Source organism: Bacillus sp. UNC41MFS5 (genome assembly GCF_000686805.1).
Genome location: NZ_JMLP01000018.1, coordinates 1 through 57,671, shown reverse-complemented (window position 1 = coordinate 57,671; position 57,671 = coordinate 1). Strand labels below are relative to the sequence as shown.

Annotated in this window: 48 protein-coding genes, 1 tRNA gene, 1 rRNA gene and 1 riboswitch (1 of these 51 running past the window's edge); of the genes, 18 read left to right on the top strand and 32 right to left on the bottom strand. The window is 41.1% G+C overall.

The annotated features are described in order from the left end of the window. From BR30_RS0110845 to BR30_RS0110815, 7 genes are all read right to left on the bottom strand, one after another. Window positions 1-1,488 carry the 5' portion of an alpha-mannosidase gene (locus tag BR30_RS0110845; RefSeq protein ID WP_026565041.1) on the bottom strand. 1,623 nt of this gene lie to the left of the window's left edge, so only the first 1,488 of its 3,111 coding nucleotides appear in the window; the start codon lies at window positions 1,486-1,488; its stop codon lies beyond the left edge, outside the window. Window positions 1,489-1,513: 25 nt separating this feature from the next. After that, a complete protein-coding gene (locus tag BR30_RS0110840; protein ID WP_026565040.1) occupies window positions 1,514-3,394 on the bottom strand; it encodes a beta-N-acetylhexosaminidase in 1,881 nt (626 codons plus the stop codon). 246 nt (window positions 3,395-3,640) lie between these two features. After that, a complete protein-coding gene (locus tag BR30_RS0110835; RefSeq protein ID WP_026565039.1) occupies window positions 3,641-4,252 on the bottom strand; it encodes a YesL family protein in 612 nt (203 codons plus the stop codon). 25 nt (window positions 4,253-4,277) lie between these two features. After that, window positions 4,278-5,609, bottom strand: coding sequence for a glycoside hydrolase family 125 protein (locus tag BR30_RS33140; RefSeq protein WP_051633561.1), 1,332 nt, complete (start codon window positions 5,607-5,609; stop codon window positions 4,278-4,280). Between the two features lie 11 nt (window positions 5,610-5,620). Then, on the bottom strand, window positions 5,621-8,326 hold the full coding sequence (locus tag BR30_RS0110825; RefSeq protein WP_026565038.1) for an alpha-mannosidase: 2,706 nt from the start codon (window positions 8,324-8,326) through the stop codon (window positions 5,621-5,623). A gap of 200 nt (window positions 8,327-8,526) precedes the next feature. Further along, window positions 8,527-11,532 (bottom strand): endo-beta-N-acetylglucosaminidase, encoded by a 3,006-nt coding sequence (locus BR30_RS33135; protein ID WP_051633560.1) that lies wholly within the window; start codon window positions 11,530-11,532, stop codon window positions 8,527-8,529. 106 nt (window positions 11,533-11,638) lie between these two features. Beyond that, entirely contained in the window at window positions 11,639-14,308 is a 2,670-nt protein-coding gene (locus BR30_RS0110815; protein WP_231507677.1) for an endo-beta-N-acetylglucosaminidase, read from the bottom strand. Window positions 14,309-15,220: 912 nt separating this feature from the next. Between BR30_RS0110815 and BR30_RS0110805 the strand changes: the two genes are divergently transcribed. The 5 genes from BR30_RS0110805 to BR30_RS0110785 all read left to right on the top strand — a co-directional run bounded on the left by BR30_RS0110805 (window position 15,221) and on the right by BR30_RS0110785 (window position 19,694). Beyond that, on the top strand, window positions 15,221-15,850 hold the full coding sequence (locus BR30_RS0110805) for a GntR family transcriptional regulator (protein WP_026565036.1): 630 nt from the start codon (window positions 15,221-15,223) through the stop codon (window positions 15,848-15,850). Window positions 15,851-15,875: 25 nt separating this feature from the next. Next, complete coding sequence (locus BR30_RS33130; protein ID WP_051633559.1) at window positions 15,876-16,646, top strand: creatininase family protein; 771 nt, start codon at window positions 15,876-15,878, stop codon at window positions 16,644-16,646. Window positions 16,647-16,870: 224 nt separating this feature from the next. Next, complete coding sequence (locus tag BR30_RS0110795) at window positions 16,871-17,518, top strand: RraA family protein (RefSeq protein WP_026565035.1); 648 nt, start codon at window positions 16,871-16,873, stop codon at window positions 17,516-17,518. Between the two features lie 17 nt (window positions 17,519-17,535). Beyond that, the gene (locus tag BR30_RS0110790) at window positions 17,536-18,861 is read left to right on the top strand and encodes an MFS transporter (RefSeq protein ID WP_026565034.1); all 1,326 of its coding nucleotides are present in this window, start codon (window positions 17,536-17,538) and stop codon (window positions 18,859-18,861) included. A gap of 32 nt (window positions 18,862-18,893) precedes the next feature. Continuing rightward, a complete protein-coding gene (locus BR30_RS0110785) occupies window positions 18,894-19,694 on the top strand; it encodes a carbon-nitrogen hydrolase family protein (protein ID WP_026565033.1) in 801 nt (266 codons plus the stop codon). Window positions 19,695-20,249: 555 nt separating this feature from the next. Here BR30_RS0110785 and BR30_RS38830 read toward each other — a convergent pair. Continuing rightward, complete coding sequence (locus BR30_RS38830) at window positions 20,250-20,363, bottom strand: hypothetical protein (protein ID WP_442852968.1); 114 nt, start codon at window positions 20,361-20,363, stop codon at window positions 20,250-20,252. A 43-nt stretch (window positions 20,364-20,406) separates the two neighbouring features. Between BR30_RS38830 and BR30_RS0110775 the strand changes: the two genes are divergently transcribed. From BR30_RS0110775 to sda, 3 genes are all read left to right on the top strand, one after another. Continuing rightward, complete coding sequence (locus BR30_RS0110775) at window positions 20,407-20,742, top strand: hypothetical protein (protein ID WP_155928555.1); 336 nt, start codon at window positions 20,407-20,409, stop codon at window positions 20,740-20,742. 219 nt (window positions 20,743-20,961) lie between these two features. Next, window positions 20,962-21,102 (top strand): hypothetical protein, encoded by a 141-nt coding sequence (locus tag BR30_RS36630; protein ID WP_155928553.1) that lies wholly within the window; start codon window positions 20,962-20,964, stop codon window positions 21,100-21,102. Window positions 21,103-21,119: 17 nt separating this feature from the next. After that, complete coding sequence (sda, locus tag BR30_RS35825) at window positions 21,120-21,287, top strand: sporulation histidine kinase inhibitor Sda (RefSeq protein WP_081825407.1); 168 nt, start codon at window positions 21,120-21,122, stop codon at window positions 21,285-21,287. Window positions 21,288-21,374: 87 nt separating this feature from the next. On the opposite strand, the gene BR30_RS0110760 is transcribed toward sda, so the two are convergent. Together BR30_RS0110760 and BR30_RS0110755 are read right to left on the bottom strand one after the other, a co-directional pair. Beyond that, the gene (locus BR30_RS0110760) at window positions 21,375-21,938 is read right to left on the bottom strand and encodes a recombinase family protein (RefSeq protein WP_035445378.1); all 564 of its coding nucleotides are present in this window, start codon (window positions 21,936-21,938) and stop codon (window positions 21,375-21,377) included. Continuing rightward, window positions 21,911-22,126: a hypothetical protein gene (locus tag BR30_RS0110755; protein WP_026565029.1), complete on the bottom strand. Its 216-nt coding sequence runs from the start codon at window positions 22,124-22,126 to the stop codon at window positions 21,911-21,913. Before BR30_RS0110755 ends, BR30_RS0110760 begins: the two co-directional genes overlap by 28 nt. A gap of 315 nt (window positions 22,127-22,441) precedes the next feature. On the opposite strand from BR30_RS0110755, the gene BR30_RS0110750 reads away from it, so the two are divergent. Continuing rightward, window positions 22,442-22,876: a CBS domain-containing protein gene (locus tag BR30_RS0110750; RefSeq protein ID WP_026565028.1), complete on the top strand. Its 435-nt coding sequence runs from the start codon at window positions 22,442-22,444 to the stop codon at window positions 22,874-22,876. A gap of 298 nt (window positions 22,877-23,174) precedes the next feature. Here BR30_RS0110750 and BR30_RS0110745 read toward each other — a convergent pair whose 3' ends face one another. Then, window positions 23,175-23,903: a MurR/RpiR family transcriptional regulator gene (locus BR30_RS0110745; RefSeq protein ID WP_026565027.1), complete on the bottom strand. Its 729-nt coding sequence runs from the start codon at window positions 23,901-23,903 to the stop codon at window positions 23,175-23,177. Between the two features lie 241 nt (window positions 23,904-24,144). Between BR30_RS0110745 and BR30_RS0110740 the strand changes: the two genes are divergently transcribed. From BR30_RS0110740 to BR30_RS0110730, 3 genes are all read left to right on the top strand, one after another. Beyond that, window positions 24,145-25,473, top strand: a complete 1,329-nt coding sequence (locus tag BR30_RS0110740; protein ID WP_026565026.1) for a 6-phospho-beta-glucosidase — start codon at window positions 24,145-24,147, stop codon at window positions 25,471-25,473. Between the two features lie 388 nt (window positions 25,474-25,861). Then, window positions 25,862-26,128, top strand: coding sequence for a hypothetical protein (locus tag BR30_RS33125; RefSeq protein ID WP_197032318.1), 267 nt, complete (start codon window positions 25,862-25,864; stop codon window positions 26,126-26,128). Between the two features lie 158 nt (window positions 26,129-26,286). Next, window positions 26,287-27,144, top strand: coding sequence for a dimethylarginine dimethylaminohydrolase family protein (locus BR30_RS0110730; RefSeq protein WP_026565025.1), 858 nt, complete (start codon window positions 26,287-26,289; stop codon window positions 27,142-27,144). Between the two features lie 189 nt (window positions 27,145-27,333). On the opposite strand, the gene BR30_RS33120 is transcribed toward BR30_RS0110730, so the two are convergent. The 8 genes from BR30_RS33120 to BR30_RS33115 form a co-directional block, all read right to left on the bottom strand. Then, the gene (locus BR30_RS33120; RefSeq protein ID WP_051633558.1) at window positions 27,334-27,693 is read right to left on the bottom strand and encodes a MaoC/PaaZ C-terminal domain-containing protein; all 360 of its coding nucleotides are present in this window, start codon (window positions 27,691-27,693) and stop codon (window positions 27,334-27,336) included. Next, window positions 27,690-28,085 carry an FAS1-like dehydratase domain-containing protein gene (locus BR30_RS0110720; RefSeq protein WP_026565024.1) on the bottom strand — a complete coding sequence of 132 codons (396 nt, stop codon included), beginning with the start codon at window positions 28,083-28,085 and terminating at the stop codon, window positions 27,690-27,692. The genes BR30_RS33120 and BR30_RS0110720 overlap by 4 nt, the downstream gene beginning before the upstream one ends. After that, entirely contained in the window at window positions 28,082-29,176 is a 1,095-nt protein-coding gene (locus BR30_RS0110715; RefSeq protein WP_026565023.1) for an acetyl-CoA C-acyltransferase, read from the bottom strand. Before BR30_RS0110715 ends, BR30_RS0110720 begins: the two co-directional genes overlap by 4 nt. Then, a complete protein-coding gene (locus tag BR30_RS0110710) occupies window positions 29,172-30,638 on the bottom strand; it encodes an AMP-binding protein (protein WP_026565022.1) in 1,467 nt (488 codons plus the stop codon). Before BR30_RS0110710 ends, BR30_RS0110715 begins: the two co-directional genes overlap by 5 nt. A 47-nt stretch (window positions 30,639-30,685) precedes the next feature. After that, entirely contained in the window at window positions 30,686-31,264 is a 579-nt protein-coding gene (locus BR30_RS0110705) for a biotin transporter BioY (RefSeq protein ID WP_026565021.1), read from the bottom strand. 313 nt (window positions 31,265-31,577) lie between these two features. Then, window positions 31,578-32,525, bottom strand: coding sequence for a homocysteine S-methyltransferase (gene mmuM, locus BR30_RS0110700; RefSeq protein ID WP_026565020.1), 948 nt, complete (start codon window positions 32,523-32,525; stop codon window positions 31,578-31,580). Further along, window positions 32,500-33,909 (bottom strand): S-methylmethionine permease, encoded by a 1,410-nt coding sequence (gene mmuP / locus BR30_RS0110695; RefSeq protein WP_026565019.1) that lies wholly within the window; start codon window positions 33,907-33,909, stop codon window positions 32,500-32,502. The genes mmuM and mmuP overlap by 26 nt, the downstream gene beginning before the upstream one ends. A gap of 83 nt (window positions 33,910-33,992) precedes the next feature. After that, a riboswitch (SAM riboswitch) is annotated at window positions 33,993-34,097 on the bottom strand. A gap of 347 nt (window positions 34,098-34,444) precedes the next feature. Then, a complete protein-coding gene (locus tag BR30_RS33115; protein ID WP_231507676.1) occupies window positions 34,445-34,762 on the bottom strand; it encodes a DUF1775 domain-containing protein in 318 nt (105 codons plus the stop codon). Between the two features lie 199 nt (window positions 34,763-34,961). On the opposite strand from BR30_RS33115, the gene BR30_RS0110685 reads away from it, so the two are divergent. Then, complete coding sequence (locus BR30_RS0110685) at window positions 34,962-35,798, top strand: class II fructose-bisphosphate aldolase (protein ID WP_026565018.1); 837 nt, start codon at window positions 34,962-34,964, stop codon at window positions 35,796-35,798. Window positions 35,799-35,861: 63 nt separating this feature from the next. Here the strand turns inward: BR30_RS0110685 and BR30_RS0110680 are convergent, their stop codons facing one another. Then, complete coding sequence (locus BR30_RS0110680) at window positions 35,862-36,482, bottom strand: GntR family transcriptional regulator (protein WP_026565017.1); 621 nt, start codon at window positions 36,480-36,482, stop codon at window positions 35,862-35,864. A 310-nt stretch (window positions 36,483-36,792) separates the two neighbouring features. Here BR30_RS0110680 and garR point away from each other — a divergent pair, with 310 nt between their 5' ends. From garR to BR30_RS0110650, 5 genes are all read left to right on the top strand, one after another. Further along, the gene (gene garR / locus BR30_RS0110675) at window positions 36,793-37,686 is read left to right on the top strand and encodes a 2-hydroxy-3-oxopropionate reductase (protein WP_026565016.1); all 894 of its coding nucleotides are present in this window, start codon (window positions 36,793-36,795) and stop codon (window positions 37,684-37,686) included. 3 nt (window positions 37,687-37,689) lie between these two features. Continuing rightward, window positions 37,690-39,126, top strand: a complete 1,437-nt coding sequence (locus tag BR30_RS0110670; protein ID WP_026565015.1) for a four-carbon acid sugar kinase family protein — start codon at window positions 37,690-37,692, stop codon at window positions 39,124-39,126. Between the two features lie 184 nt (window positions 39,127-39,310). After that, window positions 39,311-40,630, top strand: coding sequence for a gluconate:H+ symporter (locus BR30_RS0110665; protein WP_026565014.1), 1,320 nt, complete (start codon window positions 39,311-39,313; stop codon window positions 40,628-40,630). 159 nt (window positions 40,631-40,789) lie between these two features. After that, a complete protein-coding gene (locus BR30_RS0110660) occupies window positions 40,790-41,410 on the top strand; it encodes a DUF2238 domain-containing protein (RefSeq protein WP_026565013.1) in 621 nt (206 codons plus the stop codon). A gap of 747 nt (window positions 41,411-42,157) precedes the next feature. Then, entirely contained in the window at window positions 42,158-44,821 is a 2,664-nt protein-coding gene (locus tag BR30_RS0110650; RefSeq protein ID WP_026565012.1) for an SGNH/GDSL hydrolase family protein, read from the top strand. A gap of 165 nt (window positions 44,822-44,986) precedes the next feature. Here BR30_RS0110650 and BR30_RS0110645 read toward each other — a convergent pair whose 3' ends face one another. The 12 genes from BR30_RS0110645 to rrf all read right to left on the bottom strand — a co-directional run bounded on the left by BR30_RS0110645 (window position 44,987) and on the right by rrf (window position 57,656). Then, the gene (locus BR30_RS0110645) at window positions 44,987-46,096 is read right to left on the bottom strand and encodes an FtsZ/tubulin family protein (RefSeq protein ID WP_026565011.1); all 1,110 of its coding nucleotides are present in this window, start codon (window positions 46,094-46,096) and stop codon (window positions 44,987-44,989) included. Between the two features lie 517 nt (window positions 46,097-46,613). Further along, on the bottom strand, window positions 46,614-47,648 hold the full coding sequence (gene galE / locus BR30_RS0110640) for a UDP-glucose 4-epimerase GalE (RefSeq protein ID WP_026565010.1): 1,035 nt from the start codon (window positions 47,646-47,648) through the stop codon (window positions 46,614-46,616). 250 nt (window positions 47,649-47,898) lie between these two features. Continuing rightward, window positions 47,899-49,056 (bottom strand): UxaA family hydrolase, encoded by a 1,158-nt coding sequence (locus tag BR30_RS0110635; RefSeq protein ID WP_026565009.1) that lies wholly within the window; start codon window positions 49,054-49,056, stop codon window positions 47,899-47,901. Further along, complete coding sequence (locus tag BR30_RS0110630; RefSeq protein ID WP_026565008.1) at window positions 49,053-49,367, bottom strand: UxaA family hydrolase; 315 nt, start codon at window positions 49,365-49,367, stop codon at window positions 49,053-49,055. The genes BR30_RS0110635 and BR30_RS0110630 overlap by 4 nt, the downstream gene beginning before the upstream one ends. Window positions 49,368-49,387: 20 nt before the next feature. Then, window positions 49,388-50,512 (bottom strand): UxaA family hydrolase, encoded by a 1,125-nt coding sequence (locus BR30_RS0110625; RefSeq protein WP_026565007.1) that lies wholly within the window; start codon window positions 50,510-50,512, stop codon window positions 49,388-49,390. A gap of 53 nt (window positions 50,513-50,565) precedes the next feature. Then, window positions 50,566-51,696 (bottom strand): 2-keto-3-deoxygluconate permease, encoded by a 1,131-nt coding sequence (locus BR30_RS0110620; protein WP_026565006.1) that lies wholly within the window; start codon window positions 51,694-51,696, stop codon window positions 50,566-50,568. Between the two features lie 196 nt (window positions 51,697-51,892). After that, a complete protein-coding gene (locus BR30_RS0110615) occupies window positions 51,893-52,852 on the bottom strand; it encodes a fumarylacetoacetate hydrolase family protein (protein WP_026565005.1) in 960 nt (319 codons plus the stop codon). Window positions 52,853-52,888: 36 nt separating this feature from the next. After that, window positions 52,889-53,839: a U32 family peptidase gene (locus BR30_RS0110610; RefSeq protein WP_026565004.1), complete on the bottom strand. Its 951-nt coding sequence runs from the start codon at window positions 53,837-53,839 to the stop codon at window positions 52,889-52,891. A gap of 197 nt (window positions 53,840-54,036) precedes the next feature. After that, window positions 54,037-55,503: an alpha-ketoglutaric semialdehyde dehydrogenase GucD gene (gene gucD / locus BR30_RS0110605; RefSeq protein ID WP_026565003.1), complete on the bottom strand. Its 1,467-nt coding sequence runs from the start codon at window positions 55,501-55,503 to the stop codon at window positions 54,037-54,039. Window positions 55,504-55,624: 121 nt separating this feature from the next. Continuing rightward, the gene (locus BR30_RS0110600) at window positions 55,625-56,407 is read right to left on the bottom strand and encodes an IclR family transcriptional regulator (RefSeq protein WP_026565002.1); all 783 of its coding nucleotides are present in this window, start codon (window positions 56,405-56,407) and stop codon (window positions 55,625-55,627) included. 1,020 nt (window positions 56,408-57,427) lie between these two features. After that, a tRNA-Glu gene (locus BR30_RS0110595) sits at window positions 57,428-57,500 on the bottom strand. A 39-nt stretch (window positions 57,501-57,539) separates the two neighbouring features. After that, window positions 57,540-57,656: ribosomal RNA gene (gene rrf / locus BR30_RS0110590) — 5S ribosomal RNA — on the bottom strand. Between the last annotated feature and the right edge of the window lie 15 nt (window positions 57,657-57,671).

The following is a 57,671-nucleotide window of genomic DNA, read 5'->3' as shown; positions in this document are numbered from 1 at the left end:
GTTAAAAAATTCCCCGGCTGTCGACGTTTTCACCTTCGGCATCCCTGGCAACTCATCAAATCTGCGGCGCATTTCAAGCATATGCCGATTGACACCGCCGCCGCCATCACCATATCCATAGGAAAGAAGCAAATCTTTGGATAAATCCTTATCACGATAACCCTTCCATGTGCCATTCACCGTTTTCGCGGTAATAAAGCCATTATACGTATAGAACCAAGAGTCCGGAGAATTCCATGGCTCCGGCGTCGTAATAAAATGCGTTAAAATCTCGGTACCATCGATTCCTTTCCAGTAAAAGGTATCATGCGGCATCCGGTTATACTGATTCCAGCTAATTTTGGTCGTCATCATTGTTTTAATGCCTGATTTTGTTAAGATCTGCGGCAGCGCCCAGCTGTAGCCGAACACATCCGGTAGCCATAAATACTCGCAATCGATGCCAAACTCTTCTTTAAAAAAGTTCTTCCCGTGCAGGATTTGGCGGACAAGCGATTCGCCGCTCGGAATATTACAGTCCGACTCAAGCCACATCGCTCCGCCAGCTTCCCATTTGCCTTCAGCCACTCGGTCCTTTATTTGAGCGTAAATCTCAGGATAATCCGTTTTGATATAGTCATAGAGCTGAGGCTGTGTTTGCAAAAATAAATATTCAGGGAATTGATTCATTAAATGCAAGACCGTTGAAAAAGAACGAGCAGACTTCTCCCGTGTATTTTTTAACCGCCAAAGCCAAGCCACATCAATATGGGTATGGCCGACAGTATGGATGGTGATGTCTGATGTTTTGGTGAAGGACTGAATCGCCTCTGTAAGGCTTTCCTCCGCCGCATAACAGGACTGATAAAATTCAGGGCTGCCGGGCTCGGTCCAATTAATCAAATGAAGGGCATCCGAAATTAACTTTTTCAAAATGGTATAGGCGGAATCCGACTCACTTGTTTCTTTTATCACTTCATAAGCAGCTAATAGGGTGTAATAGAGATTATCTACCCGGCGATCCAGCCATCCGATCGCGGCCATTTGCAGCTTAAATTCATTTTCTGTCGGAACTCCTCCACCCTCAAGTCCTGACCAGAGCCTGAAATCCAAGCGCATCGGCCCCTTGGCCGTTTGGTCATCGAAGAGTACTTCTTCATGGTTGGAATCGACACCCTGATAGGGTTTACCATTGACAAATAAAAGGGATTCAAAGCCTGAATTATTGCCCCCGCCCGTTTTTCCAAACGAGAATAGTCCGACAATCTGCTGATCGGCAGATGGCAAATGAGTATCGATCTCTGCATGAAGCCAAATATAGCGATCGCGGCCTTTCCAGTAGTCACCGATATTCATCACCTTTTGTTCATCATACGCAGCCGGTGGATAGGCACCAATTGAACCATCATCCTCCTGGGCGAAAAATTGATGAATTCCCTTAAGATCTCGGTACCGGTAACCCTCTAATTCCCTGATGCGCTCTTCAAATTTTCTTTCTGTTAAAAACATGCTTTCACCTCGTTATAACTAGTTTTTATAATGAAAAGTTGCCTGCAGTGACGATCCGATGATAGACATTACCGCCTACCAGCCCATCCACGATTTCCCATGGCCCATCATGGCGCAACCGTTTTTCTTCCAATTCCTCGATCCGGGGAATCCTTCCCATGAGCCACTCCTGAATCCGGTATTTGACGGAATCAATCCGGGTAATAACGCCGCCATAACGAATATCGATCACTTCCCAGCCAAATGGCTTATACGCTGAAAACCAGACGTTTCGGTGCTTTTGTCTTAATAGATCCACATTCGCTTGGATTCGATCCAAAATCATAAGAATGGATTTCATTTGTTCAAAATCGTTGTTCTGATACGCCGCTAGAATCTTGATGCCGATTTCCGCTTTGTCAGCCAGCACCCTCGCCAGCTGTTCATATAAATCAAACAGGGCTTCCCAGGCTGGATTCTCCTGTTTGGCTTTTTCAAATACGGGCACTAGCTGCTGATAATGCTCCCCTAGAGAAAGACCGCGGACATTCTCGTCATATAAACCTATTAAACTATCTTGGTATAAGAGCACTTTCGACGTCATGGAGGTATTCATGTTATCCTTCATGACACCCGGTGTTTCATCCAATAATTTCAAATTCATAAAATCGGCAAAATGCCCGCCACCGCAAAATTTAAAACGCTCTGACACCTTTTCAAGGGAAACTTCCTTCTGGTAGGTGTGCTCGGCAAATAATTGTAAGATTGGATAAGCGGTTGCAAAAGGCGTTTCGGCCCCGTTATCGCCCCACAATGTGACAAAGATTTCGCCGATACCTTCCTGTTTACAGGCAGCCAGTGCCGCTTCTGTTGTCGCAATCGCTTTGCCATAGTTCGGCGCCAGTCCATTCCATGTCCAAGCCCCGCCGGCAAAAATCGGCGTGGAGCCGAGCAGCTTATGTTTTTGAAAATCTCGTTCATACACTTCTTGTTCTTTCCGGTAATAGTTCCAATAAACAAGCTCGACATCCGGAATCCCTTCCAGAATATCCTCCCGAATGCTGCCGCTTTCATCCTTATAAGGGCTGTTTTCGGCAAACAGCGGGAAGTACATATCGCTCCAAATCATCGGTTTCAGACCCAGCTTATCGGTAATGGAGACCACCTTTTGGAGATGCCGGTTCATGAGGTCGATATGGTTTTCATAGCCATGCTTCTCCAAATATTTTCCTAGGCCAAGCTGAAATGTCTCGTCCATACCAATATGAATCCGTTTGGTCCGAAATGGCTCGGAGGCCGCTTTTAGACAACTCTCTAAAAAATCATACGTTTTGGGCTCATCAACGAGCAGGATATCATCGGTGTCTTTGATCTTTGAGGCATAATTCCATTTCAGGGCTTCCCGCAGGTGGCCCAAGGTTTGAATGCAAGGGATCATTTCGATCCCGAGCTTTTCGGCATATTCATCACATGCTTGGAGCTCCTCAAATGTATATCTTCCGCGCATATATCCAAAGTAAGGATATTCCTTGACCTCGTAGGTGTCCTCTGTATAAAGCATCAGGGTATCTAATCCCATGACGGCCATGTGCTGCAGAAGCTTTTCTACGTCAGCAACGGTGGGAACCGCATTTCTCGACGCATCCAGCATCACGCCACTCATGTTAAACTGGGGATTTTCGGTGATATCGAATTCGCCGCTTTTCTGATAATTCTCCACCCACAATCCAATCGCCCGGAAAAAATGAACCGGCTTTTCGAATGAAATTTCTCCGTGGTCGTTTTTATTCACGATTCTTAACGGCCCTTGCTGATGTTTCACTTGTATTGGGTATCCATCAGTAGAAAGTTGAACTTTTAATCGTTTAGAAACAAGCTCAAGACCATCTGCGACAGCAGATATGTCCCCCTTTAAGTACAGTTCCACTTGTATTCCCCCTTTTCTCTCCGAATTCCAATCTGGTTCATGCTTTTTTCGTCAGCTTTGTTGTTTTTAACTACAAAAACGCAAATTAAAAGTGTATTTTTACACTAGAAAAACTAGTTTGATAGATTTATCGGCGAATTTTTATGTTTTATCGGCGAATTTTTGATTTTTATCAGCGAATCCGGAGCATTTATCAGCGAATTTCACACTTTTATCAGCGAATCGGAAATCGCTACAATTTTACCTTTAACAGGCCCTTTCTAAACGAGCAAACCGGATAAGACAAACCTTCATCATCCAATAGGCAGGAGCAACCGCAGAAATAAACGGGATGAGGCCGGGAACCTGATTGATCAGGTAGCCAATTACCAAAAAACCGGCCCCAATCCAGATAGTCGAAGGCAGCCCCGTTAAGGTGACGAGAAAGGACTGTTTGATGTATTCCCTACTGGAAAGCTCATAATGGACATAGACGGCAAAGAAATGGCCGACTGCCAATAGTAGGATGATCACCAGGATGTAAAGGATGATTGAAAGGAAGCTGGCTAAAACACCCGACATAAAGGTCTCTGTAATCCTGATATCGATAAAAAGAAAAAGGCCGATGCTGTAAAAAACAAGGCCTATTCCATTGCTTCTCTTCCATTCTTTAAAATACACCTGCTTAAACGTCTTCCAAACATGTACATCGGTATCTTTTCTCAGCCATTTACGGACGATTGTAAACAGGGCAACCGTTGCCGGGAAAAAACCAAATACCCCGAGTCCCAAGGCGGTAAAGGCAATCCAGCAAATATTTGCTGAGATCGCCCTCCATATCCATTCACAAACAACGATCATCCATGAACCATTTTTCATACGGCACCACCCTTTCCAATTAAACTTAAACTAGCTTGCCGTTATTTTTCTGCAAATGATGATAAAGTGGACTGCCTTTGACAGCTTTACCGGTTAAACTCAGCACGAATTCACTAAACATCGTGTTGGCCCACGCGAACCAGTCTCTAGTAAATTCCTCCGGACAGTCGGCGTTAAAGCCTTCGTGCATAAAATCCGTACCGCCATCGGTGTTTTTAAAATAAGACAAAATTTGCTGTTTCTCCGCTTCGCTTACCGCGGTCATCCCCTGGATGGCCAAGGCAATATGCCAAATGTAGTGGTCCGGCGTATGCGGGCTGCCGATACCATTGGCATATTTACCCTCGTAATAATAAGGATTATCTCTGCTCAAAAGGAACTTGCGTGTATTGAGATACGTCTCATCATCAAATGGCTGGTACCCTAAATACGGGGCCGCAAGCAAACTTGGCACATTGGCGTCATCCATTAAATTAACGCGGCCTTCCCCATCAGTTTCATAGACATACATATCACCGTAGATCGGATGATCCAATTTCGCATATTGTTCAATCCCCTGCCTGATTTCCTCACGAAGCTTTAAGCATTCTTCTTTTAAGGAAGAATCCTTTAACACCTCATCACACATTTCAGCCGCATACCCTAACACGACAACGGCAAACATATTTGCCGGGACCAGGTATCCGTATGTGCAGGCATCATCACTTGGGCGGAAGGCACTCCAGGTCATTCCCGTCGGAACCACACGCCCCCCTTTTCCTTCGCGGGTCAAGGTATCGGACTGGCGCACATCGGCCCGTTCAAACCGGTAAGGAGACTTGTTTTCATGATCCTGCTCCGTTCTCCAAACATGAATGATTGTCTCCAGCACTTCTTGGAGCGTTTCTTTTATATAAGCCGTACGGCCGGTTGACTTCCAAAACAGATAAGCAAGCTGGATTGGATAGCATAACGAGTCAATTTCATATTTCCGTTCCCAAATATAGGGGGTCAAGTCGGTAAGATCGGTTTGATGCCCCCTGCCATTCTCCGTTTCATTAAACGCATTGGCATAAGGGTCATGCAGGATAAAGGCGAATTGCTGGCGAATCACCCCTTCGAGTAATTCGGCCAGCTCCTCATCCTCCTCTGCAGCCAGCAAATAGGGGCGCACTTGTGCCGCAGAGTCTCTTAACCACATCGCCGGAATGTCACCGGTGACGACAAATGTTTTTCCGTCTTCCAGCTTTTTCAGCGTCGTGGTATACGTATTAACAAAGCATTGCTCAAACATATCGTGTAATTTTTGATCCCCAGGAAAGCATTCCTTCACATGTTGGATCAGTTTTTGCATCGATTCTGGAATTACTACTGTCATTTTTTTCTCTCCTATCGCTTATTTTGAAAACCTAGTGTGATAATTTCATAGCCAGTGACTTCATACTGATCGCTAGAATCATTGGTTTGTTCTTCAAGTATCGTACTCTTGTAAGATGTAAAATCCATCTGGGTGGGGGTGGATGCTGTAAGACTTTTACTAGTTGGCGCCGGATTGAACCAGCGAATCATCACGTCATCACATTCTTCCGCCACTTTCATCGATGACCACGCAAGGCCCTCGGATTCCCAGTTCACAAACTGATGGTCAGCTGGCAATGTACCTTCATGGGCGCTTGTCTGAATAACCTGAAGGGATACTTTATATTGATAAGCCTCCACAAATGCTTTTGACGCAATCACATCTTTTTCATGCATGAGCACTTGCCACTCGGCTGTTTGAATCCCGATGCACTGGGCCTCCGGTGTCGGGAAGTAGCCCCAGTCGCCAAGCTCGGCAACCGAACGAAGTACGGTGAGGGCAATCGTTCCGTCCGCTGGCAGGATTTCATATTCCTGAAGGCCGTCCGTGGCCACGGTTAAGCCCATCTCGTCACCGTTAATGCTGGCGAAGCGCTGCTGATGATGACAGAAGCTTGGATTTTCCCATTCCTTTTCCGGTGTATTCGGGCGTGTCACAACCTCAAAAATACTGTCGGCATGATGTGTTTCCGTCTGCAATCCTGTCGGGAAAAGGATACGCAGGCGGTGGTCGGCTGCTTGATTGTCAATGGTCAGCTTGAAAGCCGGACCCTTCATTCCTTTTTCGAGAGTGGCAACGGTACGCAGTGTAATGGTCGTCATTTCCTTCGATCTGCCTGCTTCTCTCTCCTTATGCCAAATCAAGCGGTTCCGTTCGATGGCCAATCGGTCATCCGCTGAAACCGGAATGGTTAAGGTATGCGTAAATTCAAGCTCGGTTCGAAGCGGTGATTTTTCAATCAAACGGAATACGGCTTGAACACCACTTGTCGTAATCGGATTCTGTCCTTTTGCTTCCTTGAACATATATTCATTGCCGACATCCCCTGTGTCCTCGTAAATACCGAGACGATGGAAGGTCCTGCCGGTTGCTTTATTCGTTAAATCATAGGTGCCATCTTCATGAAACAGAAGGTGAACATATTCATTTTCCATTTCCATGCCGCCATCCGCTGCGTGTTCTGGACGTTCTCCTGCCGGACGCTCCTCCGGAATAAGATAGAAGGTCGTGTAGCCGAATGCCGGGATATTTTCTGCAAAGAAGGAAAGCTTGGCCCGCTTAGCAAAAAACGGCTGGCGGAACTTGTCATCCGGTAAATCATAGCCAAACTCCACCACAGGGCTTTCAAGCTGACTTTCGATGGTCTTGCCGGCTTGATCGACCAGCTTGTAGGCAGGCAATTCTTTATCCTGTAAATAGATTGGAATTTCTTCAAAATGCATTTGCGAAAAATACACCTTTTCCAGATCCACTGTTTTCGTGATGACTTCGTCTTTGCTCCAGCCCGTTGTATTCAAGACAACAAGGGGAATTCCGCCCTCTGGTGCGCCCGAGGTATCAATTTTACCAGCAAGCTCTGCCACCTGCTCCGATACAAACACCTCTCCCATTTGCGAAACCGTTTCAAAGCGGGTCACCATTTCACGGTGCACCTCATCCACGCTGCAGCCGCAAATGCTGTCATGCGGGTGATTTTTCATCAAGGATTTCCACATGAAGCGGAGATATTCCCTTGGGTAGGTCCCGCCTGCTAAAAAGGCCATGCTCGCGAGCGGCTCGGCGATTTTTTCCAAAAGGGTTTGGCAGTGGTTGTTCCATTGCTTCAAATAAATCCGGCTGGATGCGGTATTGACAAGCGTCGACCAGCCATCGGTCCGCTGATTGCGCAATTCGCCTTCAATAACCTGCAGCTTCTCTGGAAGTGCTTCTTTTAACGCCTCTGTATATTCCTCAAAACTGGAATGCTTAAAGGTGTAATCAGGATATAAACTAGCTGCCGTTTCAATCGCCTGTGGAATCGTTTTTTGCAGCGGCTGGTGGTCACATCCATTCATAAACAATAACTGATTGGTGGACGCATACTTTTCGGCATCGCGGAGCTTTACATCCCAGAATTTCTTCGCTTCCGCTTCGTCCACCGGGATTTCATTTCCGTTCGAGTACCAATTGGCAAAAAGAATGCCCAATACGTTCGAGCCGTCCGGTGATTTCCAGATCATCTCGGAATAGGGAGATTCATAATCAGGAGAATCCGACACGGTGTTATTAAAGCCGGTCGGTTTGACGCCCCTTCCGAAGGCCGCCGTATCAATCCCAGCTTGCTTTAAAAGCTGGGGCGCCTGCCCATAAATGCCAAAAGTGTCAGGAAAGTAGCCAATTTTTGAGACATGCCCATAGGCTTTGGCATCCTGTAAACCGATTTGCAGGTTCCGGACATTGGCTTCAGAGCTTGTTAAAAAAGCATCCTGCAGCACATACCACGGTCCGATATGCAGCTTTTTCTGATCGATTAATTGTTTGACAATCTCCCGGTTTTCCGGATGAACGGCAAAATAGTCCTCCAAAAGAACAGTCTGGCCATCAAGATGGAACGCTTGAAACCTATTTCCTTCTTTTTTGAACTGGTCGATCAACTCATTCATCAGCTTTATGAAGTAGTAACGGTGCTTTTCAAAAGGCAAGTACCATTCCCTGTCCCAGTGGGAATGGGAGATAATATGTGCAGTTTTTTTCATTGAATCTTACCCGCTTTCCTTTATTTAAGTTTTGCGAAAACGCTATCATTTTCTTTGATTTCATTTTAACAAGCCAGGATTTTCGAGCAATAGATTACAAGTAAGTCCTATGGATTTTACAGTGTATCTAAAAATAGTTCATGAAAAATGGGGGCAACCGCTCATTGCTTTCCTGCAATGAAGGCTGCCCCCTTCTCTATTTAATTTCCATTATTAAAATCCTTTTTTAATTCCTCCATCCGATCCATTAATTGAACTAGACGGTCATAGTTTGTAACCTGGCTTCTTAAGGTTGGATGAAGCTTGTTGTAGGCCACTTTGCAGTCGTTGACACGATGCTTATCAGCTACCGTCAATTGATCCACATCAGGAAGAGCGTTGATTTGATGAATGACTTCGGTTACCTTTTCGTTCAAGTAAGCAGCACTATACCTTAGACTTTCTCTTTCATCCTCCTGCTGGACGGTATAATAGATTCTTCCAGCCTCCGAACCGAAATCCAGCTGTTCAAAGGCGATGGTTCCGTCTTGGTCTGCCGTCTTTTCTGCCAGAATATCCTTTGCATCCAAGGACTTATATAATCGAACGGTTTGACCTTTTTTCACTCTTTCAATCGTTACCTTATCCTGAGCTCCAGCGTTGTTTTCCGCCTTTACAAAGTGCATCATCACATTTTCTGTTCTCGTTAGTGCAGCACTTTCAAACATCTGCCAATCATAGATACGGATCGCACCCCAAGGGGAAGTACCGCTATTATAAATCTGCAGTTTGAATTCCCTTGCCGTAACCGGCTGATCTAGCACTATATCTGTCACAGCTTTCGTATTTTCAGTAATCCGTTTGGCACTGACCCATTCGCCGTTTTGATTTTTATAAAGCAGCTCAAAATCGACGGTGTTCATGTTATTGGCTTCTCCGCCATATTCCGCATGCTCTACACGCCAGCGGCGGATCGTTTTCTCTTCACCAATATCAATGGTCATATATCCGTTTTTCATATTGGTTGCGCACCACTTACTGTTTGCGAGGGCTGTTCCATCCAGTGCTTTAGAGGCAGGTTCTGCCGCATTTTCCGCGGAGACAGATGTTACCTTAGCTTTTAATGCCACATTCGGAGAAGTAGGGTTTTTCTCAATCTCGGTTGCATCCGTCCCCATGCCCCAATCAAAAGAAATTGTGGCGGCTTGACCGCGTACATAATCCTGATTGACCGGCACCACTTTCAGTTTCGTGATGTTATCGGCTGAGGCATTTTCAATTGTTCTCGTAATATTTGGTGTATAGAAATAGTTATTCGGTGTTACGCCCAAAAGGGTTTCCACGCCATCAGCATTCTCCTGGTAAACCTCATAATGCAAGACATTCTTCTGCTCGGACCAGCTTAGGCGAGCTTCCGCATCAAAGGCTGTTTTCGGCATCTTTTCCATAATTTCCACATCAGCAGGTTTCGTCAGCACGGCTGCTACGGCATCATAGACGGACAGTTCGCCTAAATGAATCGAGTAGTTTTCCATTTTTTCAGCGTTGTTGACTTTCAGACTTAGCGCATAGGCTGTTTTCCCAGCATCCTTTCCAAGATCAACAACCGCTGTCTGCCAGCCATCACCCGACTTAGGCAGCGGATAATATTTCATGTTGTTTTGTGCATAGTCTTCACTATAGGCCACACCCAATGACACATCCGCTCCCGATTGGTTTTGATAAACAACACGGACCTTAGTTGTGTCCGTAACCGGAAGTTTGGAGCTGTACAGCATCGTGTCATTGACAGAACCCGCTTCGAGCCCACCGCTGAATTTCAGCGAATTGCCTCCGTTAAAGGCTTTATCAAAATCATAGGCTACCTTGATTCTGCTGCCGTGACTGCGGATCCACCAGCGCCATGTCGGCATGATATCCTGGATGGAGCGGTTATTCCACTCAATGCCGCTGGCGATTTTTCCGTTCACAAAGTATTGTTTTCCATGGCCGCTGTTAAAGTTTGTTGTAAATGGCTTGGATTGGATTACAGATGAATCCGTGACAAAACGCGCCATCCCTTTCCAAGCAGCCGAATCATCGGCAAGGGTAGGATCGCCTTGTGGTCCTGTCCATAAATTCTTTTCTTTTTCATGGAAGTCAGCCGGATCAGCCGCTAACCCCATGGTCGAGTTTGGCGCGTAGAGGGCAATCGACACTTTTGGCTGTTTCTTTTCATCCAGCAGTGCATCTGTATTAATTTTGGTATTATAGGAATTCTGTTGAATTTCAAAACCGGCATAGGCATCAAACGGACTGCGGGTATGGCCTTTCATCGTCTCTACGGTGGTGTTAATCTTACTGGTTGTCCAGTTATAGTTTAAAAAGAACTCATCAACGGCATATTCTCCATCTTCTGCCGGTTTCACATACATATCATTTTTGCTGTTGATGGAATCCTGATAGTTGATGGCTCCCGTATTGTCCTGCGCATCATACCAGCTGACATTCAGGTTGGAATTCCGTTTAATATAGCGCATCATTTCATTCATGCGTTCAGCTGTATCCTTACTGACACCAGACGTTTCCTGATTGAAAAAATAGCCATCAAAACCATAGTACTCCGCCACTTCCATCATCTTGTCGGCAACGGGGAAACTGCCATCCTGTTTCTGCTGTGTGAACTTTTCGATTTCGGCGACTCCCTCAGCGGATGTGCCCCATGGGAAACCAAGCGTAGCATAAACAGGCACCCCATTCCGGTGGGCGGCATCGACGATATCCGGTGTAGGGATGGCAAAAATCCCTTCATTGGTTCCTGACCAGTAAATATAGGAATCTAGTAATTGCCAGTTGTCGAAAGCATAAACATTAAAATCATTGCCTCCGACAGAGCTGGCCTCATCATGATTCCAGTTCGTAATCGCAGCAGAGGTGATGCCAGCCTTTGGATTGGCCAGGGGATTCACCTGGGAACCTTTAAAGCGATTTTTGTTTAACGGAATGCTGGCACGGTCTATTTCGGCATCCGGGTCGTTTTCAGGCGACCAGTTCAGAAGGGTTTCCACCCTGAAGGCCGGAGCCAGCGGCTTTAGACTGAGCCTGTCCGCATAATTTTCATTGACGATGTCCGTCCCGTCCCCATTAACGGCGGCTTTTGCCCCGGGGACATCCAGTGAACCGAGTAACATGAAAGCAGCCGATACAGATAAAATGCGGCCGAACAACTTGCTTCTATTTCTCCTCATCTTGCTCCTCCTCTAATTAAAGCCTGCGGGACGGTTCTCATGGCTTTCTCCCAAGGTTCACCTGGAAAAAGCCTGCGGAACCGTCCCCATGGCCACATGGTCATGGTTATGGATTCAGAAATCCATGGACTTCAAATTCAAATATCCTTGCAGCCGTATCGCCGCCTTGGGTTGGTTTGTCAATCCATAAACGAACATAGCTTGCGTTTGTTAACGCGATGCTGTGTTCCGAAACAGCCGCTGTATTATCCGTAACCTTAACAGCCTCTGTCCAATTGACTCCATCCGTGCTTACTTCAATCCTAAATGCCTGGGTGTTAAAGGCTTGCGGTTCCCCGCCCGCTTGTGCATGGCGAATGACAAACTTGGAAAGGGCAAACTGGTCGCCCAGATCTACCTGCAGCCAATGAGGAGCATTCCCCAATGCACACCATTTACTGTTGTCTTTGCCATCGAACGCATATTTCGCTGCTTCAGTCGGAGCACATTGTCCACTGGCGATCGCGGTCTTATTCAATGCCACATTTTGAATGTCCTTGGCTGCTTCAGAAATGGTAATCATCGCTTCTTTTGTCAGAACACTTTCACCCTCGCTGTTTTTCGCAATCAGGGTAACCGTGTAGACGCCTTCTTTTTCATAGGTGACGACCGGATTTTCCTCATTACTCACTGCTGGGGTTCCACCTTCAAAGTGCCATTCCACCTCTTCTGTTACTTCTGATGAACGATTAAGAAAATGAATTTCCTGCCCCGGAGCCGCTACCGTTTGATCGGCACCGAAATCGGCTTCCGGCTTTGGATATGGCGGCCAATCGAAGGTAACCGATGTCGGTTCGCTGCGTTTGAACTCTTTGTTCACCGCAACAATTTCCAACGTGGTGCTGCTTTCTTTGCCACTTCTCTTCAGATTGGATAGGTAATACACCTTATTAGGGGTAGCACCAACAAACTCTTTTTCATTGTTCGGCAGCTTCCGGTAAATTTCATTGTGGCTCACATCGGAATCAGACGGCATCCAAGCAAGTGCAACGTCCGCATAGATTCCTTTATTAAACTCGATTTTATTTACCTTTGCATCGTTCGGAGCATGGATGGAATTGTGCTTTTCCTGTTTGTTATAAACCTTGATTTCTCCGATATTGGTCGTAAAATCTTTCTCATCCTTATCACTTTCAACCAAAAGTGAAATGGCTGCGATGTTTTTACCACTGTATTTTTTTAGTTTGAATGAATCAGTAGTCCACGGTTGATCCGTTAGTTTTTTCACATCAAAGAACACAAATTGGTCGGGTTTGTCAGTAAAGCTGACTCCAAGTTTCATGTTTGGCTTTTTCAAATCTGTTTTGTATGTCAGCGAGATTTCCGTATCCTTTTGGATTGGCAGATTGGTTTTATAAAGCTTGATATGTGTTGGGTTGTCTGCCTCGATTGTTCCTGAAAGCTTTAACGAGCTGCCGCCGAAATAGGCTGTATCCCAATCGAAATCGACGTCAACAGCCTGCCCGCCCTCTTTCAGCCAGCGCCAGGTCGGGAGGATATCCTGGAGACTGCGGTTATTCCAAGACTGATTGCTTACCGTCATTCCATCTGTAGCGAAAAACTTGCCGCTTCCTGTATTAAAGTGAGTTACAAAAGGAAGCTCCTCGATCGCGGTTTTAGCCGTAAAGTAGTGGGCCATCCCTTTCCATGCCCCGTTATTGCTGGTTGCGGCAGGGTTTTTGGACTTTCCAACCCAGAATTCATTTTCCTTCTGATAAAACTCCTCCATTGTCTCAGCCGTTTTAAAGGCCCAGTCCGGACGATAAATTCCTAAAGAAGTTAATGGTGCTTTACCCTCAGGGAATATCCCCTCCCAAGGAACGTTGGTGCTTGTCCCATTTGCTTCCACATCAATCCCAGTAAATAAATCATACGGGCTTCTGCCAATTTCCAGAGCCTTGTTTACAGAAGATTGCTGATTGCGCCACCAGAAGTTTAAAAACATACTGTCAGAAACACGTGTCTCCCCATCCTGCAGGAAGCTGCTGTTTTGATTGGTCAACGCATTTTGCCAGCTAACCCTCCCGTCCTTTGTCATCGAATCGTACCACATGATATGCATGCCTTCACTCTTATGCTGCTGAAGATAGACAAGGAAATCCTTCATTTTTTGAGCTGTCTTGGCATCTCCGCCTTCAGTTTCCTGGTTAATAAACCAGCCGTCAAATCCGTAATAGCGTGCCGCTTCAAGCAGCTTGTCCGCCGCTGGGAAGGAGCCGTCCTCCCGTTGGGTCAACATTTGGTTCAGCCACGCAACTTTCCCGCCATAGACGGTCGGTGGAAAGAAAACGTTTCCCAAAATTGGTACGCCATTTTTATGGGCAGCGTCAATGACGTCCGCACTTGGCGGAACGATAATCCCTTCACCGGAAGACCCTGCCCAATACACCATGATGTCGACGTATTGCCAATAACTGAAGGTATTCGCCAAAAATTCCTTCCCGCCTTGGGACGGTACGCCACTCGTTGTGGGGTTAAGTGCAGACAAAGCCACTACCTTAGCTTCTGACTGGGCATTGTCATTGACTTTGTATAACACTTCCCGTTTGCCCAATGGAACTTGGCTGCGGTTAAACACAGCATCCGGATCGTTCTCCGGCGTCCAATTCAATAATTGCTCGGGATACCAATAAGATGATTCTGGCTGTTTGGCATAGCTTGTGCTGGGTGATAACCCCATCACAAAGATGCCCAAAAAGAAAGCCAGCCACAAAAAGCCCTTTTTCACGTTTTTCACTGTTTCTCCTCGCTCTCTATCTATTTTTTTATATTGAAGCTTAAGTAAGCATGCTTCCCCTTTCCCTGAATGGGAATATAGAATGATAGCGCTGTCAAAATTACCTTCGATGATGTTTTTCCGTCAGTCATTCCCATTTGACTCATTTTTTCCCATCTTATTCCGAGCGGTTTTCTCCGTCAATGAATTATAAAATGTGATTTAGTTTTTACATTATCTCTAAGGTTTTTCCATTAAAAATCCCCATGATGTGAGTGACTGGCAATGACAAGCAACTGAATCTATGTTGACCGTAATCAGCCCAGATTGACGATCCCGGACACTATTTCGATATTTCATTTTACTGATACTTTGAAAGTAAAAAAACCGGATAGCCCCTTTAAGGCTATCCAGCAAATTGTATTAATCAATCTTAATAATTAGTAGAATCTCTTTTTATGCCTGGAATTTTAACGTTTGATTTTACATGGAAAGATTTTAAGTAGGAATCACGACATCATAATGATTTCAAAGAAACCAAGCACCTAAATGAAGTGTATTTTTTATGCCCAAAAAATGGTTGATCTATGACAAAATTCGCCCTGTTTCCCTTCTAATCAAACGTTTGATTAGTTTCCGTTCAGCCCTTGATATATCTGAGTTAGTCCCGCCTTTTCCATAAATAAATTGTTGCACTCATGACAGATCAAGGATTAGATTTTCACTGTTTTGTACTTTCATGGTAGTTAAGTACATTCTTTTCAAAAATTTAAATTGATGAGTATGCGATTACCTACTCCTATTATAAATAATGATTTTTAGATAAAAGCAAAAAAGATATTTACTTTTCAGAAAATTTTTGTTAGTTTAATATTACAGTTGAATTCAAGTTGAATTCAAGTTAAATTTAACTACTTTTTAGGAGGCCTCTAAATGAAAAAAAGAACAACATTGAATGAAATCGCATACCACAAAATTAAAGAAAAAATTATGAGGGGGGATTTTATAGAGGAAAACTATACCTCACAAAATCAATTAGTTGAAGAACTTGAAATGAGTCGAACTCCTATTGTTGCAGCACTTCAAAGGCTTCAACAAGAAGGGTTTGTGAAAGTGATCTCTAATCAAGGCATTGCTATACAAGAATTATCGATTAAAGAGATTAATGATTTTTATGATGCACGTATTGCAATTGAAACTTTTTCTATTAGGAATACAATTGACATGCTTAAAGAAAATGACTTTGCAGCCTTAGCTGAAATAGTTCATGAACAAAAAAAATGTTATGAAAATGATGATTTTTTTAGCTTTGTCCAACTTGATGCTGATTTTCATTACTATCTTTTGGAGGTTGAAGGAAATAGCCTATTTCTCCAAACCATGTCCATTATAACTGAAAGACTTTTTTATAACTCAACGTGCTTTCTAAAAAAGAAACAAAATATGATGAAGTTTATTCAGGAGCATATTGAGATCCTTGAAGCTTTAAAACAGAGGAATCATCATTTAGCTGTACATGAGTTGGAAGAACACATTCGAGGCGGAAAAATATCCCTAATTTAAATAAAGAAATGAAGGAGATTGAAAAATGAAAAAAACTAATGTTCTTAAAGAAATGAGCTGGAAGGCGTTTGTAGAGAGAAAAAAGGAAACCAATTTAGCCATTATCCCTACAGGTGCTTTTGAAGTATATGGACCGCATTTACCACTTGGAAGCGATACGTTAGTAGCAGTAAAAATTGCAGAGTTAGTAGCTGAGCGGGTCAATAGCATAATAGGTCCAACTTTGGAAGTTGGTGACTCATCAATGTTGGATGATTTTCCCGGAACGATTACGATTCGACCTGAAAGCTTTAAAGAGTATTTAGTAGATACAGTTGACAGTTTGAAAAAGTGGGGATTCAAAGACTTCTTATTTATTAATAATCATGTAGGAAATGTTCCAATCATCAATCAAATTGCTTTTGATCACCGTGACCATGATGAGTTTCGATTTGCACAAATCGATTATTGGAGATTTTTAAAAACGCTTGATAAGGGAATTGTTGAATCTGGAGCATTAGCTCATGGACATGCGAGTGAAGCAGGTACATCGGTCCTTCTATATTTATACCCAGAACTGGTTGACGTTGAAAAATCGGTAAACGAGCCACCAAAATTTGTTGATCAATTCCCTGAAATTATTCAGTATCCAAAATACAGCATTTACAGTGAGTCAGGGACAGTTGGAAACGCAAAATTAGGTACAAAAGAAAAAGGGGAACAATTGGTAAACCGTTCTGTAGACAAAATTGTTGAATTTTTACAAGAAACTTGGAATATTCCAGGAAAAAAACAAGAATTTCAACAAACTCTATGATTATTTTGTAAGCGATTTAAAATGCCTGAAGGCATTACAAAATAACCTTTACAATTTACTATTTTATGTTCTGATCTGGGATAACCTCAATGATACCAGTAATAGGAACTAAGGTTTTGATATTTTAAGAAAAAATTATTTTCCCTTTATTAATTTTGTAATGTCTTCCACTTTAAAACTGTAAGAGAAGAAAAAAAAACTAAATGAAAGTAGAGGAGAAGAACATGTTTAAAGTAAACCCCAGAGTACAAGGTGTTAGTTCAAAGCTCATTGATTTATATCAAAAGGTAGACCCTTCAACGATTGGACATATGACAGACTTTGGTTTTCTTAAAGGCCTACAACCACTTTTTCGTCCAATACGATTTGTAGGTAATGCTGTTACCGTTCGGATCCCACATATGGATTCTACTGCTGTACATAAGGCATTAGATTTAGTAGAACCTGGGGATGTAATTGTAATAGATATGTCTGGAGATGAACAACGATCTTGTTGGGGAGGAATGGTATCTTACGCTGCACATGCTAAACAAGTCGCTGGTGTGATTGTTTCAGGTTGCATCAATGACGTTCCAGAAATTTTAGAACTAGGACTACCTGTTTTTTCTCTAGGAGTAAGTCCTTTAACAACGAGAATTCTTGGTATAGAAGGAGAAATCAATACAACAGTGAGCGTAAGCGGCGTAAGTATTAATCCAGGTGATTTATTGGTTGCAAGCGATGACGGTGTCTTCGTTATTAATCCTAAAGATGCTGAACAGTATGCGATAACGGCTATCCAAAAACAAGAGGCTGAGATAGACATGAAACGACAAGTAGATGCAGGCATTAGCCTGGCTTCATTAAGCGGGGCAGAAAAATTCTTTAGATAATAATGGGGGTGGGCTGTTTGAAGAATACTTATGTTCGATGGCGAGTTATGTTTTTGATTATGTTTCCAATGCAATTGATGATGTCACTAGATCGAATTAATATAAGTGTTAGTGCACCATTCATTCAAAAGGATTTTGGTCTTAGCTTAACTCAAGTTTCACTTGTTTTATCGGCTTTTGCCTGGACCTATGCATTATGTCAAGTGCCTGCAGGTATATGGGTACAAAGGATAGGTTCTCATAAGGCAATTGCAATTGCCGGTATTCTTTGGTCCGTGTGTACGTTTGTTACTCCATTTGGATCTAGCTTAATTTTACTAATCATCTTTCGCTGTTTATTAGGTATTGCTCAGGCTGCGGATATACCAGGTGGAATAAATGCTATCAACACTTGGTTTCCTAGAAAAGAAAAAGCCAGAGCTAATTCTATCTTTTTAAGTTCTGCCTATTTAGGTTTGGCCATCGGCACAGTATTAACTGCCTGGATTGTTTCCCGATTTGGTTGGAAATGGAGTTTTTATAGCTATGGGATCATTGGTGTAGTCGTTGCCTTGTATTGGTATAAGAGTTTTCGAAATCATCCGAAAGATCACCCAGATGTAAATCAGGGAGAGTTAGAATTAATTACTGGGGAAACAAAAACTAAAGAAGAGAACAGTGAAGCAGTTTTCAAAACATCACGGAAAGAATGGAAAGCCCTTTTGGGTAAATCACAATTTTGGGCGATTGGGTTTCAATATTTTTGTTTAGTATTGGTTGAAAGCTTTTTTATCACGCTACTACCTTTATTTCTTCTCCAAGCGCGTGGATTGTCCATTGTACGTACAGGAATGGTGGCGGCATTACCATGGTTATCGTTAACGATTTCTGTAGTGGCTATGGGGGCTTTAGTCGATTTCGTTTATCGTAAAACAAAATCTCGGATGACCTCACGTGTTCCTTTTGGTATTGCAGGATTCATCATTAGTTCCAGTTGCCTATGGTTTGCCTCTCAAGCGACTTCTACTTTTAGCATGTCCATTCTATTAATGATTTCAATGGCTGGAATAGGCATGATACAAGTACCCAATTGGTCTGCCGTTCAGGATATTGGAGGAAAGCATAGCGCTTCATTATCAGGATGGGTAAACTTTTGCGGAAACGCAGCAACGGCAATCGGTACGATTTTAGTGGTGCAAACAGTCAATCTCACTGGAAGTTGGAATGTAGGTATTATGTTATTAACTATTATGGGTGGATTGGGTGCTGTCTCGTGGCTCTTCATAAAACCTAATAAGACTCTTTTAGAAGAGGAAAATGAAAGCGTTCTTAAAAACATTGAAACTAGCAATCAGGTAATATGATTTATTTAAAAATTTATTAGGAGGGTATTCTTATGAAAGTAGCTATTGCGCAATTATCTACTAGTCTAGATAAGATATCTAATTTGGAGAAAGCAAGAAAATACATTGCTAAAGCAAAAGGATTGGGAGCAGACTTTGTTGTATTACCTGAATTGTATATGGCACTGGCTATCCCAGGTTCTGGTGTATTACCCGTTGATGTAGCTGAATCATTGGATGGTCCGTTTGTTACCGGGCTAGCCGAGGCGGCTCGTGAAAATGAAATTTATGTAGTTTGTGGAATATTTGAGTCAAAAGCAGATGATGAGCAGCGTGCATATAATACAACAGTATTTATCGACCGTTCCGGACAAATTTTACAATCTTATCGAAAGACTCATTTATATGATGCTTTCAACTATAAAGAGTCTGATGCCATTGTACCTGGTGACAATCAATATAAAGTAGTTGAAACAGAATTTGGAAAAATAGGTTTAATGGTTTGTTATGAATTACGATTCCCGGAGATAGCAAGACAATTAGCACTTCAAGAAGCAGATATTCTGTTTATTCCTGCTGGATGGGTAGCGGGAGCTATGAAAGAAGATCATTGGGAAACTCTGCTCCGTGCCAGAGCCATTGAAAATACTGTGTTCGTTTGTGCTTCTAACCAAGCCGGCAATGTCTTTTCTGGACGCAGTATGATTATCGATCCTATGGGAGTAATAGCAACTAGTGGAGGTGAAGAAGAAACTTTGATTATTTCTGATATTGATCTTGATCGCGTACATCGTGTGAGAGAAAAGCTCCCTAGTGTAAGTCATCGTAAACCTGAATTTTATGCTACAACTTGATGTTCATAGAAAAGTGTTGGGGATTAATCTGGGCATTGACAGCTCTTTATGGTTTCTAATAATATCCATTTACTTTGTGGGTAGTGACAGCGACGCTGGTACTACCCCAAATAGGAGATGTAAAAATAATTTTAACTAAAAGGGGTCCCACCAACTAAAAGCTTTTAGTTGGTGGGAATTTTTTCAGGAGGGTTCCCGAGCTGGGTTTTACTGCCTGATCTAAGATCTTTTGTTACACTTCCTTGGGCACTGGGCACGGCTAAAGTAATAGCTGATGTTGTCGACCAAAATGGAAACTATATTCCTTATTCCCCACGGACAAAGTTAAAGGCAGTTTTACACCGTATAACGGAAACGGAGCTTAATATTAAAGGGTCCTTTGAATTTGAATTTTATGTCTTTAGACAGGACAAACGTGGATTGTTGCCTATATAGGATAGTACCAATAGTTATTCTGAAGTCGAACATATAAAAGTGGATGATATTTTACAAGAAATTTTAAATGGTCTGACAGAAATGGATTCAATTCCTGTGCGGCACCCGGACCATGGTGGTTCAATTGTCCAAGCCCCAGGTACTATTTTTAGGCGCAAAATAATGTTTAGATATTCGTTTATAAGAATTGATTGTAAAATTGCACAGGGGGTTCAGACCTTTAGAATGATGCAGGATTCCCTATAATATGCCGGGAAGAATCCCTTCTTCACACTTTATGTCACAGGATAAGGGCGTTACTTATCCGGAAAAACGGAATCTGCCAATGGTGGATTGCAATATGCGGATGATGTCATTTTTATGGCTTTCCACGGGCCGTCCCATTGTGACGCTCTCGGCCATACATGGTACGATGATCAATTTGTCAGGAAATACGGTATACGGAACGGGACAATTTGAAATCACCCACCGGACATTACAAGGAATCAAAATTGCGGACATGGCTTTTTACTATCGGACGGCGATCAAAGAGCTGCTATTCTCAAAAGGTTTAAAGGCTACCTTTATGAGCGCCTTTGGCCATTTCCAGCTCAAGCGGAGGACATTTACATAATACAGAGGAAGAAGTAACCAGATTTTTAAATGCGATAAAACAACTTTAATTGTTTTCGTGCGGCTGGCTCTGGAAAACCGGTCAGCCCATGGGATACAAGCCTGGAAATGATGCACATTCATTCTTTTGTATTTACAGAGATTTTACAAATAATCTGTTATTAATAAGCTACAATTGTGTTTATTTTATTCAGAATACCATAAAAAATGGAGGCTTGTTATGAGTACACCATCACTTAAACTTGCATTGTCTACAAAGAACTTGGTCATTTATGGAATTATCTTCATGGTTCCAATCGCGCCGTTTGCCTGGTACGGGAGTTTTTTGCAGCCCTCTCAAGGAATGTGCATGAGCACATGATTATTTCGAAGTAACGAATGATGTTTTGTAGTGTAAGGAGGAAGAAAAATATGATTCAAAGTATAAATACTCAATTATTAATTAATACTTATTTGAAAGCAAAAGCATTAAATCTAGATATCAATTTTATTAATTTGTTAGAAAGGGAAATAAGCAGAAGAGATTTACATTTTAATGTAGTATAAAAGAATATAAGAAAAGATGTGACTTTCTATTTTAAGAGCATGCTAATAAAAAGGAATTGAGTAGTCCAATGTGATCGTCTACTGACATTATTTTTCCCCCTTCGCTTTTACGTATATGGTTGAACGTGGCACGCCTGTTTGTTTAGAAATGTCATTTACACTTAATCCATTTTTCTCACGTTCTGCAAACAGCGTTAATGCCCTTTTGATTTCCTTTGAGTCCTGTCCTTTTCTTCCTAAGTGTTTCCTTTGGGCTTTCGCCCGTTCTTGCCCTTCTTTGGTCCGTTCATTGATGAGATTACGCTCGAATTCAGCAATAGCCCCCAGCATGGAAAACATGAGCTTTCCAGCTGGAGTTGAAAAGTCGATTTGTTCCTTGATGAATACAACACCGATGTTTATCTCTTGTAATTCATGAACAATATTATGTAAGTCTCTTGTTGATCTGGCCAAACGGTCAATCTTATAAACCACTAATTTGTCTCCTGCTCTTAAATATTCCATGGCTTTGTTCAGTTCGGGCCTGCCAGTGTTCTTACCACTTTTCTTTTCGTGAAAAATCTTAGTGCATCCATACTTTTCTAATTGTTCAACTTGTAAGGAATAATCCTGATCTAAGGTACTTACCCTTGCGTATCCACACTTTGGGATAATACTGCAACCAATTCAGGTTTAGCTGTAACTTGATAATATTCTTCTCTCGGCTCTTTAACTAGGTCGATTTCGTACTCTTCTTTGCTTTCATAAGGCTTCAATTCATAAAGTGCATCAAAAAGGTTAGGAAATACATGATCATATAGTACATCAAAAACAAACAAAAAATAGTCGAAGAACAGCATTTAAACCACTTTCGTCACGAACTGACACACTTTCGACCAAATTCCAAATAGGATATACGAATCAAACGTTTGATTGAAACAGTTGTAAACATTGCCATATAAGAATTTGCCTTGCAACTCTAGTATGAAGATTGTCGAGATACGCTACTTAATTTCGCAGGAAATAACTCACATTTCAACAAAATCGGATAGGTTACTTTCTAACTTACATAATGTAAAAAACACTGTACAGCATATATTTGTTTAAAAATACCATTAATAATATCGCCAATGTTCCCCATCCTATAGAGGAGAAATATAATTGGAGGTATTTTCATGGCACAATTAAGAGATATTATGACATCAGATATTGTTACAGTTAACGAAACACAGACCGTACAGGAAGCTGCAGCGTTAATGAGCGAATATAATATCGGAGCTATTCCAGTAGTAAATAACAGCAGACAAATGGTTGGAATTGTAACGGATCGTGATATCACCCTTCGTACGACAGCACAGGGAGAAAATGCACAAACACAAGTATCTCAAGTCATGACTGCACAGCAAATCGTACAAGGTACACCTGATATGGATGTTCATCAAGCAGCAGATTTGATGGCTGAGCAGCAAATTCGCCGATTGCCGGTAATTGAAAATGGACAAATAGTGGGAATGGTTGCTTTAGGAGATCTTGCAGTACAAAATCAATATGCAAATGAGGCAGAACAGGCATTACAAAGTATTTCAACTCCTTCCGCACCTCAACAATAGTAAGGGGTTACTTTTAATTAGCACAGACTCATACCTTGATGGCTGCCTATCCGGGATCATACCAGAGGCATTAAAACCATGCTGGACAACAGCATGGTTTTTGATATTTGATCAGACTAGAACATTTTTCAACCCATTCTATCAATGTTCGATAAATCGGAAGGGGCAAGATTAAGGTACTTCTTATAAACTACAAATGTCCCTCACAGTATCCGAAAATACGAATAAAAAGAGCGTTAAGAACAGTGCCTGTCACTCCCCGAATCATGTCGATGAATTCGGGTGGTGTCAGGCACTTCTATTCAATTGTATATTTGTTTACTTCACGTGCAATTGATTCCAATATATACATAACTGGGATTTGGGTTGTTATATTTGATTTTTTATACTTTTCCTCTGTTACATAGTAAGGGATATTTACATCTGAAAGTTTTGCAACCGTGCAATGTTGACTGTTTGTAATGCTGATAATCTTACTTCCTTCTTGTTTAAGTTGATTAATATGAGTAACAGTAAACTGATTTTCTCCTGATACAGACAAGGCAATCGTCGTACTGTTTTGTAAATATTTCACACTAATAGGAAAGAGAGGGTCTTTTATGTAAAGTGAAAATTTATCCAAGCTTGAGAAATACCTTGCTCCATACTCTGCTAATATTCCAGAACTCCCAATACCAATAAATATGACACTATCTGATTCTGCAATAATTTCCGCTGCATCCATGATATAAGAATCGAGATTTCCTTGTAACGTCCGTTCCAAAAATTCAGATAAGGACTCTTGTGAACTTCTCAAATGGGGCTTTTGGTCTTTATCTAAAAATAACTTCAACTTAACTTTGAACTCCGAAAATCCTTCACAATCCACTTTGCGGCAAAATCGTAGGATCGTTGAAGTCGAAACATGCGTCTCCTTTGCCAATTCCCTTATCCGCATATAAATCACTTTATCACTGTTTTTAATTACATAATTATATAAAGACATTTCCAGATCATTAAAGGCGCTGATCACTTCATTTGAAAACAAAGAAATATCCCCTCCAGTCGACATGATTCTATTTTTGACATTATCATACCACATGTTTTATGAAACATAGTGTTTTCACAAAGTAACAAATCACTTTTGATGACAACTGTTACAAAAATCTTCCATTCTATTTACCACCGGCATCATTTGGAGGTACACTTTCGATGAACAGGAAAACTTCATTGATTTAAACAAGACAACTTATCTGATCCAGTTTAAAAATATCCGGAGGTGCACCATCATGAAAAAAGGGATTAAAATTGTAACAATTGGCGGAGGTTCAAGTTATACGCCTGAACTTGTAGAGGGTTTTATTAAAAGATACGATGAACTGCCAATTAGGGAGTTATGGTTGGTTGATATTCCAGCAGGACAAGAAAAGTTAAATATTGTCGGTTCACTTGCCAAACGCATGGTTGAAAAAGCCGGTCTCCCAATTGAGGTATATTTAACTCTTGATCGGCGTGAAGCACTTAAAGACGCAGATTTTGTTACCACTCAATTCCGTGTTGGATTACTGGATGCTCGTGCAAAGGATGAGAGAATCCCATTAAAATATAATGTTATTGGTCAAGAAACAAACGGACCAGGTGGATTATTTAAAGGGTTGCGAACCATTCCGGTCATTTTGGAAATTTGTAAGGATATCGAAGAACTATGCCCTGATGCTTGGCTAGTAAACTTCACAAACCCTGCGGGCATGGTAACGGAAGCTGTACTCCGTTATAGTAATATTAAAAAGGTAGTGGGACTCTGTAATGTTCCTGTTGGCATAAAAATGCAAACAGCCGAGATGCTAGAAGTGGCTCCTGAAAGAGTCGACATTGACTTCGCTGGACTTAATCATATGGTATTTGGTTTAAATGTTTACCTGGATGGCGTAAGCGTAATTGGTGACGTGATTGAAAAAATGGCGGACCCAGAAAATTCAATAACCATGAAAAATATCAAGGCCATCGATTGGGAGCCTGATTTCCTTCGTGGGTTAAACGCGATTCCTTGCCCATATCACCGTTATTATTATAAAACTAGTGAGATGTTAGAAGAAGAGATCCGAGCAGCAAAAGAAGAAGGCACTCGAGCGGAAGTTGTAAAGCAAGTCGAAAACGAACTATTTGAACTTTATAAGGATCAAAATTTAGCGATTAAACCTCCTCAACTAGAAAAACGCGGTGGTGCTTATTATAGTGATGCCGCTTGCAACCTAATAAATTCTATCTATAACGATAGACGTGACATCCAGCCAGTAAACACAAGAAATAATGGCGCGATTGCAAATATCGCAGATGACTCTGCCGTTGAAGTAAACTGTATCATTACAAAAGAAGGCCCTAAACCAATTTCAGTAGGTGAACTTCCTGTTGCCGTACAAGGTCTTGTCCAGCAAATTAAATCATTTGAGCGTGTTGCTGCAGAAGCTGCCGTAACCGGAGATTATAATACGGCTCTACTGGCAATGACCATTAATCCACTTGTACCTTCTGATACAATTGCAAAACAAATTTTAGATGAGATGTTAGAAGCACATAAAGAATACTTACCACAATTTTTCACAGCAGTAGAGGCTTAAAGAATAGTGCCTGACACTCCCCGAGATGTCGATGAATTCGAGGGGGGTGTCAGGCACTTTTGGTTAAATATTCAAAAACCCGTCCCGCGATGGTTTTCATCTCACTTCCTTTTCTTGTCCTTAATTAAGTAACCTGCGAAAGTAAAATAAGCGGAGCTTTTCCGGTTAACAGCAGAATGGAGCTCGCTTCTGGTGTAAATAAGGGAAGTTTTTCCGACTATGCAATGCAAAATCCCCGATTTTCACGTTTTTCGAGTAAATAGGAGGAATTTCTCCGTCAGTCATTCTTTTTCTTATTAATATCAATATGTATTTTATTTTTCTAGTGATACGAAAAACCTCTCTGCGAAAGGCTAAAATCAGCCTTGCAAAGTTTTCTAGATATCTAATGAAGTGGCATATTAAGATTGCTCTTTACGGAACAACGGTCATTTTTGGGCATGCATTAATCAACCTATTTGAACTAGGGCCAGTTATTGGATTTAATCACCTGAAGCTATTAAGTGGTTACCTGGCTATTTTATCCCTTCTGTTCACCCTGTTTGCTGGTTATTTACGACACAAAAAAGCATCAGGCTTCCGTCGCAACTTCCATCTCATAACAGCAATTGCGTTTCTAGGTGTATTTCTTTTACATATGTTTGTTTTTATTTAAAAACAGTGCCTGCCACCACCCGAATAATGTCAATGAATTCGACAAAATGCGGGTGGTGACAGGCACTTTTGTTAGAGATTTTCCTACTGTTCGTTTGTAAATAATAACGAACGTTTAGGAAAACCTAGATTAAAAAGAGAATACAGGAGGGCGAAAAAATGACAGAAAGCCCAATAACAAACAACAAGACTTTTTGCATGAGTGAATACGATGTATTAAGACGAGTAATCCTTTGTCAGCCTCAATATATGACAATCCGCGAAGTAATTAATGAAACGCAAGAGCATTTTAAAAATGAAGGTATCCATATTGAACGTGCGCTCGAACAGCACGGTGAATTTGTCAAAACACTAAAGAAATATGGTATCGAAGTTAGTTTATTGCCTTACCATAAAAAATATCCTGAACAAGTATTTACTCGGGATATTGGTTTTACGCTAGGGCAAACAATCTTTGTTGCCAAGATGGCAACGGATGTTCGCGCAGGGGAGGAAAACGTTTTAAAACAATGGCTGGAGGATGAAGAAATCTCTTATTATAATTTATACGAGGAACGAATTGAAGGCGGAGATGTTGTGATTGATCGAGAAACAATTTACGTGGGGCTCAGCAATCGGACGGACCAAAAAGCAGCTGAACATTTACAGAGTCTATTAACTCAATTCAATGTCATTACCATCCCATTTAAAGATAAATACCTGCATTTAGATTGTATATTTAATGTCGTTTCACCTGAAGTGGCCCTTATTTACCCAAATGCCTTAACGAAAAAAAACATCGAGTTTTTTGCTTCACGCTATGAATTAATTGAAGTTTCGCAAGAAGAACAATTTCAATTGGGCACAAATGTATTAAGTATAGGCAACAAACGGGTATTTAGTCTGCCGGTCAATGGGAAGGTAAACAAACAGCTTCGTAACCGGGGATTTGAAGTTATTGAGGTGGATATCACAGAAATCATTAAATCTGGCGGTTCCTTCCGTTGTTGCACCCTTCCTATTTTACGAGAAACGTAAAATAAATATAAAAATGACCATATAAACAACCCCCATACCCCTAAAGAGCGAGGTTGTTTATATAGTCATTAGATACATAATTTAGCTATATAAAAACTGCCTCTATTTATGGTAAGGTTCACCGTAACAACTTAAGTGGCGGTTTTTAATAATATTTCCTCTTGTAATGACATAAATGTCCGGTATTGATCATCTAGGATTTCCTCTATCTACTATCAAACATCCTTTTACGACTATTTTTTCTCTACATTTTCCTTCTACTCTTATGTTATGCTCCGCTTGTTTGATAGTCAGAGTTACTAGATCCCCCACATAAACAGGGGCGATAAAGGTAAATTCATACTGACTCAAAAACTCATGAGGTGTGAGAATTTCATTTGAAAGCACACTTAACACTCTTGCCACAGTTAACATCCCATGGGCAATTTTATTCATGAATCCTTGTTGTTTCGCCGCTTCTTTATCTAAATGAATGGGATTGCTATCACCTGAAATAACCGCATATTGTTCAACGTCCTTTTCCGTAATTTGATAGGTAATCGCATTCATGACAAACCACCCAAGGTCAAATCAGATATTCCTTCAAAGCAGAGTTTTCCATCCCTATTAAATAAAAATAGAGTTTGTTTCATAAAAGTAAGGTTGTGACGTTGGTATTGATCTGTAACTTCTACTACCGCTTTGTAGATCTCTTCAATATACATTCTTTGATGCTGTATACATTTCTGTTTTCGATGAATAATAGGATATTTAAGTTCCCAAGGGGTTTCAAGCCATTTATAAGCGATCATAGGCATTGTTGGAGGAAGAGGAATCGTTTCGAAACCGTAGTCTTTTGCCCTCTCCGAACTCTGATAGATAGGATTTCGATCACCTATCAATTGAACAAATTGTTTCACATCATCTTTATTAAAAATAATCTCATGTTCCTTCGTTTTCATGTTACCACCTCGAATAGGACCGCTACTCCAATTCCTCCACCACTTCCAATGGCAGCCAATACATATTTGATACCCTTTCGTCTTTGTACTTCATAGAAAAGCCTCGTGATTATGATACTTCCTGAAGCTCCATAAGGATGTCCTATCGTTAAAGCTCCACCGCAAACGTTCAACTTGTCATAAGCAATGGAAAGTTCTTTTATACAGGCGACAATCTTGGAAGAGAAAGCTTCGTTTATTTCAATTAGGTTTATGTCCGCAATGGTTAATTCGTTTCTTTTTAATAAATCTTGAATCGCTGGAATAGGGGCAGCCCCTGGATAATTAGGATGTACACCTGTGACTTCACTATCCAAAAATCGTAATATGGGTTGGAATCCATTATTTAATGCCATGTTTTCTTCCATGACAAGTACAGCCGATGCCCCGTCATGTATCCCACAACTGTTGGCTGCGGAAACGGTACCGATCTTTTTAAATATAGGCTTCGCCCTATTTAAAAGTACTTCCATCTTTCTTTTCCTAAAAAGTTCTTCATCTTGGTGAAAATCACCAATTTGAATGATCTCTTGATTAAAATATCCTTTATCATAAGCTTCCCAGCTACGTTTATAACTTAATAGAGCATATTCATCCTGCATTTCCTTTGAAATGGAGTATTTTTCTGCCACATATTCTGCTGCAACGCCCATATCTGGGTCGCCAATTTTTTCAGGAGAAAATCTCGCTCTAGATGAAAACGGAGAGGTACTCGTGCTTTCTACACCACCAGCAATGTAACAACGGCCAGCACCGCCTTGGACAAAGTAACATGCCATCCGAATTGCTTCTAACCCTGCACTACATTGACGGTCAATGGTGATTCCCGTTAATGAAAGAGGAAGTCCTGCTTCTAACGCAGCAACTCGAGCTACGTTTCCACCTGGTCCAACTACATTTCCCAAAATGATGTCATCTATCCTATCTTCCAATCCTTTCGCTAAATGTTGGAGGAGAGGAGCCGCAAGCTTATGTGGCTGAATGTCTCGTAACATTCCACCCATTTTTCCAATTGGTGTTCGTTTCGCTTTGACAATTACTGCCCTTTTAATCACTGCTCACCTTACTTTCCATTTGTTTTATAAGCTCAGCACGAGCTATCTTACCACTCGTTGTATATGGCATTTCAGATAGAAAAAACCATTTACGAGGAATTTTAAAGGAAGATAAATGCATCTTACAAACTTTTTTTAAATCTGATGGGCTAGCCTTTCCTTTTACTACTGCAGCCACAATTTCACCCCAGTATGAATCTGATAGGCCTATTACAGCAACTTCCTCGACATCTTGATGCAAGGCAATTACTTTTTCAATTTCTTCAGGAAAAATATTAATTCCCCCATATAAAATCATATTTTGTTCACGGCCGATAATATATAAAAAGCCATCCTCGTCAAAATAGCCCATATCATGGACCGTGGCCCACCCCTCTTCATCATGAATTGAATGAATGGTACTTCCCTCATAATCAAAGTACCCATTTATCACAAATTTGCTTCTTACATATATTTTTCCGGTCTCATTTAGCTTTGCTAATTTCTGATCTGGACGCCGTATTTGTACCTCAACTCCATAACAAGGCTTTCCGACAGATGTTGCTTTCTGAATACCTTCTCTATCAGAAAGTACCGTAATGAAGCTCAATTCACTAGCTCCATAAAACTCGTACATGGTCCTATTAGGAAACATATGACGGATTTCTAGTTTTGATCTTTCAGACCATTTTGCACCAGATGAAAGAATTTTTATAGTCTTATCGATTTGGATTCCTTCTTTCAGGAATGCTTCTACCATAGTCGGAACAACATAAATGGTTGTAATGGGTAAGGACTGTATCCATGTAAGTGCTCCAATAGAAGAAAACTTTTCTAAAAGAAAAACGGTACCACCTAAATACAAGGTGCTAATAGCTCCATACAGAAAATGAGAATGAATTAAGGCACCAGGAATAAGAACTTGATCGGATTCATCTAATCCGAAATCAAAACGATTGCAATCAAAACTTGCCACCCATGAATCTTGAGAGCGAACAAAAGCTTTTGGGTTACCGGTCGTACCAGAAGTAAATCCAATGTAAAAAGGCAGATTTTCTTCCGTTTTTCTTACAGTTGCAGGATCAAATTGAGAGATTTCCTGTAAACAATCATCCAAAATCGTTACATTAGGAATGATTTGCTTGATTTGAGAGTAGATTTCTCTAGTTGTAACAATGATAGAAGGGTGGGAAAGGATGACTCTTTTTTCCAATTCGGAAATATTCCATTTCAAATCATATGGAACAGCAATCCAACCAGCCATAGATGCTCCCGCAAAGAGTTGAAGGAAAGGGATACCGTTTGGCAAAAGGATTCCTATTGTTTTATTTTCTGAATAAAGAGAGTGAAGCCAATTCGCAGTTTGATTAATCAATTTATACCAATATTGATAACTAATTTGCTGATGATTTGTATGGATCGCTATTTGGTTGGAGGATAATTTTGCGAAAGTCTTATATGAATCTGTAATATTTCCCATGATATATCACCTTTAAAAAAAAGACACATCAAGGTGTCTCTTAAGATTTAGATATTTTTAGTTAAGTTATTGGAATAACTTGTTGCTAATGAGCGTGAAAAAAAAGGGTGCTTTCTTAGTCTGTAAACTAAAATAGAGGCTAAAATAGCTTTTAACACATCCCCTGGTATATAAACTAAACTTAATTTTGCAGCTTCTAAAACAGGAATGTCCATCATAAATGCTTGAGCAGGAATTCCAATTAAATAGATTAATAGAATTCCAACTGTCAAATTAATCATTAATACATATTTTAATTTTAAATTTTGAAAACGTGATAGTAAATACCCAATACAAAAAGCCGTAATAGGCCATGAAATTAAATAACCAACACTTGGTCCGACAAAAACACTTGGTCCACCACGTCCCCCAGATAGAAGAGGAATTCCAGCAGCGACAAGTAATAAAAAGATGATTTGGCTCATCGCCCCTAATCTTGCTCCCAATACTCCTCCTGTAAGAAGCACACCTAAAGTTTGTAATGTAATAGGAACAGGAGTAAAAGAAAGCATAATAGGCGGAACTACGCCTAGAGCGCCCATGACGGCAGCAAACACTGCAACGAAGGTCATTTCTTTAAGTTTCATTTTTAATTCTCCTAAATGATGAATTTGTAATATTTACAACCATCATAATAATGAATCTCATATTAAATGTCAACTAGATTTTTAATATGGTTAACAATTGAATTTCATTATTCAAAGTATCAGTATTATCAAGACCTTTCGAATGTATAGCTTCCTTTAAGCAAGAATATAAAAAAGGCTCGGAAACATTCCAAGCCATATGTCGATTAGATGATTATTCTCATACTCTTATCACAAATTTCACCATAAATAATGTTAATATATAAAAAACCATCACTATTCATGGTACGGTTCTCCGTAACGATCTAATTAATTAAGAAGTTCGCCACTTTTTTGAAATCTCTTCAATATGATGAGGTGCTGTTCTGCAGCATCCTCCTATTAGTCGTGCCCCTGCAAGGTACCATTCTTCAGATTTAAAGTCGAGCCCATTACATAATTCTTGACCATGCCATGTTTTAGTTTCTGGATTATAGGTTTCACCAGAGTTCGGATAAACAATAATCGGTTTTTTGGTGTTTGTTCGCAACTCGTTGATAGCTTCCGTCACGATTGTCACTGGTGCACAATTGAGACCAATGGCAACAATTTGTTCGTTGTCACCAAACACTCTCGCACACTCTGCCAGCGGCGTACTGTCACTTATCGCTTTCTCATTTTTCAAAGAAAAGGATAGCCAGGCATATGTATCTGGAAATTCCTTCAACAATGAAGCTAATACCTTCGCTTCCTGCAGGGAAGGAATCGTTTCAAATGCTAATAGATCAGCACCTGCTTCAATCAACGCTGACATTCTTGTGCGATGAAAGTCTATTAATGTTTCATCTGTAACACCGTAGTTCCCCACATACTCTGAACCATCGGCTAGGTAAGCCCCATAAGGGCCAACGGATGCGGCAACCAATGGCTTAGGTCTATTGGTTTGTGAATTTTCCTGCCAAAAATCATCTCTTGCTTTTCTCGCAAGTAGCACCGTTTTCTTAATTAGTTCTAAAGCTTCTTTCTCCTGGATACCACGCTTGGAAAAACCGTCAATGGTTGCTTGATAGCTTGACGTTATGGCACAGTCCGCTCCAGCACGAAAATAGTCTGTATGAACCTGATAAATCAATTCTGGATTTTCTAGTAATACACGTGCAGACCAGAGGGGATCGTCCAAATTACACCCATGCGACTCAAGCTCTGTGGCTAACGCTCCGTCCAGTAGCATAATGGAATGTTCGGATAAAATAGCATTAATAGGGTTGATTTTGTTGGACATAGTCTGCTCCTCTTTTCTTTAAACTCTGGGTTACATAATAACTTGCATAGCAAAACAAGATAAATGGAATGCCACAATATAAGGCAATTCGTTGGGTAGGGTCAAATGCGATTCCAATACAAGAAGCAAGACAAAGGATAAAGGAAGCGATTGGTACCAAAGGATAGAATGGTGTACGATAAACCAAGTCCTTTACGGAATTTCCTTCTTTAATATATTGTCTGCGAAAGAAAAACTGTGAAGCACTAATACTCATCCAAACTACCACCACAGCTAGGCCCGAAATGGATACAAGTACGATATACACTGTATCTGGTGCAATAATACTTGAGAACAAAGCTAAACCACCGCCAAACATGCTAAAAATGACTGCATTTATTGGAACACCTTGTTTTGTTAATTTTGCAAACATGGGTGATATCGTATTCTTATCTGCTAGTGACCAAAGCATTCTTGAAGAGGCATAAAGACCTGAGTTTGCAGCAGATAGAATGGCTGTTAATATGACAAAGTTCATAATATCCGCTGCATATGGTACGCCAATTTGTTCAAGAACGGCAACAAAGGGGCTCTCTAATACTCCTGCATCTGAAGTAGGCAATAATGCAGATAATACAACAATTGTTCCTACAAAAAAGATAATCAGTCTCCACAATGTAGTACGAATGGCCTTTGGTATCGTTTTTTCCGGATTTGCTGTTTCCCCCGCTGCAATTCCTATTAATTCCGTTCCTGAAAATGCAAAGTTAACCGCAAGCATTGTCATGACAATCGCAAAAGCACCATTAGGAAATAAACCTGCACTTGTAAAATTAGAGAAGAACGGTGCCGATTGGGAATGAGTCATCGGAAGAAAACCTACCATTGCCGCTGCTCCTACAACAATAAACAGAACAATCGCTATTACCTTTATAGATGCAAACCAGAATTCAGATTCAGCGAAAAACTTAACCGTCAGTATATTTAAGACAAAAACCAAAATAGCAAACAGCAAACTCCAAACCCAGACATTAATGGATGGAAACCATCGCTGCATTAATAATCCTGCAGCCGTAAATTCAGAACCTAAAGCAACAGTCCAAGTTAGCCAGTACAACCAAGCAACTGTATACCCAGTCCCTGGACCAATATATTTAGTCGCATAACTGTGAAAGGCACCAGTTTCAGGCATATGTACGGAAAGCTCTCCTAAACATAGCATGACGAGATAAACCACTAGTGCACCAATCAGATAGGACAGAATAGTCCCAAACGGGCCAGCTTGTTGAATCGTGTAACCCGAACTTAAGAATAATCCTGTTCCAATCACTCCCCCGAGCGATAGCATAACTAAATGCCGTGTCTGCATTTTTCTTTGAAATTTTTGCTTGCTTTTCTTCTCCATCATAGTCCCCTTTTTCCTACATCCAGAAAAAACAAAAAACGCACTCAGATAAATGAGTGCGTTACTGACAAATAATAACGTAGCTCTTATCTATCTAGGCTTCACACCCGATGGAATTAGCACAGTGTCTTATTAGACCTGCTGCTGAGGTTTCATTGGGCCAGTCCCTCCACCTCTCTGGATAAGAAATATTTTTTTAAACTTTATCAATCTATTAAATAATTGTCAATATATTTCTGAGTTTTTTAAAATTTTAAAACCTTATAAGCAAAAAATATTATAATTATGCTTATCTAATATAAATTCAAGTAAAAATTTCGCCGTTACTTATGGTAAGGTTCACCGCACCGACTATATCGGCAGTTAAAAAAAAGAACATTAGGCATTAAAAACCACTGCTCTTTGTTACTAATTATTACTTTTTACGAAGAGCAAGGACGCTCGCAACTAATGAAAGTAAAACTGCAAAACCTGATAAGATTAAAGGAAGAGAGTCACTTGTTTTTTCCGTCTTTGTTTCTACTTTATCAGTCTTTTAAGTTTCTTGGTTCGTATTCTTTGCATCATGATGATCTTCTGTTGCCCCTGCTACAATATCCGTGATGGAATGCGGAGATTGGGAACTTTCATCTCCTGTCCACTCTACAATACTACCATCTTTGTAATATTGAAACGCATCCCAAGCTGCTTTTGTTGCATTGTCTGGATTTTTTCCTACAAAGGTAAACTGTTGGAACTGACCTGACAAAATTCCTTCCCCTGTCGCTTCAAAGGTAAATGATTTTACAAGACCCTTCGAATCTTTTTCATCAGAATATTTCCATCCTGAAACTGGCTGATATGATTTCGCCAAGGTTTTATAAGAAAAACCTTCCCCTATTTGCGTTATGAAAAGTCCATATGGTCGAACTTCCACTTAGATATCGCCATCTGAAGTTTTTTCAAAAGAATTCTATTTAAAGAAACAAATAGTATATAGAAATGTATACAAAAAACAAAAAAATGTATACAATATTCTCGACTTAATCTATCAAATAAGGAGAGAAATAATAATGTTAGTGAATACAAAAGAAATGTTAACACAAGCACAACAAGGAAAATATGCAGTGGCAGCTTTTAACGTATATAACTTAGAAACAGCACAAGCTGCGATCCAAGTAAGCGAGCGGGAAGGTACACCAGTAATCATCGCTCTAGGAGAACGTTATTTTCCTACAGTGGATGTTGAAGGTTTTGCTGCCATGATCAAAGCAATGGCGGAAAAAGTAAAAGTTCCGGTTGCACTGCATCTTGATCATGCCTATGAAAAGGAATCCATTGTTAGAGCGATTCGAGCTGGTTTCACCTCTGTGATGTACGACGGATCTAAATATAATCTTGAACAAAATATCCATTTTACTAAGGAGATTGTGGAAATTGCCCATATGGCAGGTGTCTCTGTTGAAGCAGAAATCGGTTCTGTGGCAAGGGGAGCATTCTCAGATGAAGAGGAAGGCGATGGGACTTTAACGAATCCACAATCTGCTAAGGCATTCGTGTCTGAAACAAACGTTGACTTTTTAGCTGCTGCCATTGGTACGGTTCATGGAATGTACCAGGGCGAACCCAAAATCGACTTGGCTCTGTTAGAAAAGATTCGTGAAGCAGTTGGGATTCCGCTCGTTCTGCATGGCGGTTCTGGGACACCTGAAGATGTTCTAAAGAAAGCAATCGAATTGGGAATTTGTAAAGTAAATGTCAATACAGAAGTTTCCATGGCTGCTGTCTCTTATCTTCAAACATGTATCGAAAAGCAACAAATGGCTCATCTATCTATTATCATGGCAGAAATGCAGCAAGCAATGGAGCCAGTAATGACAAAATTTGTCCGCTTATTATCAAAAAAATAAAAGAACAAAAAGTGCCCTTAAAATGTTTTTAAGGGCACTTTTATTTTTCCAAAATAATGATACTCATTTACTCATTACATGAAGATAAAAGTTCAAGTCTGTTTCTAAGTGCTTTTTCATTAGAATTTCAGCCTTTTCACCATCTCTTGCCTTGATTGCTTCATAAATTTCTTCGTGCTCATCAATTAGATGCGGACGATTATAAATAACAACCGTTTTTCTGAACAAATAAATAATCGCCTGCATCCGATCGATGATATCAATCATGACAGGGTTATTGCTTGCTTTCACAATATCATTATGAAAACTTTCATTGGCAGACATGATTTCTTCTTTAGTGCCCTTTCTGCCAATCTCAACGTATTCGAAAAGTTTTTCAATTTCATTTTCCTTTAAGAAGTTTGCCGCACATCGGGCTGCGTACCCTTCTAGCAGGATCCGGACACTAAACATATTTCGTAAATCCTTCTCCGTTGGATTTACGACTCTCTTTTTCACTACTAATCCTTCATATTCTAATTTTCGTATCGAATCTCGTATCGGTGTTCTGCTGACACCAAGCTCAGCAGCAATTTTTTCCTCAACGATCTTAGTACCGCCAGAAAGCTCACCATTTAAAATTTTATCGCGAAGAATTTCATAACAATGATGATACGCCGGTCGTGAGCTGTTACTTTCAAGCACAAAATTCACCCCAGTTTTTCAATTTCTAATTATATCCATAGTACCAAATTATTTTAATAAAATCACTGAAGTAAAAAGGAAAAATCACTTTCGGCATACAAAAATTCATAAAATGTATACAATTTAAATAAAAAATGTATACAAAAAATATTTTTTAGTATACAATTTAAAACGTAAACACTAATGTAAGCGATTGCTTACAAACTTTCAATTTCAAAGCGGATGACCCAATTAAGATGATAAAAGTAGAAAATCACTTTTCAAGCGGGTATCAGCATTTCATAACATAATGCATGGGGAGGAAAACAGCATGACAAAGAGGATTGGATTTATCGGATTAGGCATAATGGGAAAACCTATGGCTTTAAACCTTGTTAAAGCAGGACATACATTAACAGTTAATGATCTTAATCAAGATGCCGTACAAACTTTAGTGGAAGCGGGTGCAAAGGAAGCTCGTTCACCAAGAGAAGTAGCAGCAAACAGTGAAATTATCATCACTATGCTTCCGGCATCTAAACATGTACAAACTGTTGTTTTAGGTGACAATGGAATTTTAGCAGGAGCTAAAGAAGGCTCCATTATTATTGATATGAGTTCCATTACTCCTGCTGTTTCAAAGGGACTAGCGGAAGATGCAGCAAAAAGAGGCGTTGGCTTTTTGGATGCACCTGTCAGCGGCGGCGAGCCTAAAGCAATTGATGGTACTTTAGCTATCATGGTTGGCGGTAAGGAAGACGTATTCGAAGCGGCAAAATCAGTTCTATTCGATATGGGAAGTGCGGTTACATTAGTTGGAGACAGCGGATGCGGAGTTACAGCCAAATTAGCTAACCAAATCATTGTAAACCTGAATATTGCAGCAATGTCTGAAGCGCTGGTATTGGCAGCTAAAGCTGGAATTGATATTGAAAAAATGTATCAAGCCATCAGAGGCGGATTAGCAGGAAGTGCAGTGCTTGATGCAAAAGTTCCATTAATTCTTGAAAGAAACTTTGCGCCAGGCGGAACCATTGCCATCAATATGAAAGATATTACGAACGTAATGGATACAGCTCATGAAATTGGCGTACCGCTTCCATTATCAAGCCATCTATTAGAAATCTTCCATGCATTAAAAGTGGATGGAAAATTAATGGATGATCATGGCGGTATCGTTCAATATTATGAAAAACTAGCAAATGTTGAAGTAAGGGGTTCTTAATCCATGAGTTCAAATAGAAGATTAGTAGAAGAAGTTTTTAACAACATCCCTTCTGTTGATACAAGCCTTGTGAATGAAATGATTGAAAAGGAACTTAAGAATTTAAATAAAAAAATCATCGTACTCGATGATGACCCAACCGGTGTTCAAACCGTTCATGGAGTTTCTGTTTATACAGATTGGTCTTTGGAAAGTATCGACAAAGGCTTCCAAGAAGACAACTCCATGTTCTTTATCTTAACAAATTCACGTGGATTTACTGCTGCAGAAACAACAAAAGCGCATCAAGAAATTGCCGCCAATATTGTGGAAGCAGCGAAGAGAAACAATCGCCAATTCACCATTATCAGCCGCGGTGATTCAACATTAAGAGGGCATTACCCGCTTGAAACTCAAGTGCTGAAAGAAACAGTTGAAGCAAGCTCAGATAACAGATTTGATGGTGAGGTTATCCTTCCTTTCTTTAAAGAAGGCGGACGCTTCACAATCGATAATATCCACTTTGTTCAATATGATGAGTATCTTGTCCCAGCAGGGGAAACTGAATTTGCGAAAGACCGCACCTTCGGTTATACCAAATCACATTTAGGCGAGTGGGCCGAAGAAAAATCTAACGGTGAATATCAAGCTGAGAATATGACCTATATTTCGCTTGAAAGCCTGCGTGCACTAGATATTGACACCATTGAACAGCAGCTTCTGAAAGTGGAAGACTTTAATAAAGTCATTGTGAATGCAGTTGATTATGCGGATGTTAAAATCTTTACCATTGCTTTAATTAGAGCGATGAATAAAGGAAAGAATTTCATGTTCAGAAGCGCAGCCGCACTAACGAAAGTAATCGGAGGCGTAAGCGATAAAAATCTGCTCACTCGTGAGGAAATCATGAGTGAAGACAGCAACAATGGCGGATTAGTCATTATTGGTTCCCATGTTAAAAAAACAACAGAACAGTTTGAAGAACTGAAAAAGTCGGATGCCGTTGAATTTATCGAATTCAATGTTCATCTAGTACTTGAGCCTGAAAAATTCGAAAAAGAACTTGATAGAGTAATACAGACAACAAATCAGCTCATTGTTGAAGGAAAAAATGTTGCTGTTTATACAAGAAGAGAAAGACTGGATCTCGGAGAAGACAAAAAAGAAGAAGAACTAAAGCTTTCTGTCAAAATTTCCGATGCAGTAACAAGTATCGTAAAACGGTTAGAAGTAAGACCTTCCTATATTATTGCTAAAGGCGGTATTACCTCTAGTGATATTGGGACAAACGGTCTTGAAGTGAAAAGAGCAACAGTAGCAGGTCAAATCCGACCTGGAATTCCTGTCTGGACAACAGGCAGCGAGAGCAAGTTCCCGGGAATTTCCTATGTTATCTTCCCAGGAAACGTTGGAACAAAAACAGATTTAAGAGAAGTTGTTGAAATGCTAAGTAAAAAGTAATCCAAAAAAAGAATAAATTTTTCTAAAAAATGGTTTGGCCCTGAAGTAAGGAGTTAACACTCATCATATAGTCGTCTTTCAGCAAGAATGAACCATCATCAAGAATCAGATTATAGAGTTTGAGTGAACTCCTTACGGAGGCGGCCTCCTTTTATGAAACCACAAAGGGGAAGAGGGAGAAAAAATGCCAATTATTTCAGTTACTATAGGGGTTGCACTGTTATTAGTATTAATGATGGCCTTTAAATTAAACGCTTTCTTATCATTAATTATTGTTTCGCTGGCGGTAGGAATTCTTGAAGGAATGACACCGATTAAGGCAGTTGAATCCATTGAAGCTGGTCTAGGGGGAACACTTGGACATCTTACCATGATTATTATCTTGGGTGCCGTTCTTGGTAAGTTAATGACCGATTCAGGCGGTGCACAGCGTATCGCGACAACTTTGATTAATGCCTTCGGGGAAAAAAGAGTTCAACTGGCTGCTGTTACTACAGCCGCTGTTGTTGGAATCGCTTTATTCTTTGAAACTGGAGTTGTTGTGTTAATTCCATTAGTATTTACCATTGCCACAGCTGCTAGAGTGCCAGTACTATATCTTGGTATGCCCGTAATTGCTGCCCTGATTACCATGCATGGATTTGTGCCTCCGCACCCTGGTCCAACTGCGGTTGCAAACGTTTTCGGTGCAAATATCGGTTTAACGATGATTTTGGGAATCATCATTGCGATTCCTGCATTTATTCTTGCAGGTCCCGTTTATACAAAATTATTTAAAAAAGAATCGTTAGAAATTGAAATTCCAAAAGGTCTATTTAATCCGAAGAAATTTAAAGAAGAAGAACTTCCTAAATTCGGAATCAGTCTTCTCACAGCTCTTTTACCTGTTATTTTAATTGCTTTACAAGCAATTGTAGAAATTTTTGCGCCTGAATCAGCATTTGCACCGGTAACAGATTTTATTGGTAATGCTAATATTGCCCTTTTAATTTCAGTGATTGTAGCCATCTTTACCTTCGGTTTAAATCTTGGTAAGAAAATGCCGGAAATTATGCAATCTCTTAGTGAATCTGTAAGCGGAATTGGTATGATTCTTTTAATCATTGCAGCAGGTGGTGCGTTCAAACAAGTACTGATTGACAGCCACATTGACAAATATATTTCCGATCTCATGGCTGGCTCTAACCTTTCACCTCTGCTTCTAACTTGGCTAATCGCAGCAATCCTAAGGATTGCTGTAGGTTCTGCAACAGTAGCAGGTATGACAGCCGCTGGTATTGCTGCACCTCTTGTCGCTTCAACTGGTGCAAGCCCTGAATTGATGGTACTAGCTGCTGGTGCGGGAAGTGTTACCTTCTCACACGTGAATGACGCAGGCTTCTGGATTTACAAAGAATACTTTAATCTAACCATTGGAAAAACCATTAAAACATGGTCTATCATGGTAACGATTATTTCTTTAGTTGGACTTGCTGGTGTCCTAATCTTGGATATGTTTATATAACATGTAAAAAAGGGATTGTTCTGCTGAACAATTCCTTTTTTGCAATATGTCAATCGGACGCTTGTCTTTTTTCGGAACCTAGCACCCCATACCTCTTTCTATATTTTTTTAATTTTAGCCAATACTATATTCATCTTGTTTTCCGATGGAGTGATTGGAGTGCCACGTAAAAAAGCTAGTTCGATACATTTTTTCTTATTATTTGTTGTTATGCTAATTCTTATTTGGTCCCTGATTAAACCTGTGGAAGGTTATATGGTCTGGTTGATGGAGGTTTCACCTTCAGTATTAGTTTTAATATTCTTGATATCAAGATACAATCATTTTCGCCTTACCACTGTTTCCTATGTCATTATTACCCTTCTTGTCATTTTAACGTTTATAGGAGGGCATTATTCTTATTCCAAAGTACCTCTCTTTACATGGATTAAAGATTATTATGATTTAAAAAGAAACCACTATGATCGGTTTGGTCATTTCCTTAAGGGGTCTATGGTCATAGTTATACTAGAGATATTATTAAGGAAAACAGCTTTATTGAAAAGTAAAACGACAAATTTTATTGCTCTATGTATAACACTAGCAATCGGGGCTTTCTACGAAATCATCGAGTGGGCAAGTACAAAAATAGGGAAAGAAGGGAAAGCCACAAAAGATTTTTTAGGCATGCAAGGAGACATATGGGACGCCCAGTGGGATATGTCATTTTTATTAGTGGGCTCCATTCTTTCGCTTTTTTTCACAAAGATCCTTTATAAAGGATTGGAAAAACCTAGATAATGAGTTGCTTGAACTGTTTGATCGTGTAGATGTTCATTACACAGTAATCAATGGTTACAATCTTTCCAGATAGGTATGCCACAGGGTCGGTTCTCATGGCCTTTTTTGATGATTGAGTACCACCAGAATGTCCCCACGGCCCTTAATGTATGACAAATTTCGTCCAGTTTCCTTACTAATCAAACGTTTGATTGAAACAGCTATAAATTCTGCTATATATGGACTTTCCCTGCAGCTCAATTATGAAAATTGTCGAGATGCGCTACAAAATTCCGCAGGAAATATCCCATTTATCTACAAAATTAGATTGGTTACTTACAATTCCATTATTCTATTAAAACCCCTCCTTTTCAAAACTATCCATACATTTAATTAAAAGTGGTCCCAACACATACCATTCCCTCTCCATACTTAAAAAAATTGTCTTAAACTCTTCCTTTCCCCTAGCCTTGATATACAGCATATTTCCGCAGCTATCTCGTCGATTCTTCACCCTTATGAATTTCTTCCTGATTTCATTTGATTTCATTGGTTTATCATACTTTATGTTAAATAGACATTCACCAAAATATGGTTCTAGTTTAATTGGTTATCAAATATATTGTTAATCGGGTTTTTATCAAGTCCTTCACAACTTTTAATCTCCCTGTAGTTAAAGAAATATTGTGTCATTCTAAGGATCACTAGTAATTCATTGGTTTGTTGGATGATAAATGCCTAAACATTGTTTATCTCAGGAGGAATCACATGTCTACAACTCTAGGAACACAATTTATCCCTGTTGCTCTAAAATCCTTTTCAATTAGTTCCAACACCATCACTTCAACCACAAGTTTAAGCCAGGACCGATTACAGTATCACAAAGCAGTTCTAGAATCCGTGGGAATTACTTCCCTATCATCCCTTGGAACACTTAATTTATCAGGTAATTTAATACCTCAAGCAGGGCTTACAAAGCCTGATCCTAATTTAGCGGCCACGACCACACAGGCATACTTCCAGTCGGCGTATAAAGTAACGAACACTGCAACCACACCCGTACTTCAACCTGTTGGAGGCCAGGCCACTATTTTGAAAGCAGTCCCATTGCCTTCAAGAACAGTAACTGCTGCCTCCGTACCGGGTATTACCACACAGATCAATGTAGATACCGCTTATTGGGTAGCAACAGAAATCAATTTACAGGACAATACAACAGTAGTTCTAAAGCAGCCTCAGCGTTATCTTATTTTAATTGCAGAAAAAATTACAGTTGGCCAAAATGTTACGTTTACATGGGAAAGGCCAAGTAAATCCAGTCCCGCTAAACTTGGGAAACCAGGAACACCACCTCAAGTATCAACTTCGACTACACTGGTAGGGATTACAGGGACAAATGGAAAACATGGTGACAAAGGCGGCAGAGGCCCCGATGGAAATAGTGCACCTGAACTAGAACTATGGGTTCTTGATATGATTGGACGTCCTGCTTTTGATTTAAGGGGGCAGGATGGAACCACCGGTGGTTCTGGTCAGGACGGCGGGAATGGCGGCCAAGGAGGAAAAGGAAAACCTGCCCAATTAGACTGGTCAGGATTCTGTAAGTCAGGGGCAGGTGCTGGCGGCAACGGAGGAACTGGAGGAAATGCAGGTCAGGGCGGAGATGGCGGCAATGGCGGATACGGTGGAAAGCTTTCTTTTTATGCCCCTCAGAACGTGATCAATCAATATCTTCAAGGCTTTTACATAACCGTGGATGGTGGCCGCGGTGGAGCTGGAGGTCAGCCTGGTTATCCCGGTTCAGGCGGCCCTGGAGGACCTGTTGGAGATTCTCTTAAAGCAAACTTTGGAGCCGTTTGTGGACCTGGACCAAGAACTGCCGGATCAAGAGGGCCTGATGGTGCTTACTCTGGCCAAGGTGCCAGCGGGTACGATGGCGGAAAACTTCCGGAACCAATCAGTATGCGTGCCATCGATCCTGATGATTTTCGCAGAAAACTTCTAGAACCGGCAATTTTTGAAGCAACTCCGGCTTATGCCTATGCAGCGGAAAGCGTAACATTAAAAGGCAAGCGTTTTACGAAATCGGATGTAGTGCTAATCGATGGTTCACCTGTACCAACAAACGTTTACAGTGATACTTCCCTGCAATTTTCGGCTCCTTTTATAAGAGGGGGGCAGCACACACTTCAGGTAAAACAGTCGGATGGAACATTATCCAATAAAGCCTCTTTGTATATTAAGCCCAAGGTCGACTCTGCCCAGCAGGATAATAAAGAAAATGAACATATGCGAGTCAAGCCAGGGAGAAAAGTAACATTAATAGGTAGTGGGTTTTCAGAAAATGCCATTGTTCGGATCAATGATCAAGATATGCCGGATGTTACTTTGTTAAGCCCGACCCAGCTAGAATTCACATTGATCAGACCATCTACAATAGAAGAAAACCCATCAGGTGAGCATGCTGTAGCGCGCGTGATTTTATCAGATGGAACGCCATCTAACACCCTCAACTTAGTGTTGGATACCTTTCATATGCTTGTCATTGGTGATTCAGTATCTTGGGGTCAAGGCTTACCAGAACATGAAAAGCACTATTCCCTCGTCGGCAATGCTGTCAAAGCACGAAATGGAAATATCGGATACTATACGCAAGTGCTTGCACACTCTGGGGCAACGATTGGAGTAGATGACCCTAAAAATACTCCAGCTGTAGATGGAGAAGTACCTGTTTCCTATCCGACCATTCTACAACAGTGTGATCTATTTGTCGGGGAACAGTCTGAAGTAGATCTTATTATTATGGATGGCGGAATCAATGATGTTAATCTTCGAGTCGTCCTGAATCCTTTTAATACTGATGATTTGAGTGCCCTTCATCGGACTCACTTCCTTGATAATAGTAAAACTTTATTTACTAAAGTGGCAACTACCTTTCCAAATGCCAAGGTAATTGTAACGGGATATTATCCCCCTGTTTCTGAACACAGTGATTTAACCGCTGTAGAAGTTTTACTTGTCGCTTTAGGAATTGCAACTGAGGGGATACCTGGCGGTGTTGTTGCTGGATTTTTGACTGAACATCACCTACAGATCATCCATGCAAGAAGCCTGCAGCTTGCTACCGAGTCAAAATTGTTTCTCCAACAAGCTGTTGATGAAACAAATGCTGCCTTGACTGGTGAAAAACGTTTTTTCTTTGCCGATCCAAATATAGGTGTAGAACACTCTGCACTTTCCAATGATCCTTATTTATTCGGGATTAATTTGGATATGTCCCCACAAGATTTTATCGCAGCTGATCGGCTGGTCTCTTGCACAGAAGCTGGCTGTACGGGAATAGACTTTGAGATCTGCAAACGAGCTTCAATGGGTCATCCTAACAATAAAGGGGCAATTGCATACGCAAATGCTATCTACCCGCTTTTATAAGTTAAAAAAAGACGAATCCACGCGGATTCGTCTTTTTGCATGATTGGTCAATAAGAAAATAGCTTATTACAAAGAGAACACCCAAAAATACGGTTCCTGATGCAAGTCTGATTTTTCATTATTTCTATGAAATGACCATTTTCATTTCCAGTATTTGCACATTTGTTATTTCAGGTTCTTCGGTAACTTGGACGCTACTGGTCCTCCCTGTTTATCAGGTTTTTTAGCTTTTAGGCCAGATGCCCAAGATACTTTAGACTCATACCTCTGACTTTGTTCCTTGTTGACTAGGTTTTGTAAACGATCTTTGTTCTTTTCAAGGGAATCCTCTATTGATAGCAGGCGCCGGGTAGGGAAGGAAAAGCCCGCTAGAATGGTTGTTATAGTAGCGTCAGTTTCTGAGAAATAGGTCCCTTCGAATAATTGTAAAGGTTCTCCAACCCTTTCAAAGATAGATGGTACATTAATTAGCTTAGACATATTCTCTGGTCCTTCATAGATTAAACCAGCTCGAATGACGCCCGCTGATTCAACAGGACAGAATATTGAGTTAACCCAAGATTGGTGAATTTCTCTAGATACGTCAGACGATGTCTTAGCGTCTGTGATTGTGGCAGAAGATATTAACGTTACTCCTCTTGTGTTAAGAATATTCATTAGGTCCGACTCATCAAAGTTACCATAAAAAGAACTCTTATGCGTGACTCGCAGTACATTGTTAATTGCTTCCATGACTTGTTGATTAGAAGAAAGATAGATCAGATGTTTGCTGGATTGTGGGTTAATCTTACGCATCTGATCATTGTCTACAAGGAATACAGAAGAGATGGCTTCGATTTTGGAAATCTCTTCAATACATTCAGAAGCATTGATTCGGTTTCCAGCTAACACGTTTCGCTCAGGTAAAATAGCAATAGCACCAATGTTGACGCCAGGCAGATGATCTAACAACATATCAATTAATAAAGGGCTCATACCAGATCCAGTACCACCATCGGTAGAGAAAGCCACCAATAACAGCCTTATGTTTTTAAAGGACCCCTTTACAAAGTCAATCAGCTCTCGATAATTTTCTTTAACAGCTCTTAATCCGATTGATCTATCTTGACCAGCACCATTATAACCAGGGACAAAATACTTCTTCTCCACCCTCGTGTTTACTATCCCATCACGTTGGTTAGTGTTGATTAAGGCGGTTTGAAAGCCCAAGGTTGTTGCTATCTCAGCTATATTACCGCCTGCTTGACCTACACCCAAGATTCCAATTGATTTCACCAGATCGCCTCCTTATCTTAATATGATAATACTCAAATTTTATGAATTTAGACTTTTTCATTTTAAAAATGGTTTTTAATTTGGTTAGTGAGGACCATGTGAACCATCCCCATAGTCTTGGCCTACGTCACTAACCGACACTCTTTCGACAAAATACCATTTAGGCTATACTATTCAAACGTTTGGTTAAAACTTCTACAAGTACTGATGCATATGAATTCCCGGAGCAAAGTAGACAAGAAGAATGTCGCAAAAGCATTTATTAATTTCGCAGGAAATAACCCATCTTTTAACAAAATCAGATGGGTTTCTCATCAACTTACATTATTCTACTAATCCCTCACATTTTCGAAACTACACAAACGTTTAATTAAAAGTTACTTCAGCTCGCATTATTCCTAGATTTTCCACTTTAAATACATGAGAAAAATGTCAAGAACTGCGATTAACTTTCCCCCATAAAAAAAGGAAACAGACACACCCTATTCGGTATGTAACTGTTTCCTTAAGTTATAATTCACTTTGATTCTACCACTACATTTGTTTCATACCCATTCGGATTATTTTCCTGCCATCTCCAAGAATCTCTACACATGTCTTCAATTCCTCGTTCAGCAGTCCATCCTAGAACATTTTTGGCCTTTAAAGGATCTGCATAACAAACAGCTACATCTCCAGGTCGGCGCTCCACCACCTTATAAGGAACTTTCACACCCCCTGCTTTTTCAAAAGCTGTTACCATTTCTAATACACTATAACCAGTTCCCGTTCCAAGATTAATGGCATCCACACCAATAGAAGACTTTACTCTTTCAAGTGCTTTCAAATGGCCTAGTGCAAGGTCAACAACGTGAATATAATCCCTTACACCCGAACCATCAACCGTTGGATAATCATTTCCAAACACTTGTAATTCTTTCCTTTTCCCTACAGCCACCTGAGTAATAAATGGCATTAAATTATTAGGGATACCATTGGGATCTTCTCCAATCCTACCACTCTCATGAGCTCCAATTGGATTGAAGTAACGCAATAAGGTAATACTCCAGCTATCATCTGCTATATATAAATCACGGAGGATTTCTTCTATCATAAGCTTAGTTCGGCCATATGGATTGGTTGCACTTAGTGGGAAATCTTCAGAAATGGGTACCCGTTCTGGCATACCATAAACAGTTGCAGATGAACTGAACACAAGATTCTTCACACCATATTTCTTCATCACATCACAAAGAATAAGTGTTCCAGTTATATTATTATGATAATAATGGAGAGGGATCGAAACGGATTCCCCAACCGCTTTTAGTCCTGCAAAATGGATAACGGCTTCGATTGAATGGTTTGAAAACACATCCTCAAGTCGGTTTCGGTCAAGCAAGTCAACCTCGTAAAATAAAAAGTCTTTACCAGTTATCTCTTTCACTCTATTTAATGATTCTGGTTTACTGTTTGAAAAATTATCTAGAACAATAATTTCATAGCCTGCTGATAGTAGCTCAACACAAGTATGACTACCAATATATCCAGCACCGCCTGTTACTAAAATAGCCATTAACCATCTCTCCTTTAATAAGCACTTATTTACTCAAAAAGCATAAGATGCAGCTGTTCAATTCAACTTAAATAAATATAAAAATGCCCAATATTCTAATTTCATTATAAACTCATTAGAGCCTTCTGATTTGTTAATTTTTTGTAAATCGGCTCTAACACAGACCAGTTACTATTTAAAAAATTTATTAATTACATAATAAATCCCCTATCTGCTCATGATAGGGGATTTTCTACTTGTATATATTACTCTATCTAGTTTCTGCTAATCGCCAAATCGCAAATTCTTGATTTTTATGTCTTTCGGCCGCCGTCAACTCGCCGCCTGCCGTTTCCATGATCAGGTCATAGATTTCTTGGCCAATTTCCTCAATCGTATTGAGCCCTTGAATGATTTTTCCGGCATTCACATCAATATGCTCAGACATGATTTCATAGAGTCTTGGGTTAGTTCCCACTTTAATCACTGGGACAATAGGCGAACCTGTCGGCGAGCCCTTCCCAGTGGAAAACAAGACAATTTGAGCACCCCCTGCAGCCAGGCCGGCAACCGATTCCACGTCATAACCCGGTGTGTCCATAAAGACAAACCCTTTTTCTGTCGGCTTTTGGGCATAGGCAATCACTTCCATCAACGTCGAATTTCCGCCCTTTTTAATACAGCCTAACGATTTTTCCTCGAGGGTCGTTAACCCGCCTGCCATATTACCCGGCGTCGGATTGGCCGAGCGAATATCTTCACCGGTGTCGCGGATTCGTTCTTCGTATTCCCTAACAATTTTTAAAAAGGCTTCCCCGACTGCCGGACTAACAGCTCGTTTGGCCAAAATATGCTCCGCCCCGATAGCTTCGGTCGTCTCCGCTAAAATACTGGTTCCTCCATCTCGTACAACTGCATCAGAGCAGGCTCCAATCGCGGGATTAGCGGTGATTCCGGACCAAGCATCTGACCCGCCGCATTCAAGCCCAATAGTCAATTCGGTTATATCGGCCGTAACCTTTTCTTGGGCAAGGCTTCGTTCGACTGCCGTTTCGAGCCATAGCTTTCCTTCCTTCAGAATGTCCGAAATGCTTTTATCCTTTTGAAAAGTAATCGAATGGACATAACAGCCCTCTTCCTTTAAGCTTTCAACAATTTCCTCGGCGGGGTCGCCATCACCCATCCCTAAAAGAAGGGCGGCACTCACATTCGGATGGCCAGCCGTACCCTTCAGCGTTCGAATCGTCTGTTCTAAATCCTCCGGATATTGGGCTTTTCCTGCCTGATGAGCAACAGGAATAACCCCCGGGACCAACTGAGCCACTTTTTTCGTAAAACTGGCCAACTCTCCAACCGTATTCATCACTATGACGTGATTTCGTACCCCTATACTTCCATTCGCCCGCCGGTATCCTTGAAAGGTCTTCATGGCAAGTGAACCTCCTTTCGTGTGCTTAATCGTTCTTCTTCCTTCAATCCACGGACATTGAAGACATGTACATGGGAACCAGGCTGAATGTCTTCTGTAGCAATCCCCATGCATTCCCCATATTTTAGGATTTTTCCATCCTTAGGGATCACTACCGTCGCAATTTTATGTCCATAAGGAATAGTCTTGCTAACTTCTACGGTTTCATCGCTCCCTTGAATAGAAAGCCATTCACCCTCACTTATGTTCCTAAGGGCCACGGCTACGTTATCATTCTCATTAAGCTTCAGTGCATTGTATTTTTGGGTCATTTCGTTCCCACCATCCTTTGTTAAAAAGTCGTACCTACATGAGGTATAGAAAACTCACCGAGTTCCAGTTGTTCCAGACAGGTTTGCTTACCGGAACAAATCTCAAGGAATTCCGAGATCACCGCTTCCACTTGAAGAGAAACAGGTTCGGATGTAACTGTGTAATCAATTAACTCATCAAACACTTCATTTTGGTGCTGTGGTGCAATGGTCATACAAGGCAATGCTAGCGATCCCGTCAACACCCCTCTATTACTGACAATTAATACAAGGTTACAACCGCTAGAAGCCATATTCGATAAGGCCTCTACGATATTGCTAGGAACTGTTATCAAATGAAGCCCTTTTTCAGCGGGTATTTCGCTATATCCGAGCACACTTTTGATTGTGTGGGTACCTGTCATCTCCGCTTCAAGACTGGCAAGTGTTTGCTCTGGTTCTGAAAAATTATCATGAGTGAGCGAGCCGTTGCTGACTTCCTTCCATCGTCGCCGCTGCAATCCCCCACCGGCACGCTTCAAACGATTGCTCACCTCTTCATCATCAGAACGTTGTGATAATAAAAGACCCGCTGGTTCTAATGATTGGGAAAGACCAAACAGGACATTTGCTCCTTGCTCCACTAAACGGTCCACCACCCCGCCTATAACAGGAGCAGCTTTTTCTAAGGAACCTTCATCTAAATCAACCGGTAAAATACCAACCGACAGTGAGGAGATTGGCAGACGCTCCCGCTGTTGACTTGCTACTTCCTGTGACCATTGTTCCGCTAATTCCACACCTCTATTGATCGTGTTTTCGCCACCTGCCAGCTGCTGAATCCCGATACCTTTTACCGGCTTGGTTTTTGGAATGCTCTCAAGCAAGCCACTGACTTGGTTCGTTTCGCAGCCTAATCCAACCAGCAGTGAGGCATAAAGGTTGGGATTATCTGCGACTCCTGCTACCATATTTTTCGTTAATTTAAAATCGTCTCCGAGCTGCGCACAGCCATTGCCGTGAACAAATGGAACCGCACCAGGAACCTTTTCGGCAATTTCCCGAGCCACCACACTGGAACATACGACAGAACAAATCACCCCAATATGATTCCTGATTCCTGCCTTCCCATCATTTCGCTTGTACCCATTAAAAAAATAGTCCAATGATATCGCTCCCTTCATTTTCCGTAAATAAATAGTAGAAATATTACAAAAAATCAACCCAGTTTTTCTTCAATACTGGTTTTCACTCCAGATGTTTGCACCTCATCGTGGAACTCTACTTTCCCATCGATGCCGCGTCTCCTTTGATACTTATCGGCCAAGATAACTGCAATCGGAACTAGAAAGGCCGTCGTGATCGTCGAAATGGAGATTTGTGCCGATGCTATTGTCACAAGGCCATGATATACTTCTGCATCAGCAGCGGACATTAACCCTGAACCGCTGGCAACCGTTGCAGCCGCTGCAATCGCTGCAGGTGTGGCCACGGCATTTCCGGCCGTAGAGGCCTCGGCCCAAGGGGCAATAATGCTTTTTTCACGGAACAGCTTGAAGGTAAGAGCCATCGCACTACCAGAAAATAGAACGGTCATCAGTGCAAGGACTACCCCAGCTCCAACTACCTCAGGGTTAAAGAAGCTTGCCAAATTCATACCGGCCCCTAAAGCAAAGGCAAAAAACGGAATAACCAAAGTTTCTCCAGCCGCTAAAAAGTTGCGGACTTCGTGATCCAAATTCCCTATTAACATACCAATTAAAATCGGCAATAAGACAGCTATAAAAGCAATAAGCGGGAAGTTCGCACCCATCATACCAAGCGCCATCAAGGTAAAAAACGGCCCGTCATTCAAGGAAAGAATAGCCGTTGCTCCGACATCCGAACGATTTCCGTATTGTCCCGTCAACGCCGCAAACATTCCCCCATTTCCATTTGTCATCGCGGCAATAATCGCCATCGTCGATAGACCAAGGAAGCCATGAACAGGGTCAGACAGTATCCCCCAAATCATCCCGATGGCAAACCCAGCTAAATACTTGGAGGCCGTCAATAGCACACCCTTCTTAAGTGCTTTTCCGCCGACACGGAGATTCATTTGGCTCCCGGCGCAAAACAAGAATAAGGCACACAGGGTGGAAGCACCATCCTTAAATAACGCCTGTGTAAAACCACCGATTTTCATAAACTCATAGTTTCCATCCTCGTTAGGGGCTACTCCCAGTGCTTTGAGGAAATCCATAATAAAGGGAAGATGCAGTTGATCAATCGTATTAAACAAGGCTCCTGCTAGTAACGGGACAACCATGAGGCCGCCAGGGACTCTATCAATTGTTTGTTTAATTTTCATTCTTTCACTCTCCTGTTTATATTTATAGATTTGAAAAACCAGTGGCCTAACCGTTTACAAATAATCTATAGGATTTCTGTTCATTCTTAGAAGAGAGTGGAGGCTGACTCGTAAGCAGGTTCACCTTACAACTCCATCGTATGAGGTCTAAATGCTTATCCTGAGTCAGCCGGTTTATAACATATCTAGAAGAAATTCACTTAGAGGTTAAAAGGGTCTTGTCTGATGAATGTTGGATGTTTTTTGAATCATTTTTTACATGATTAGTCAGCGTGCCAATTTTTTCTATGGAAATGGATAACATGTCTCCTTCCTTCAACCACACTTGAGGATTTCTGCCCATTCCAACTCCTGGAGGTGTCCCCGTTGCAATCAGATCACCGGGCTTTAACGTCATGCTCTGAGATAAGTAGGAAACAATGGTTGGAATCGTAAAAATTAAATTCGATGTATTGGATTGCTGCATCATTTCATCATTTAATGTCAGCGAAATGTCCAGTTGATGCGGATCTCCAACCTCCTCTTTTGTGACAATGACTGGCCCTATCGGTGCAAAGGTATCCGCTGACTTTCCACGCGACCATTGGCCGTCTGCAAATTGAAGATCTCTGGCACTGACGTCATTCATAATCGTGTAACCAAACACATAGTCCTCCGCTTCCGCTTCTGACACACACTTTGCTTCTTTTCCAATCACAATCGCAAGTTCTGCTTCATAATCAACTTTCTGGGAATTGATTGGCAGTAGGATGGCGTCCTTATCTCCAATGATGGTGTTGGCATACTTTGAAAAAATAACCGGTGAGGGTGGCGGCTCCATGTTGGTTTCGCTACAGTGGTCTAAGTAGTTTAGACCGACACAGATGATTTTTTCCGGCTGCGAGATGGGGGCTAATACCTCTACATCCGCCAAGGAGCTTATAGTAAGGTCCTGTTTTTCCGAATCATTCTCATAACACTGAAGAAGGGCTTCTATATAAGGAAGCAAGGTTTCACTTTGTTCAATTAACTGCTTCATATCATTGGGGATCGTACAGTCTTGTGAAAGCTGCTGCTTGTAACGCTCATTCAAATCGCCTGCATGTAAAACTTGTTCTCCAGCAGTAATGACTCCAAGCTGTTGACCCGATTCACTACGGAATGTTACGAATTTCATTTTCAATTCCTCCTAGTAATTTTTCAAGAAATGCAGTTATACACTAGCCGTTGCAGATACAATCTTTGGAATCCCTAGCCCGTCAGCACCTAGTTTGGATGTTTTGGCCTCAGGATAATATCGTTCAATCATTTGGACGCCTAGCGCCGCACGGCGGACACGTTCTTTCACCAGTGAAATGTTGGTACTCTCCCATTGTCTTCCGGATGGGTATACATCTGGATGATTCCGCAGGCCGAATTTAATATACACCGGTGCCAATACACGAATAATTTCCGGAATCTCATAGTAGCGGAGGAAACCGCCCAAATTGTCCGGCACTTCTACATATAAATCAATCGGGATATCGATCGATTGCCTGATAGCAGCCAGCTTATGTAGCGTCAATGCAGTGGGAACATTATACGTTCCGGCCCCGAGGTCCTGCATCAACCTTACGGACACAGGATTTGCTGCGCCCATTTGAACCGATACCTTTACCACAAATTCCTCCGGCAGCTGACCCTGTTTTTTCATCTCCTTTGTCAGCATCAAGAGGCCTTCATCCGCCACAAGTGCCCCCCGCAGTCCGAGTCTGGCGCCTCTTTTTAAATCCTCCATGGCATAAACTAGCTGGTCTGCTCCCTCGTGTCGCAAAGCAATCGATTTTCCACCGTCCGTCAGCGGCTGTGCACTAATATCCCAGGTGCCCCTCGGTCCAACAAACAAACTAAGTTCCATTCCTCTTTCGGCTGTCATCCTGCACATTTCCAAAATTTCTTCGTCTGTTTGGAGCATAATTCCGCTTCCCTGCGATACCCGGTGAATCGTTAAACCATAGCGGTCAATTTCATCTAACATCTCTCTTAATGCGACTGGGCCTTCTACACTAGGAAGTTCAATACGGTATTGCGCCCCATCTGGAAATGTTTTGGTGGAAGTAGGCAGGTCTCTTAAATCAGTTGATGGATAACCAAGTTTTTCTAAAAGTTCTCTAGATTCTCTCACTTTTTTTACCTTCTTTCGCGATAATTTAATTAGTGAAGCGCTTTCTTTATTGTTCTATTAAATACTAAGAGATTTCTACATTCCTTTGTTCCAGATTTGGTCAACTGGATATGGTAGAAACCCCTTAGCCAAAGACTCCTTAGAAAAAGATTATGCCAGCACGGCTCCACTGGAACCGCTTAACTTTCTTGCTTTTCTTACCCTTTAATAAAGATAGTTTTAATCGCCGTGAAAAATTCTTTTGCCGCCTCTCCTTGTTCTCGGGATCCTGTGCTTGATGCTTTCATCCCGCCAAAGGGTGCCTGCAGCTCGACTCCTGCGCTCTCCGCATTGATCCGTACTAGACCTGCTTCGATTTCATCAATAAATTCCAGTAGCGTTGCAATATTAGTTGTAAAAATCGATGCGCTCAATCCATATTTCGTATCATTGGCAAATTCAATCGCTTCTTGTAAATCCGCTGCTTTGATGAGAGCCGCAACCGGACCGAAAATTTCCTCTTGGGCGATGGCCATTTCAAGTTTCACATGTTCAAAAATGGCAGGTGTAACATAAAAACCTTGACTATATTCCCCGCCAGTCAACGTTTCTCCACCGTAAATAAGTGAAGCGCCCTCTGCCTTTCCCTTTTCAATATAGCTTCGCACTGTATTGAACTGACTTTCACTGGCACATGGCCCCATCCATATTCCTTCTTGTAAACCATTGCCGACGGTTATTTTTTTTGTGGCTTCTATTAATTTCTCTTTAAAGTCTTCGTAAACGGCCGCTTCCACAATGACCCGACTAGAAGCGGTACATTTTTGACCGGTGGAACGGAATCCCCCGCTGATGACAGCTTCAACCGCGTCATCCAAATCGGCATCCTTTGTCACAATCACAGGGTTTTTGCCGCCCATCTCCAATTGGAATTTAATTCCCCTTGCGGCCGCTGATTTTGCCACTCCTGCACCAACCGTTTCCGATCCGGTGAAGGTAATAGCGTTTAGCAGTGGATGATCAATCAATCCCTGACCGATGATGGCCCCGGAACCAGTGATAAAATTTAGCACACCAGCTGGAATGCCTGCTTTGACAAAGCATTCAACTACCTTTGCTGCCGTTACGGCCGCCTCTGTTGCCGGTTTGAAAACGACGGTATTTCCATATACAAGAGCGGGTGCGATTTTCCAGATTGGAATGGCAACAGGGAAATTCCATGGAGTGATTACGCCAACCACTCCAAGAGGAGCTCTCTTTGTGAACATTAATGCCTCCGAATCAGAAGATGGAATCACATCCCCCTCCTTCCTCATACCTTCCCCAGCATAATAACGAAGTATGGCCACTCCACGAGCGGTTTCGCCTTTAGCCTCCGGAAGGGTTTTACCCATTTCCCTTGTTAATGTTTCAGCAATCTCATCCAAGTTCTCTTCTAAAATATTTGCAGCCTTATATAAAAGCTGGCCGCGGGCAGCCTGCCCCAGTTTGCGCCAGTTTTTTTTCGCTTGATGGGCGGCAAGGACCGCTTTTTCAAGGTCTTCCATAGTAGAATTTTGCACAAATCCGACAATTTCTTCTTTGTTTGCTGGATTAATACTGGTGATGACTTGTTCAGATGCTGATTCCTGCCATTCATTGTTAATAAAATTTTTAAACGCTTTCAAATTTGTGTCGATTAGCATTAAAGATTCACTCCCTTTGGCAAAAATGTATTTGGATCTTTTGCTTTATATCTGCCGGCCTAAGCCGGCTTGAAATGTATTCTATTTTTTCGGCTTTGACTTGGACATAGCCTAATTAGAACTATTTATTCGGTTCTTTACTTTGGGAGCCGGCATAGCCGGCAAGCTGTGATAAGCGGCTGGCTAGCTGGAGTATTTCCTCTTTTGCCGCCTCTTTCTTCTGTCCCCAGCTATTGGTCATCATCGTAAAACTAACACTAGCGATCATTTTATTCTCAAAGTTATAGACTGGCGCTGCTACACAATGAAATCCTAAAGAAGCCTCCTGATTCTCGATGGCATAACCATTTTTATTCGCCTCTTGCAAGTTCCCATAAAGCGTATCGATGTCTGAAATCGTAAACTCCGTTTTTTTCTTCAACGGTTCTTGTAGAATTTCTTTCAGTTCTGCTTTAGAAAATCTCGTTAATTGCATTTTTCCAATGGCAGAGGCATAGGCAGGAAAACGCATTCCGGGGTCTGTAACCAGGCGGACGCGTGAATCCCCTTCCATTTTTCCTAAATAAATGACATCGCCTTCCTCTAAAATTCCTAATTGGATATGTTCATTTATTTTTTGAACCGAACGAGCAGCCTCTTTATAGAAGGACTGGACAATATTAAACTGTTGAAAATAAGCTGCCCCAATCCCCGCCAATGCAGGACCTAAAGAGTAAGTATCACCTTCCGCCTTGGTGACCCACTTTAATGTTTCCAACGTATTCAGCAGGGAAAATAGAGAACTTTTATTCATTTCCAGTCTTTTGGACAACTCAATCAACCGCAGCTGATTGGGAAACTCTCCAATAAGCCTCAGAACCCTATCAGCACGCTCAATAGCTGGAACCCAATACTTTTCCTTCATAACCTATCACTTCGTTTCTATCGGTTTATTATAATAAACCAAGTTTTAAATATTAAACTATTAAAGTCATTCTATCACACTAATATGAATTTTCAAATAATTTTTTAGAAAAAAAAACCAGAAGCATGAAAACCGTCACCACGCTTCCTATTTATCATGAAAAAAAAGAGGCGGGATGACGGTCAGGGACATAGTCTCCACTGACTAAAAAGATAGTGTGGTCAGATTCTCACTCAGCTAAAGTAAAAAGTGATATGCATGAAAAGAGACAGGGAACAAAAGCTCTCTGTCTTTTCTTAATGAAATATGCTTTAATGGTTGCGAACCTACGATTTGCTTATGAGTGATTACAGATTTCCTATGAAAAGGATAGAGGAAAAACGTCACCGATTCGACTATATTCCGTATAGGGTATACTAATCAATCGTTTGATTAAAACAGTTGCAAGTACTGACCTTTATTAATCTTCCCCGCTAAGCATGAAGGAAAATTGTCGAGAAGTTAATAAATTTCGCAGGAAATATCCCAATGTTCCACAAAATCAGATGGGTTTCTCTCGAATTTACACGATTCTAGTAAACTCCCACCTTTTCGCCACTACACAAACGTTTGGTTAAAAGTGACCTCTCTGCGCACCAATACTGACTTTATCCCTACAAATGCCCGAAATGAATGGTGACAACTGTCATAAACCTGTTAAAGGAAGAATCGTAAACAGAACCGTTTATACATGCTGGCTCAGAGTGTAGACAAAAGGGCATCTGAATGTTCCCATTCAGATGCCCTTTTGTCCTTTTTATGCTTTCAATGTCTTATATCAAACCTCTCCCGTAGTCCTGAACGGACTCCACAGGGTACGGGCCCCTAAATATAAAAAAGGTCATAAACACAGGAATCGAACCCGCCAATTCCACAACACTTTCATATTAATTCTAAATAGTGAGCCATGAAGGACTCGAACCCTTCGACCCTCTGATTAAAAGGCAATGCTCTCCCAGCTGAGCTAATCCTCCAATTATGGGACTACTACGGGATTTGAACCCGTGTTACATCCGTGAAAGGGAGGTGTCTTAACCACTTGACCAAAGAGGCCTGATTAAATTTGGACAAAAAAAATAACCCCAAAGGGTTAGCCTGGCAACGTCCTACTCTTACAGGGACGCGTGTCCCAACTACCATCGGCGCTGAGAAGCTTAACTTCCGTGTTCGGTATGGGAACGGGTGTGACCTTCTCGCCATTGCTGCCAGACTATTTATTTGAGGT

Coding starts and splice junctions, on each gene's coding strand:
- BR30_RS0110835 (WP_026565039.1), bottom strand. CDS start 4,252: ATGAAAAATGGTTCATGGATGATCGTTGTTTGTGAATGGATATGGAGG.
- BR30_RS33140 (WP_051633561.1), bottom strand. CDS start 5,609: ATGACAGTAGTAATTCCAGAATCGATGCAAAAACTGATCCAACATGTG.
- BR30_RS0110825 (WP_026565038.1), bottom strand. CDS start 8,326: ATGAAAAAAACTGCACATATTATCTCCCATTCCCACTGGGACAGGGAA.
- BR30_RS33135 (WP_051633560.1), bottom strand. CDS start 11,532: ATGAGGAGAAATAGAAGCAAGTTGTTCGGCCGCATTTTATCTGTATCG.
- BR30_RS0110805 (WP_026565036.1), top strand. CDS start 15,221: ATGAAAAAAAGAACAACATTGAATGAAATCGCATACCACAAAATTAAA.
- BR30_RS33130 (WP_051633559.1), top strand. CDS start 15,876: ATGAAAAAAACTAATGTTCTTAAAGAAATGAGCTGGAAGGCGTTTGTA.
- BR30_RS0110795 (WP_026565035.1), top strand. CDS start 16,871: ATGTTTAAAGTAAACCCCAGAGTACAAGGTGTTAGTTCAAAGCTCATT.
- BR30_RS0110785 (WP_026565033.1), top strand. CDS start 18,894: ATGAAAGTAGCTATTGCGCAATTATCTACTAGTCTAGATAAGATATCT.
- BR30_RS0110775 (WP_155928555.1), top strand. CDS start 20,407: ATGTCACAGGATAAGGGCGTTACTTATCCGGAAAAACGGAATCTGCCA.
- BR30_RS36630 (WP_155928553.1), top strand. CDS start 20,962: ATGAGTACACCATCACTTAAACTTGCATTGTCTACAAAGAACTTGGTC.
- sda (WP_081825407.1), top strand. CDS start 21,120: ATGATGTTTTGTAGTGTAAGGAGGAAGAAAAATATGATTCAAAGTATA.
- BR30_RS0110755 (WP_026565029.1), bottom strand. CDS start 22,126: ATGCTGTTCTTCGACTATTTTTTGTTTGTTTTTGATGTACTATATGAT.
- BR30_RS0110750 (WP_026565028.1), top strand. CDS start 22,442: ATGGCACAATTAAGAGATATTATGACATCAGATATTGTTACAGTTAAC.
- BR30_RS0110740 (WP_026565026.1), top strand. CDS start 24,145: ATGAAAAAAGGGATTAAAATTGTAACAATTGGCGGAGGTTCAAGTTAT.
- BR30_RS33125 (WP_197032318.1), top strand. CDS start 25,862: ATGAAGTGGCATATTAAGATTGCTCTTTACGGAACAACGGTCATTTTT.
- BR30_RS0110730 (WP_026565025.1), top strand. CDS start 26,287: ATGACAGAAAGCCCAATAACAAACAACAAGACTTTTTGCATGAGTGAA.
- BR30_RS33120 (WP_051633558.1), bottom strand. CDS start 27,693: ATGAATGCGATTACCTATCAAATTACGGAAAAGGACGTTGAACAATAT.
- BR30_RS0110720 (WP_026565024.1), bottom strand. CDS start 28,085: ATGAAAACGAAGGAACATGAGATTATTTTTAATAAAGATGATGTGAAA.
- BR30_RS0110710 (WP_026565022.1), bottom strand. CDS start 30,638: ATGGGAAATATTACAGATTCATATAAGACTTTCGCAAAATTATCCTCC.
- BR30_RS0110705 (WP_026565021.1), bottom strand. CDS start 31,264: ATGAAACTTAAAGAAATGACCTTCGTTGCAGTGTTTGCTGCCGTCATG.
- mmuM (WP_026565020.1), bottom strand. CDS start 32,525: ATGTCCAACAAAATCAACCCTATTAATGCTATTTTATCCGAACATTCC.
- mmuP (WP_026565019.1), bottom strand. CDS start 33,909: ATGGAGAAGAAAAGCAAGCAAAAATTTCAAAGAAAAATGCAGACACGG.
- BR30_RS0110685 (WP_026565018.1), top strand. CDS start 34,962: ATGTTAGTGAATACAAAAGAAATGTTAACACAAGCACAACAAGGAAAA.
- garR (WP_026565016.1), top strand. CDS start 36,793: ATGACAAAGAGGATTGGATTTATCGGATTAGGCATAATGGGAAAACCT.
- BR30_RS0110670 (WP_026565015.1), top strand. CDS start 37,690: ATGAGTTCAAATAGAAGATTAGTAGAAGAAGTTTTTAACAACATCCCT.
- BR30_RS0110665 (WP_026565014.1), top strand. CDS start 39,311: ATGCCAATTATTTCAGTTACTATAGGGGTTGCACTGTTATTAGTATTA.
- BR30_RS0110650 (WP_026565012.1), top strand. CDS start 42,158: ATGTCTACAACTCTAGGAACACAATTTATCCCTGTTGCTCTAAAATCC.
- galE (WP_026565010.1), bottom strand. CDS start 47,648: ATGGCTATTTTAGTAACAGGCGGTGCTGGATATATTGGTAGTCATACT.
- BR30_RS0110635 (WP_026565009.1), bottom strand. CDS start 49,056: ATGAAGACCTTTCAAGGATACCGGCGGGCGAATGGAAGTATAGGGGTA.
- BR30_RS0110630 (WP_026565008.1), bottom strand. CDS start 49,367: ATGACCCAAAAATACAATGCACTGAAGCTTAATGAGAATGATAACGTA.
- BR30_RS0110620 (WP_026565006.1), bottom strand. CDS start 51,696: ATGAAAATTAAACAAACAATTGATAGAGTCCCTGGCGGCCTCATGGTT.
- BR30_RS0110615 (WP_026565005.1), bottom strand. CDS start 52,852: ATGAAATTCGTAACATTCCGTAGTGAATCGGGTCAACAGCTTGGAGTC.
- gucD (WP_026565003.1), bottom strand. CDS start 55,503: ATGCTAATCGACACAAATTTGAAAGCGTTTAAAAATTTTATTAACAAT.
- BR30_RS0110600 (WP_026565002.1), bottom strand. CDS start 56,407: ATGAAGGAAAAGTATTGGGTTCCAGCTATTGAGCGTGCTGATAGGGTT.